Origin of the sequence: Gemella sp. 27098_8_149 (genome assembly GCF_041433745.1) — a bacterium.
In the GTDB taxonomy this organism is placed as follows: domain Bacteria; phylum Bacillota; class Bacilli; order Staphylococcales; family Gemellaceae; genus Gemella.
In genome coordinates this window covers 1-53,820 of record NZ_JAPWCB010000014.1, presented here as the reverse complement: position 1 = coordinate 53,820, position 53,820 = coordinate 1, and the positions used below count along the sequence as shown (strand labels likewise).

At 31.6% G+C, this 53,820-nt stretch carries 48 protein-coding genes and 1 other annotated feature; of the genes, 19 read left to right on the top strand and 29 right to left on the bottom strand.

Going from position 1 to position 53,820, the window contains the following annotated elements:
- The 4 genes from O3801_RS06730 to O3801_RS06715 all read right to left on the bottom strand — a co-directional run.
- A partial coding sequence (locus O3801_RS06730; protein ID WP_371454475.1) for a sialic acid-binding adhesin occupies positions 1-5,884 on the bottom strand: 5,884 nt, incomplete at its 3' end.
- Between the two features lie 602 nt (positions 5,885-6,486).
- A complete protein-coding gene (locus O3801_RS06725) occupies positions 6,487-7,617 on the bottom strand; it encodes a tRNA(Met) cytidine acetate ligase (protein ID WP_294681713.1) in 1,131 nt (376 codons plus the stop codon).
- 103 nt (positions 7,618-7,720) lie between these two features.
- A complete protein-coding gene (locus O3801_RS06720; RefSeq protein ID WP_371454474.1) occupies positions 7,721-8,323 on the bottom strand; it encodes a sarcalumenin in 603 nt (200 codons plus the stop codon).
- A 154-nt stretch (positions 8,324-8,477) separates the two neighbouring features.
- Complete coding sequence (locus O3801_RS06715) at positions 8,478-9,083, bottom strand: hypothetical protein (RefSeq protein WP_294681716.1); 606 nt, start codon at positions 9,081-9,083, stop codon at positions 8,478-8,480.
- 214 nt (positions 9,084-9,297) lie between these two features.
- On the opposite strand from O3801_RS06715, the gene O3801_RS06710 reads away from it, so the two are divergent.
- Genes O3801_RS06710 through O3801_RS06695 form a run of 4 tightly spaced genes read left to right on the top strand, consistent with a single transcriptional unit; the run spans position 9,298 to position 10,622 of the window.
- Positions 9,298-9,492, top strand: a complete 195-nt coding sequence (locus O3801_RS06710) for a DUF1659 domain-containing protein (protein ID WP_060913399.1) — start codon at positions 9,298-9,300, stop codon at positions 9,490-9,492.
- A gap of 20 nt (positions 9,493-9,512) precedes the next feature.
- Positions 9,513-9,725 (top strand): DUF2922 domain-containing protein, encoded by a 213-nt coding sequence (locus tag O3801_RS06705; RefSeq protein WP_294681719.1) that lies wholly within the window; start codon positions 9,513-9,515, stop codon positions 9,723-9,725.
- A 40-nt stretch (positions 9,726-9,765) separates the two neighbouring features.
- Positions 9,766-9,924, top strand: a complete 159-nt coding sequence (locus O3801_RS06700) for a YvrJ family protein (protein WP_081450713.1) — start codon at positions 9,766-9,768, stop codon at positions 9,922-9,924.
- A 23-nt stretch (positions 9,925-9,947) separates the two neighbouring features.
- Positions 9,948-10,622: a CHAP domain-containing protein gene (locus O3801_RS06695; RefSeq protein WP_294681721.1), complete on the top strand. Its 675-nt coding sequence runs from the start codon at positions 9,948-9,950 to the stop codon at positions 10,620-10,622.
- An 89-nt stretch (positions 10,623-10,711) separates the two neighbouring features.
- On the opposite strand, the gene O3801_RS06690 is transcribed toward O3801_RS06695, so the two are convergent.
- Positions 10,712-11,815: a LysM peptidoglycan-binding domain-containing protein gene (locus tag O3801_RS06690; protein ID WP_371452915.1), complete on the bottom strand. Its 1,104-nt coding sequence runs from the start codon at positions 11,813-11,815 to the stop codon at positions 10,712-10,714.
- Positions 11,816-11,895: 80 nt separating this feature from the next.
- Positions 11,896-12,081 carry a hypothetical protein gene (locus O3801_RS06685; RefSeq protein ID WP_294681910.1) on the bottom strand — a complete coding sequence of 62 codons (186 nt, stop codon included), beginning with the start codon at positions 12,079-12,081 and terminating at the stop codon, positions 11,896-11,898.
- A 92-nt stretch (positions 12,082-12,173) separates the two neighbouring features.
- Between O3801_RS06685 and O3801_RS06680 the strand changes: the two genes are divergently transcribed.
- Together O3801_RS06680 and O3801_RS06675 are read left to right on the top strand one after the other, a co-directional pair.
- Positions 12,174-12,902: a cytochrome c biogenesis CcdA family protein gene (locus O3801_RS06680; protein ID WP_294681908.1), complete on the top strand. Its 729-nt coding sequence runs from the start codon at positions 12,174-12,176 to the stop codon at positions 12,900-12,902.
- A gap of 29 nt (positions 12,903-12,931) precedes the next feature.
- Positions 12,932-13,513, top strand: coding sequence for a TlpA family protein disulfide reductase (locus tag O3801_RS06675; protein ID WP_294681907.1), 582 nt, complete (start codon positions 12,932-12,934; stop codon positions 13,511-13,513).
- 108 nt (positions 13,514-13,621) lie between these two features.
- Here the strand turns inward: O3801_RS06675 and O3801_RS06670 are convergent, their stop codons facing one another.
- Positions 13,622-14,455, bottom strand: a complete 834-nt coding sequence (locus O3801_RS06670) for an acetylxylan esterase (RefSeq protein WP_294681906.1) — start codon at positions 14,453-14,455, stop codon at positions 13,622-13,624.
- 309 nt (positions 14,456-14,764) lie between these two features.
- On the opposite strand from O3801_RS06670, the gene O3801_RS06665 reads away from it, so the two are divergent.
- Positions 14,765-16,051, top strand: coding sequence for an IS1182 family transposase (locus tag O3801_RS06665; protein WP_371454473.1), 1,287 nt, complete (start codon positions 14,765-14,767; stop codon positions 16,049-16,051).
- A 152-nt stretch (positions 16,052-16,203) separates the two neighbouring features.
- Here the strand turns inward: O3801_RS06665 and O3801_RS06660 are convergent, their stop codons facing one another.
- A complete protein-coding gene (locus O3801_RS06660; RefSeq protein WP_371454472.1) occupies positions 16,204-16,689 on the bottom strand; it encodes a DUF308 domain-containing protein in 486 nt (161 codons plus the stop codon).
- A 359-nt stretch (positions 16,690-17,048) separates the two neighbouring features.
- Here O3801_RS06660 and O3801_RS06655 point away from each other — a divergent pair, with 359 nt between their 5' ends.
- The 4 genes from O3801_RS06655 to O3801_RS06640 all read left to right on the top strand — a co-directional run bounded on the left by O3801_RS06655 (position 17,049) and on the right by O3801_RS06640 (position 19,880).
- Complete coding sequence (locus tag O3801_RS06655; protein ID WP_231124726.1) at positions 17,049-17,933, top strand: hypothetical protein; 885 nt, start codon at positions 17,049-17,051, stop codon at positions 17,931-17,933.
- 10 nt (positions 17,934-17,943) lie between these two features.
- A complete protein-coding gene (locus O3801_RS06650; RefSeq protein ID WP_003147520.1) occupies positions 17,944-18,123 on the top strand; it encodes a hypothetical protein in 180 nt (59 codons plus the stop codon).
- An 8-nt stretch (positions 18,124-18,131) separates the two neighbouring features.
- Positions 18,132-18,416 (top strand): TipC family immunity protein, encoded by a 285-nt coding sequence (locus O3801_RS06645; RefSeq protein ID WP_003147518.1) that lies wholly within the window; start codon positions 18,132-18,134, stop codon positions 18,414-18,416.
- Between the two features lie 177 nt (positions 18,417-18,593).
- Complete coding sequence (locus O3801_RS06640; protein ID WP_371454471.1) at positions 18,594-19,880, top strand: IS1182 family transposase; 1,287 nt, start codon at positions 18,594-18,596, stop codon at positions 19,878-19,880.
- A gap of 182 nt (positions 19,881-20,062) precedes the next feature.
- Here the strand turns inward: O3801_RS06640 and O3801_RS06635 are convergent, their stop codons facing one another.
- The 3 genes from O3801_RS06635 to manA all read right to left on the bottom strand — a co-directional run bounded on the left by O3801_RS06635 (position 20,063) and on the right by manA (position 24,130).
- A complete protein-coding gene (locus tag O3801_RS06635) occupies positions 20,063-21,616 on the bottom strand; it encodes a sodium:solute symporter family protein (RefSeq protein ID WP_371454470.1) in 1,554 nt (517 codons plus the stop codon).
- A 252-nt stretch (positions 21,617-21,868) separates the two neighbouring features.
- Positions 21,869-22,747 carry an N-acetylneuraminate lyase gene (locus tag O3801_RS06630; RefSeq protein WP_060913391.1) on the bottom strand — a complete coding sequence of 293 codons (879 nt, stop codon included), beginning with the start codon at positions 22,745-22,747 and terminating at the stop codon, positions 21,869-21,871.
- A gap of 435 nt (positions 22,748-23,182) precedes the next feature.
- Positions 23,183-24,130, bottom strand: a complete 948-nt coding sequence (gene manA / locus O3801_RS06625) for a mannose-6-phosphate isomerase, class I (protein WP_371454469.1) — start codon at positions 24,128-24,130, stop codon at positions 23,183-23,185.
- A gap of 197 nt (positions 24,131-24,327) precedes the next feature.
- On the opposite strand from manA, the gene O3801_RS06620 reads away from it, so the two are divergent.
- The 4 genes from O3801_RS06620 (at position 24,328) to O3801_RS06605 (ending at position 27,331) form a co-directional block, all read left to right on the top strand.
- Positions 24,328-25,191: an ROK family protein gene (locus O3801_RS06620; RefSeq protein ID WP_371454468.1), complete on the top strand. Its 864-nt coding sequence runs from the start codon at positions 24,328-24,330 to the stop codon at positions 25,189-25,191.
- Between the two features lie 161 nt (positions 25,192-25,352).
- Positions 25,353-25,535: a hypothetical protein gene (locus O3801_RS06615; protein ID WP_371454466.1), complete on the top strand. Its 183-nt coding sequence runs from the start codon at positions 25,353-25,355 to the stop codon at positions 25,533-25,535.
- Positions 25,536-25,907: 372 nt separating this feature from the next.
- Positions 25,908-26,612: a GntR family transcriptional regulator gene (locus O3801_RS06610; RefSeq protein ID WP_371454465.1), complete on the top strand. Its 705-nt coding sequence runs from the start codon at positions 25,908-25,910 to the stop codon at positions 26,610-26,612.
- A 20-nt stretch (positions 26,613-26,632) separates the two neighbouring features.
- Entirely contained in the window at positions 26,633-27,331 is a 699-nt protein-coding gene (locus tag O3801_RS06605) for an N-acetylmannosamine-6-phosphate 2-epimerase (RefSeq protein ID WP_371454463.1), read from the top strand.
- A gap of 45 nt (positions 27,332-27,376) precedes the next feature.
- Here O3801_RS06605 and O3801_RS06600 read toward each other — a convergent pair whose 3' ends face one another.
- Entirely contained in the window at positions 27,377-27,667 is a 291-nt protein-coding gene (locus O3801_RS06600; RefSeq protein ID WP_371454462.1) for a PspC domain-containing protein, read from the bottom strand.
- A 261-nt stretch (positions 27,668-27,928) separates the two neighbouring features.
- Entirely contained in the window at positions 27,929-28,366 is a 438-nt protein-coding gene (locus O3801_RS06595; RefSeq protein ID WP_371454461.1) for a MepB family protein, read from the bottom strand.
- Between the two features lie 704 nt (positions 28,367-29,070).
- Here O3801_RS06595 and O3801_RS06590 point away from each other — a divergent pair.
- From O3801_RS06590 to O3801_RS06580, 3 genes are read left to right on the top strand one after another with little or no spacing between them, the layout of a single operon-like run.
- On the top strand, positions 29,071-29,787 hold the full coding sequence (locus O3801_RS06590; protein ID WP_371454460.1) for an ABC transporter ATP-binding protein: 717 nt from the start codon (positions 29,071-29,073) through the stop codon (positions 29,785-29,787).
- 1 nt (position 29,788) lies between these two features.
- The gene (locus O3801_RS06585) at positions 29,789-30,871 is read left to right on the top strand and encodes an ABC transporter permease (RefSeq protein ID WP_371454459.1); all 1,083 of its coding nucleotides are present in this window, start codon (positions 29,789-29,791) and stop codon (positions 30,869-30,871) included.
- Between the two features lie 19 nt (positions 30,872-30,890).
- Positions 30,891-31,529: a TetR/AcrR family transcriptional regulator gene (locus O3801_RS06580; RefSeq protein ID WP_371454458.1), complete on the top strand. Its 639-nt coding sequence runs from the start codon at positions 30,891-30,893 to the stop codon at positions 31,527-31,529.
- A 43-nt stretch (positions 31,530-31,572) separates the two neighbouring features.
- Here the strand turns inward: O3801_RS06580 and O3801_RS06575 are convergent, their stop codons facing one another.
- The 11 genes from O3801_RS06575 to O3801_RS06525 form a co-directional block, all read right to left on the bottom strand.
- Entirely contained in the window at positions 31,573-33,183 is a 1,611-nt protein-coding gene (locus O3801_RS06575; protein ID WP_294683430.1) for an ABC transporter ATP-binding protein, read from the bottom strand.
- Positions 33,183-34,904, bottom strand: coding sequence for an ABC transporter ATP-binding protein/permease (locus O3801_RS06570; protein WP_371454457.1), 1,722 nt, complete (start codon positions 34,902-34,904; stop codon positions 33,183-33,185). Before O3801_RS06570 ends, O3801_RS06575 begins: the two co-directional genes overlap by 1 nt.
- A gap of 788 nt (positions 34,905-35,692) precedes the next feature.
- Positions 35,693-37,264: an ATP-binding cassette domain-containing protein gene (locus tag O3801_RS06565; protein WP_294683432.1), complete on the bottom strand. Its 1,572-nt coding sequence runs from the start codon at positions 37,262-37,264 to the stop codon at positions 35,693-35,695.
- Between the two features lie 486 nt (positions 37,265-37,750).
- A complete protein-coding gene (locus O3801_RS06560; RefSeq protein WP_371454456.1) occupies positions 37,751-38,608 on the bottom strand; it encodes a nucleotidyl transferase AbiEii/AbiGii toxin family protein in 858 nt (285 codons plus the stop codon).
- A complete protein-coding gene (locus O3801_RS06555) occupies positions 38,605-39,204 on the bottom strand; it encodes a type IV toxin-antitoxin system AbiEi family antitoxin domain-containing protein (RefSeq protein ID WP_294683434.1) in 600 nt (199 codons plus the stop codon). Before O3801_RS06555 ends, O3801_RS06560 begins: the two co-directional genes overlap by 4 nt.
- Positions 39,205-39,312: 108 nt before the next feature.
- Positions 39,313-41,325 carry an FtsX-like permease family protein gene (locus O3801_RS06550; RefSeq protein ID WP_371454455.1) on the bottom strand — a complete coding sequence of 671 codons (2,013 nt, stop codon included), beginning with the start codon at positions 41,323-41,325 and terminating at the stop codon, positions 39,313-39,315.
- Between the two features lies 1 nt (position 41,326).
- On the bottom strand, positions 41,327-42,079 hold the full coding sequence (locus O3801_RS06545; RefSeq protein WP_003147441.1) for an ABC transporter ATP-binding protein: 753 nt from the start codon (positions 42,077-42,079) through the stop codon (positions 41,327-41,329).
- Positions 42,080-42,300: 221 nt separating this feature from the next.
- Positions 42,301-43,908, bottom strand: coding sequence for an ATP-binding cassette domain-containing protein (locus O3801_RS06540; RefSeq protein WP_294683436.1), 1,608 nt, complete (start codon positions 43,906-43,908; stop codon positions 42,301-42,303).
- 379 nt (positions 43,909-44,287) lie between these two features.
- Positions 44,288-45,193 carry a sensor histidine kinase gene (locus O3801_RS06535; RefSeq protein ID WP_371454454.1) on the bottom strand — a complete coding sequence of 302 codons (906 nt, stop codon included), beginning with the start codon at positions 45,191-45,193 and terminating at the stop codon, positions 44,288-44,290.
- A gap of 80 nt (positions 45,194-45,273) precedes the next feature.
- Positions 45,274-45,942 carry a response regulator transcription factor gene (locus O3801_RS06530; protein ID WP_371454452.1) on the bottom strand — a complete coding sequence of 223 codons (669 nt, stop codon included), beginning with the start codon at positions 45,940-45,942 and terminating at the stop codon, positions 45,274-45,276.
- Positions 45,943-46,285: 343 nt separating this feature from the next.
- The gene (locus O3801_RS06525; RefSeq protein WP_371454451.1) at positions 46,286-47,563 is read right to left on the bottom strand and encodes an O-acetylhomoserine aminocarboxypropyltransferase/cysteine synthase family protein; all 1,278 of its coding nucleotides are present in this window, start codon (positions 47,561-47,563) and stop codon (positions 46,286-46,288) included.
- 76 nt (positions 47,564-47,639) lie between these two features.
- Positions 47,640-47,877 (bottom strand) — a binding site (T-box leader).
- Positions 47,878-48,593: 716 nt separating this feature from the next.
- On the opposite strand from O3801_RS06525, the gene O3801_RS06520 reads away from it, so the two are divergent.
- Positions 48,594-48,875, top strand: coding sequence for a GNAT family N-acetyltransferase (locus O3801_RS06520; protein WP_371454450.1), 282 nt, complete (start codon positions 48,594-48,596; stop codon positions 48,873-48,875).
- 140 nt (positions 48,876-49,015) lie between these two features.
- Here O3801_RS06520 and O3801_RS06515 read toward each other — a convergent pair whose 3' ends face one another.
- The 5 genes from O3801_RS06515 to mnmE form a co-directional block, all read right to left on the bottom strand.
- Positions 49,016-49,648: a DUF421 domain-containing protein gene (locus tag O3801_RS06515; protein WP_371454449.1), complete on the bottom strand. Its 633-nt coding sequence runs from the start codon at positions 49,646-49,648 to the stop codon at positions 49,016-49,018.
- Positions 49,648-50,109 (bottom strand): DUF3290 family protein, encoded by a 462-nt coding sequence (locus O3801_RS06510; protein WP_224207462.1) that lies wholly within the window; start codon positions 50,107-50,109, stop codon positions 49,648-49,650. The genes O3801_RS06515 and O3801_RS06510 overlap by 1 nt, the downstream gene beginning before the upstream one ends.
- A gap of 538 nt (positions 50,110-50,647) precedes the next feature.
- Complete coding sequence (locus tag O3801_RS06505) at positions 50,648-51,139, bottom strand: hypothetical protein (RefSeq protein WP_371454448.1); 492 nt, start codon at positions 51,137-51,139, stop codon at positions 50,648-50,650.
- A gap of 208 nt (positions 51,140-51,347) precedes the next feature.
- Entirely contained in the window at positions 51,348-52,112 is a 765-nt protein-coding gene (locus tag O3801_RS06500) for an exodeoxyribonuclease III (RefSeq protein WP_371454447.1), read from the bottom strand.
- A gap of 39 nt (positions 52,113-52,151) precedes the next feature.
- Complete coding sequence (gene mnmE / locus O3801_RS06495; RefSeq protein ID WP_371454446.1) at positions 52,152-53,534, bottom strand: tRNA uridine-5-carboxymethylaminomethyl(34) synthesis GTPase MnmE; 1,383 nt, start codon at positions 53,532-53,534, stop codon at positions 52,152-52,154.
- Positions 53,535-53,820 lie beyond the last annotated feature (286 nt).

Sequence of the window (53,820 nt, the reverse complement as noted above, 5' to 3'; positions counted from 1 at the left end):
CTGGAGTTGGATTTACATTGTTTACTCCTGTTGTTCCGTTAGCCTTAGCTTGTTCCACTCCTGCGTTTGTTGTCGTATTGTCAATCGCAGTCTTCGCTGCGTCTGCTTTCGCCTTAGCATCTTCCTTAGCTTTTGCTTTCTCTTCATCTGTTAAGTTGTTGTTCGCATCAATCGCATCGTTCTTAGCTTTTAATGCGTCTTCTACTGCTTTCTTAGCCGCTGGTTTCGCTACTGGCGTTGGATTTACATTGTTTACTTCTGTTGTTCCGTTAGCCTTAGCTTGGTCTACAGCCGCGTTTGTTGTTGCGTTGTCGATCGCTTGTTTCGCTGCGTCGGCTTTTGCTTTCGCATCAGCTTTCGCTGCGGTTTTCTCTTCATCTGTTAAGTCATTGTTTGCGTCGATTGCTTTGATCTTATCAGCTAACGCGTCTTCTATCGCTTTTTTAGCCGCTGGTTTTGCCACTGGTGTTGGATTTACATTGTTTACTTCTGTTGTTCCATTAGCCTTAGCTTGTTCCACTCCTGCATTTGTTGTCGCGTTATCGATTGCTGTTTTCGCTGCATCAGCTTTTGCTTTTGCATCTTCCTTAGCCTTTGCTTTCTCTTCCGCTGTTAAGTCGTTGTTCGCGTCAATCGCATCATTTTTAGCTTTTAGGGCATCATCTATTGCTTTTTTAGCTGCTGGTTTTGCCACTGGCGTTGGGTTTACTGAACCTACTGATGTTGCTCCATCAGTTTTTGCTTGTGTTACTGCATCATTTGTAGTAGCGTTGTCGATTGCTTGTTTCGCTGCATCGGCTTTCGCTTTTGCATCTGCTTTAGCCGCAGTTTTTTCTTCCGCTGTTAAGTCGTTATTCGCATCGATCGCGTCGTTTTTAGCTTTAAGTGCATCGTCTATTGCTTTTTTAGCCGCTGGTTTCGCCACTGGCGTTGGATTTACTGAATCTACTGATGTTGCTCCATCAGTTTTAGCTTGAGTTACTGCATCATTTGTTGTCGCGTTATCGATCGCTTGTTTTGCTGCATCTGCTTTTGCTTTAGCATCTTCCTTAGCTTTTGCTTTTTCTTCCGCTGTTAAGTCGTTGTTTGCATCGATTGCGTCATTCTTAGCTTTTAGTGCATCGTCTATCGCTTTTTTAGCCGCTGGTTTCGCTACTGGCATTGGATTTACGTTGTTTACTTCTGTTGTTCCGTTAGCCTTAGCTTGTGTTACTGCATCATTTGTTGTTGCGTTGTCGATTGCTTGTTTTGCTGCATCTGCTTTTGCTTTAGCATCTTCCTTAGCTTTTGCTTTTTCTTCCGCTGTTAAGTCGTTGTTTGCATCGATTGCGTCATTCTTAGCTTTTAGGGCATCATCTATTGCTTTTTTAGCTGCTGGTTTTGCCACTGGCGTTGGGTTTACTGAACTTACACTTGTTGCTCCATCAGTTTTAGCTTGGTCTACCGCTGCGTTTGTCGTCGCATTGTCAATTGCAGTCTTCGCTGCGTCTGCTTTTGCCTTCGCGTCTTCCTTAGCTTTTACTTTCTCTTCCGCTGTTAAGTCGTTGTTTGCGTCGATCGCATCGTTCTTAGCTTTAAGTGCATCGTCTATTGCTTTCTTAGCTGCTGGTTTTGCTTGTGCTGTTGGAGTTACTGAATTTACTGATGTCGCTCCATCGTTTTTAGCTTGTTCTACCGCTGCATTTGTTGTCGCGTTATCGATTGCTTGTTTCGCTGCATCAGCTTTTGCTTTCGCATCTTCCTTAGCTTTTGCTTTTTCTTCCGCTGTTAAGTCGTTATTCGCGTCAATCGCTGCTTCCTTAGCTTTTAATGCATCATCTATTGCTTTCTTAGCCGCTGGTTTTGCCACTGGCGTTGGGTTTACTGAACCTACTGATGTTGCTCCATCAGTTTTAGCTTGGTCTACCGCTGCGTTTGTTGTCGCGTTGTCAATCGCGGTCTTCGCTGCGTCGGCTTTTGCTTTCGCATCTTCCTTAGCTTTTGCTTTCTCTTCCGCTGTTAAGTCGTTATTCGCGTCAATCGCATCGTTCTTAGCCTTAAGTGCGTCATCTATTGCTTTTTTAGCCGCTGGTTTCGCCACTGGCGTTGGATTTACTGAATCTACTGATGTTGCTCCATCTGTCTTAGCTTGTTCTACCGCTGCGTTTGTTGTCGCGTTGTCAATCGCAGTCTTCGCTGCGTCGGCTTTTGCTTTCGCATCTTCCTTAGCTTTTGCTTTCTCTTCCGCTGTTAAGTCGTTGTTCGCATCAATCGCATCGTTCTTAGCTTTAAGGGCATCATCTATCGCTTTTTTAGCCGCTGGCTTTGCTTGCGCCGTTGGATTTACTGAATCTACACTTGTTGCTCCATCAGCCTTAGCTTGTTCTACCGCTGCGTTCGTTGTCGCGTTATCGATCGCTGTTTTCGCTGCGTCGGCTTTTGCTTTAGCATCTTCCTTAGCTTTTGCTTTCTCTTCCGCTGTTAAGTCGTTGTTTGCGTCAATCGCATCGTTCTTAGCTTTTAGGGCATCATCTATTGCTTTCTTAGCCGCTGGCTTTGCTTGTGCTGTTGGGTTTACTGAACCTACACTCGTTGCTCCATCAGTTTTAGCTTGTTCTACCGCTGCGTTTGTTGTCGCATTGTCGATCGCAGTCTTCGCTGCGTCGGCTTTCGCTTTTGCATCTTCCTTAGCTTTCGCTTTCTCTTCCGCTGTTAAGTCGTTGTTCGCGTCAATCGCATCATTTTTAGCTTTAAGTGCATCATCTATTGCTTTTTTAGCCGCTGGCTTCGCTTGCGCTGTTGGAGTTACTGAACCTACTGATGTCGCTCCATCAGCCTTAGCTTGTTCTACCGCTGCGTTTGTTGTCGCGTTATCGATCGCTTGTTTTGCTGCGTCAGCTTTTGCTTTTGCATCTTCCTTAGCTTTTGCTTTCTCTTCCGCTGTTAAGTCGTTATTCGCATCGATAGCTGCTTCTTTTGCTTTTAATGCTTCATCAACTGCATTTTTCGCATCAGTTTTCTTTTGACTTGCTTGTGGATTGACACTTTCAACATCAGCAACACCTGATGTTTTAGCACTATCTACAGTTGCATCTGTTGTCGCATTGTCGATAGCTGCTTTGGCTGCCGTTGCTCTTGCTTGTGCATCTGCTTTGGCTGCATTCTTCTCTTCTGTTGTTAAATCATTTCTTCCATCAAGTTGTGCTATTTTCGAATTTAGCGCATCTTCAATAGCTTTCTTAGCTGCTGGTTTCGCTACAGCCGTCGGAGTTACTGAACCTACACTCGTTGTCCCCGCCGTTTCCGCTGAGTCCACAGCTGCATTCGTTATCGCGTTATAGATTGCTGTTTTTGCTGCATTCGCTTTTGCCTGTGCATCTGCTTTGGCTGCATTCTTCTCTTCTGTTGTCAGAGTATTATTCGCATCAATTGCAGCTTCCTTCTCTCTTAAAGCTGTATCGATAGCTGCTTTTGCCGTATCTTTCTTAGTTACTACCGGGTTATCATTGCTAATCGCTGTTGTTCCTGATGTTTTCGCATTATCTAATGCAGCTTTTGTCGTTACCGAGTTATCATTAATCGCTGTTAAAGCTTTTGCTTTATCGGCATTAACTTTTTCGATTGCTGCTGCTTTTTCTTCTGCAGTTGCGTTTGTATTCGAATTAATTTCTGCAATTTTATTGTCTGCAGCTGTATTAATCGCATCAATTGCAGGTTGTTTATTTAAACTTACATATTCTGATAAGGATTTTGTATCAGTTGAACCATCTTTATATGTCACAACAAGATTTCCATTAGCATCTTTTGTAATCGTAGAAATTCTTGTCGCTTGATTATCTACAGCTTGCCCTCTCTTACTTGTAAGATTTGCATCATCATTAGTTTGAGAGTATTCAATTTTTACTTTTTCTTTAATCTTTTCAAACTCTTCTGCAGTTACATTCGCAGGATCTATAACACTTACCGTACCTTCAGGTGCTTTAATATCATATTTTTTAGTTTGGTTTTTCACTACGAATTCAACATATCCCGCTATTTTTTGACGTTCTGCAGGATTAGTAGTTGCATTAATTCTTCCGTTAAAAGGTGCACTTTCCCCATTGTTGTCATCTTTTGCAACGATAACACTTGTCCACTTTTTACCATCTCCTAAGTTAGTAGTTCCAGTCATTTTAATTGTTGCTGTTTTCTTATCTTCAGACACAGAACCTTCTCCACTAGTTACTGCACTATCAACAATATTCCCTACTGCTAACCCAAAACTAGTTGCATTATTGTAGTTAATATCACCAGGACCACGAAGTTTTAGATCTTTAATTTTAGATTCATCCGTTGCAGTAAATGTTAGGTCTGTTTCTTCACCAGAATATATATAAATATTTCTGTTCGCTTCGTTTGAATACGGTAGATTAACAACCGGCGGAATATTTTTTTGTACAATTTCACTTACCGGTTTTGTCTTCGTAGAACCGTCTGTAAATGTAACAACAATATTATTTCCAACGATATTAACCGATTGAATAACATCCTCAGGATGTTCTACTAAAGTTCCACGTTTATCTGCAAACCTTGCATCTTCATTTGTTGTTGAATATTCTAATTGAATACTATCTTTAATTTTCTTTAAATCTTCCGCTGTTGGGTTAGTTAAACTACTTACAGAAATTTTCTCATCAGTACCCTGAGATCTTAATGCATACTTTTTCGCTTGTGATTTTAATACTAAGTAGAAATATCCTGGGTCTGCAATACTATCACCTTTTTTAAGATTCTCTCTACCTTGATCATCAACTACCTGAATATAACGAGTACCAACATTTAATGTTTGGTTTTCTTGTTTTGTGTAATCCCTATGTTTTTTTAGTATGTCATTCGGTCGACCCGTAATGACGATTTTCGCAGGATTCGCTTGACTCGCATCAGATGTTACTCCCGTTGTCTCTGCACGGTTTATTACTGTAGCTGTGAATCCAAATTCAACATCTAAGTCATTATCCGTACCTGCAACATTTGGGAATCTTTGTCTTGATCCTTTCTTAATCGTTGCATAACGAATCTTTCCTGTTTCAGAATATACCGGAATTTCTAATGAAAAGTGCTCTTCGTTATAGATATAGATTTTTTTCTCATCTGGAATAGAGAATGAGAAATCTACCTTCGGATCTTGATTGACAGCCGCACGGAATGCAGTATTCTTTGCTATCTCTTTTCCAGTACGAGGATCCTTTGCTCCTGTATTTTCAATTGAGTTAGTCTCAACTTTTTTCTCCACATTTTCAGCTTTTTTGCCTTCTGTTTCATTTGGAGTTGTAGAATCAACTACTGGAGTTTCTTTTTTCTCAACTGGTTTATTTCTTAGTTTTGAGTTAACAGAAACCACTAATTTTTGATATGCTTTAGTTAGCTCTTCTTGTGTTGTCGCACTTTCTAAAGTTGCTTTTGCTGCATTTAAGTCTGCTACTAAATTAGCTACACTTTCTTCTGTTTTGTTCGCATATGATCCACTTGAAATCTTTCCTTCGATTTCACTAATAAAGCCTGATAGTTGTGTTTTATCTAATGTTTTAACAGTCTCTTTCGCTGTCTCTTGTTCAGTTTCTTTTACCCCTAATTTTGCAGCTACACCTGCTGCTACTTCCTCTTTTGTAGTTTCCTTGGCAACTGGATTAGCAACTACTTTTCCAGAGACTGCGCCACCTAATGTCGCACCTTCATTTTTTGAATTATCTGTTGTTGTGTTTTTTGAAACTTCTTCACTAGCTTGTGCCACTGCTCCAGCACCAAAAAAGATACTTGCACCTATTACTACTGATGCAGTACCTACTTTGAATTTTTTAATCGAGTAAGTTTCTACTTTTGTTCCTTCTTTTGTTTTCTTTAAATATTGATTATTTTTTCCTATCACCGATGCATCCCTCCTTAAAAATTTTATCGCTTCGACTTAACTGACTTTTTTCTTTATTTCAATGAATAATAAAACATAGAAAATATGCATTACTATCCTATTTTATAATCATTATTTCACAACTAATATCTTATCAAGTTCCAAAACTTTTTTCAAATCATAGGTACTCATAAATAGTAGAATATATATTAAATTATAAAATATATTTTCTGTTATAAGAAAAACCAAATTACCCTTAACATTATTGCTTTATATTCTTTATCAAAAGCAACTTAAAAGAATTATAAAATTACATCTATAATAACTTCTTCACTTATTGTATTTATAACTTTTCTCTAGGTAATTCAACCTTTTTTTACTTCTTTTTTCTTAATTTATACGAATCATATAATTCAAAAAATATTTCTCAATTATAGTTTTGTTAAAATGATCATAATTAATCCAATATAAAATATTATAATATAGTTACATAAATTTTAGTTAAAGTATATATGTCAACTACTATTAACTCTGTAAAATTTACATAAAATAGACTTCAATTATCTATAGCAAAAAAAGAGCTGACTCGACAAAATCATTTTTGTCAAATCAGCCCTTTAGCATTAATCTATTATTTGTATATTTTCTCTAAAAATATCTTTATTACTAAATAGTATTTCATATATTCTAGCTACCTTAATATCATGTTCAAAGTTCATACTATTTTTACTATTCAGAAGTGGATGGAGAACGATTCTACCATTTCTATTAATCTCTCTAATAATAGCTGTCTTAGCCTGTTTTACAGCCAGTACTCTAAAATTATTCGTAGAGAAATTCGCCTTGTAATCTTCTTTAGTAGTGTTTGTCAGTATGTGTAGTAAAATCCTTTGAATTTTCTTATTACTATATCTTTTAGTAGCTATTAAATTTACTAAATTTCTGTAATTTTCTGTTTTAAGCGCTACTTCATAGATTCTATTTTCTAATCCTTCACTAACATCATAAATCCTCTTAATTCCTTCTTTACCTAAAGATAAAATCTTATATTTTAAGTACGGAAATAACTCTGATTCTGATGCTATATTTTCTTTCCTTAGATTAGTAAGCATGTCTTTCGAAAGATACTTTTCAATCTTTCTATCATTTATATTATTTCTTATAGCTGTGGCACTAAGATGCTCTTCTTCCAACATCTCGGAGTTATTCAATCCTTGCCCCTCTCTTTTTATAGGTATCATTTGGATATTTAATCCCGCTTCCCTAATGGCTTTATAATAACTATACGCCAAACTAAAATTCGGATTATTATTTTCCAATCCATATAATACACTATTAATCTTAGCGTGACTAAGTCCTGTTTTTAACAATTTTCTATATTCTTCTTCGTTTGCATTTTGCTGTTTTGTGTAAATTTCTTCGAATATACTCACATCGTCATTTTCAGTTCCGAAGATTAAATGTGTAATTCCAGCACCGGATAATATCTCTATACTCTTTTTAGCAAAATCATCACCATATGCGACACTCCCAAGATAAGGTAGTGCAATGACCATGTCACAACCACTTCTAACGGCCTCTCTAGCACGAGTATAACCATCAACTATCGCAACTTCACCCCTTTGAGTGAAAAATTCACTCATTACACAGATTACTTCTCCTTTATTTTCATCTGCTATTTTTCTTGCACATTCTATTAAATATCTATGTCCGCTATGTAACGGATTAAATTCCGCAACTATTCCAATTCGCATTTTTCCACCTCACTTTTTTACTGTTTTTGTATAAATATAAAAGATAGCGAGTTTTTCACTTAATACTTATAAATACTAAGCAATTCCCTCGCCTTCTTTTTTTCTATTCTTTATTTTCTTCTGTAGTAGATGGATTTGATACTACTTTTTCCATATCATTATCTTCGAAAATATCTACTGTCCAACCTACTAGACTTCCATCTTCTGCTGTGACTTTACTGATAGAGAACTGTCTCGGCTTTTTATCTTCATCAACCAATCTTCTAACTTCTTTTCTTCCGAAATCTAAAGCCTCTTTCTGAGATTTAAAGATCTTACCTGTAGTACCGACACCTTCTGAATCAGACAGTTTTTTCCCTTTATAATCTTGTGGTTTCGGTGTTTTTAAAACCTCTTCTCCGGTATCTTTAATTAGATTTTTATTCTCATTTTGTGTAACTGTATTCCCTACTGAACCAGTTTCTTTTTTCTCAACTTTTTGTTCTTCTTGTTGTTTTTCTGATTGATTATTACTATTATCAACCTTGTTTTCTTTACTATCTTTTGGCTTATCCTCTTGTTCTTGTTTCTTATCATTTTGAGATGAGTCATTCTTCTGGGCTGGTTCTTCCTTACCAAAGTAACTAATCGCTAAAAAAATAATAGCCGCTATACCAAGCGAACAAATACCATAAAACAAAGTTTTAGTGAATCTAGTTTGTTTCATAACCTCATATCCTTCTTCATACTTACTCTTTATTATACCACTTCTTATAATATTTTGCGAAGATTTATAAATATTTATCTCGATATTTCTTCTCAAAAATACTATATAGAAAAACTCATAGCACTCTTTTTCTAGAGTTCTATGAGTTCGACTATTAACCTTCTGTAATTTTTACAACAACTTCACCTTTGTCGTTTCTACCTAATGTGTAGCTATAGTTTTTCTTATTCTCTTTTGCTAATCTGTTAATTTCTTCGTTAGCATAGTTATGTGCAGCTTCTGAATTATTAAATGTTCCAGGGGCTGTTGCTCCACCATTTGCTTCTGTTACTTCTTTTTTATCTTCTTTATTAGCATCATTTTTTGTGTTGTTAGTATTATTACTATTGCTACTACTATTATTACTGTTGTTAGTATTATTTTGTGTATTACTTACAGTTTTATTGGTATTACTTGATTTATTACTTTCTGATTTATTAGATGAGTTTGAAGAAGATGAGCTATCTCCATTATTAGATTCTTTATTCTCTCTATATTTTTCCTCATCACTCTTTTCTTTTGATTTAGATTTCGAGCTGTCTTTGTCTTTATCTTTACTCTTATCTTTATCACTAGATGATGTTGAAGTAGTTTCATTGTCTTTTTTCTTACTTGAACTATCTCCACCAGTAAAATAACTTATACCTATAAATAGAGCACTACATAAAAATATAGCTAATACAATTCCCCATAACACTTTCAATAATCTATTGTCTTTCATTGTATTCCCCTCCTTTGTTTCTAATATATTATAATACTATTTTATGCATATTTCCACTACTTTTTTATATTATAATTTATTTAAATAAAATTTAACTTAAATAATTATCTAGATATTTGTCATTTTTTTGAGAAATTCCGTCTCTTATTTTCGATATATTTAGTGTCAGAGGCCTAAGACAAAAAATAAATACAAAACAAGGGAGATTTTTATTATGAAAATTTTAAAAAAAGTTTTACATCTAAACTATAACGAACCTAAAGGGGAAAAACGCGTAGTTAAAAGTTATAACTTCGAAGTTGCTCCTACTGCTGAAGACACTGCTTTGAAAGAAGTCGGCGAAGAGTTAAAAAAACTAATTGCTAAAAACATTGAAGATATTGTCACAAGCACAAAAGAATCACTATAATTTTAGGAGGGAATTTAATTATGGAGAAAAAATTAAACATTTACTTTAATACTGATAACAAAAAAACTTATCACATCGCTTTATCATTTCCAAAAGATGATTTAAGCAAAGCTACTGTAGAGGCTGTTGCGAAAAAAATTGTTGATACAAAAGTTCTTAACAATGATAAACATACCCTTACAGGATTTAAAAAAGCTACTTATACTACTCGTGAAGTAAGCGAACTTCAATAATAGAAGGGAGGGAGGTGCGGTTCAATCCGCACCTTTTTTTATGGATATACTAAATTTTATCAATACTGTAGGCTTCCCTATTTTTGTAGCGGTATTTTTTCTGTTAAAGTTAGACAATACTCTACAAAATATAGGTAAAAGTTTAAACGAACTTACACGTATTATAGAAACAAAGTTAAATATTAATATCAAAGAATAGTTTAATATAAGGGAGTAAATATTATGACAAGTCAACAAACAATGGTTAACTGGGCAAAGGATAACGTCTATAAATGGATTGATATGGATGGAATGTACGGAGCACAATGCGTAGATCTAACTATGGCTTATGTGAAAAATTTCGCTAATTTCCAAATTTATGGTAACGCCATCGACTATCTAACTAATCCCATACCTCCAGGTTGGAGAAGATATTTTAAAGGAGATGCAGTAATAGCTCCTGGGGATATAGCAATTTGGCATTGGGGAGACTGGGATAACTACGGTCATGTCGGTATCGTTATAGAAGTAAATGAGGGGATTATCACCTCTGTTGAACAGAATGTTGATGGTACTCCTGACCGCGGTGGTATCGCTCGTATTATGAGTCGGGACGATACTTATCTCGCAGGATTTATCAGACCTAGCTACGATTCAACTGAAGAATGGACTAGAATTCCTGAAACTGGCTATTTCACAGTAGAAGTTCCATCTATAAATGTTAGAAATAAACCAAGCAAACTCGGAAAAGTTACCAGCACTTATTACAAAGGAGAACGAATCTACTATGATAGCTATGTAATTAAAGAAGGATTCGTTTGGATCAGCTATATTTCCTATTCAAATGAGCGTCACTACGTCGCTACAGGAACACATAACGGAAGTGAAAGAACTAGCACATGGGGAAGTTTTAGTTAGTAGATCTTTCAAAGCTAAATTTTATAAATAACATAAAAAAAGAAGCGACTGGATATTCCAATCGCTTCTTACTCTTATTTATTCTTTAATTATTTAACGCGGATGTAAACTGGTCCACTACCTAAGTTTGCAGTATTAATTACAGTTTGGTTTCCATTCCATCCACCGTGGATAGCTTGTCCGTTACCTGCGTAAACTCCGATGTGAGCTGCTCCCATACCACCATTTGCATAGTAAACTAAGTCTCCAGGTTGAGCTTGAGATGCTGGAACTACTGTTCCTAAGCTCATGTATCCTGCTGGCCAATCGTGGAAGTTGATTCCTACTGCTTTAAGAGCATTTGTTACTAACATTGTACAATCTTGGAAAGTTCCTAATTGAGCTAATGCAGCTTGGTAGATTGCAGCTCCTTTGTTTGAAGATGCTGCTTGAGTTGTTGCTGCAGCCGCTGGAGCTTGAGTTTTAGCTGTTACTGTTGGTGCTGCTGTTGCAACTGCTGGAGTTGCAGCTGGTTTTTCTGCTGCTTTAGCTACAGCTGGTGTAGCTACTGGTGTTTCTTTCTTAACTTCAGCTTTTGGAGCTTCTTCTTTTTTAGTTTCTACAGCTTTTGTTTCAGCTTTCGCTGGAGCCACTGGTGTAGCTGCCGCTTTTGACGCTGCAGCTGGAGCTGTTGGAGCTACTGTTGCAGCAGCTTTTGGTGCAACTGTTTGAACTGGGTCAACTTTAGCTACAGTTTTTTCTGGAGTGTTTTCCACTACAGTTGCTTTTGGAACTGTTACTTCAGCAGTTTTTACTGCATTTCCATCAACTTTTAATACTGTCCCAACGTAGATTAAGTTAGGATCTGAAATGTTGTTTAATTTAACAAGTTCGTCTACTGTAACACCGAATCTGTTAGCAACTTTTCCTAAAGTATCTCCTAATACTACTGTGTAGTATCCTTGTTCTTTAGCTTGAGCTACTTGAGCTACTGTTGTGTTATAAGTTAATTTATCTCCAGGGAAGATTAATGAACTTGTTAAGTTATTATCTTGCATAAGTTGATCAACAGTTGTTCCGTTGTTGATTGCGATATCCCAAAGAGTATCACCTTTCTTTACTGTATATGTATCAGCGTCTGCGATTTGCGCTAATCCTACTCCTACTGTTGATACGATTGCCGTTGCGGCTACTAATTTTTGTAATTTACTCATCTATTCTAATCTCCTTAAAATTAGGTTTGAGTCAAACGACTCATTTATCTATAATAAATACTGTTTTAATTTCTAAATTTTTAATTTCTATAAACTATTTTTTCTAAACTATAAATATCATAAACCTCATTCAACTTCTGTTGAACTTCGTTATATAATCTTGACATACTACCATTATATGTTCTCATGAAGCCTTTTTCAAGGTTTGTAACAATTTTGTAATAATAACGATAACTCTCTGTTACATTATGCAAAATTCGTAACATTAACGACGTTCTATAAGCAGTTCAATTGCATTTTAAGCGTTTTTATTATATAGTAAACCTGTAATTTTAAATTTTATTTTCAAGGGGGTTTTATGACAGATTTTAATACAGCTAGCTCCGCCTTAAAGATGATTCTTGTCTTCTTAGAAGGGCTTCTATCATTCCTTTCTCCTTGTGTAATACCTATATTACCTATCTATATCGGTATTCTTGCAGGAAAAAAAGAAATGAACGAACGCGGAGAACTAGTCTTCAATAAACGTAACACTATTACAAATACACTATCATTCGTACTAGGTATTTGTTCAACATTTTTCATCCTAGCTTTTGCAACAAGTTTTATTAGTATTTTCTTAAATGAAAATATTAAAACATTGCAAATCGTCAGTGGTGTATTAATCATCTTTATGGGATTATTACAACTAGGAGTATTTAAAATAGGATTCTTAAAACAAGAATTTTCAATAAAAAATAAAGTTAAAAGAAAAGGAAATAAAACTACTCCGATTCTTGCTTTTTTAATGGGATTCACTTTTAGCTTTTCTTGGACACCATGTATCGGACCAATCTTAGCCAGTGTTTTCCTGTATGCATCTAGTCATACTGGAATAATGAGTGTTCTTTTAATTCTTGCATACTGCTTAGGATTTATCTTACCGTTTATCCTTGTTGCATTCTTCGCTTCAAAATTATTAGAACTATTCAAAAAACATACAAACACACTAAAATACACACAAGTTATCTCAGGGATTATCCTTATCTTAATCGGTATCTTAATCCTGAGTGGATCATTTATCACTTTAACTAGATATTTTTCTTAAACTTGTGATTTGAATTGGAGGAAAATAATATGAAAAAACTAACAATACTTAGCGCAACTCTTCTTAGTAGTGCTCTAATTTTAAATGCGTGTTCTTCTGGCTCTTCAGAGAAAAAAGAAGAAACAAATAAACAAACTGCAACATCTTCAACTAGCGAAAATAAAGCTGTTCAAGCTTACGATTTCACAGCTATGGACAAAGATGGAAAAACAGTAAAACTTAGCGACTTCAAAGGTAAGAAAGTTTATATCAATATGTGGGCTAGCTGGTGCGGACCATGTATGAGAGAAATTCCAGAATTAGAAAAAGTATATCAAAAATACAAAAACAATAAAGACTATGTATTTTTATCAATGACTTCTCCTAATGATGCAGAGTTCAAAAACCAAAGTCCTCAAGACAAAGGTAAAGATGTAATCCTTAATAAAGCAAAAGAACTTGGGGCTACTTACCCTGTTCTTTTCGATGTCAATGACCGCTTCATCATAAACTACGCAATTCGTTCATTCCCGACTCACATCTTAATCAATAGTGATGGTACGTTTGAAACTAGAATTGCTGGTGCGGTGACAGAAGAATCACTTACAAAAGAATTAGAAAAACTTAAATAATAAATAATCCGAGTCTAATATGTTAATATACATTTGTAAACGAAGACTTCATGTCTCCTATAAATTTATGTAACTATCTAGATTCGGATCTTTTTCTAATTACTAAGATTACTTATCAGCACTGCTCTTCATCGTATTTTTCAACCACTTTTCAAGTAACTTGACATGAAGATTTTCTTCTTCACACTCAAAGATAGTAACTTCGTTTTGTTTAAATATTCTTTCTAACTTATTATTAAGAATACTATTCTTTTCATCTAGATTTGAATATCCAAAATACACTTTTGCATCAACTCTCTCTGCATATTTTAAGACATCTATTTCTTTTAATCTCATCAATAAATACTCTTCTCTTTCAGGATAGTTACGCGCATATTCTCTTATTCCATCATACACACCTACATCAAGATCATTATCAAAAATATATTTAAAATCAAAGTTCTGCACATTTGAAATAAATAGCCTATTAACTGACTCTCCTACAGCTGAAACCACAATTCCTATTGCTGCTCCTTGGCCTTTAGCAACAACATTCACCTCTAAATTCGGAAATTCTCTTTTTAGAATACTCACGAAATCTATCCCATCTTGATAGGCATAATTATAATATAACTCCTCATCGCTATTATTATTTAGAAAAGGAAAATAAATTGAAGCAGGTTGCTTATTTTCACTTCTCCCCCTATCTCCCCTGACATGAAGTGTTGCACCACTATACCCTAAGGCATAATAGTTCATGAGCCCTAAAAAGCCTCTAGGTACTTCTTCATAATCTGGAAATTCTAGTATAAATCCTTTATTATTAACTTTTTTAACGACAATCTCCGCATGAATTTTTGAATAATCTACAGCATCGAATTCAACTGTCAATAATTGAAATTCCAGCTCATCTCTAACAATATTAATCTTATAATTTAGTTCTCTTTCTTCTACTAAGTTCATTTTTCTATCGCTCCAGCACACATTTTTCCCTTTAATTATATCTTATTATCTTTGATAAAGATAACGTATAGCTTTATTACATCAAAATATACTCATTTCTATCACAAACATTTTACTCTCCTTTTTTTTAACATATTACTCACTACACTTACAATTAATTAAGTACACAAAAAAATAATCCTCAACACTAGGTTGAGGATTATTTTCAGGCTGTTGACAAATGCAGAAACTGCATGAGTCAGCAGCCTATTTTAATGAGAAAAAGTGCTGAAAATGTTATAATATAAGTATATAGAGGGGGTTTTTAGTATGTTTAATAAAAAAGAAAATATCAAAGATGAAATAATATTAATGACGTTATCAGAACTAGTTCCTACAAATCACTTTTTAAGAAAAGTAGCCGAAGCAATTGATTTTAAATTTATTTATGATTTGACAGAAGAATACTATAGCCACACATCAGGTAGAAATTGTTTAGACCCTGTAGTATTATTCAAATTAGTGTTTTTAAAAGATTTCTATGGAATAAAATCAATGAGAGAAACAATAAAAAGAATAGAAACAGATGCTGCATTTAGATGGTTTTTAGGGATACCATTTTCTAAACCAGTTCCACACTACTCTACATTTTCACAAAACTATATTCGACGATTCCAAGGAACTGATGTATTCGAACAAATATTTATAAATATAGTGAACCAAGCAATTGATAAAAAATTAGTTGGAGGCACTGAGTTTTTTACTGATTCAACACATATAAAAGCTAACGCAAATAAAAAGAAATTCAAAGTTGAAGTAACTACAAAAATAAAAAAAAGAAAATTAGATTTAGAAAAAGAAATAAACGAAGAGAGAGAAAAAATAGGAAAAAAGCCTTTTGAATATAAAGAAAAAGAAGAACTAAAAAGACAACGAGTTAACACAACTGATCCGGATAGCGGTTATTATCACAGAGACCATAAAGAAGAAGGTTTTATGTATTTAGACCATAGAACTGTCGATGGGAAAAACAATATAATTATAGATTGCCATATAACTCCAGGTAATACTCATGATAGCGGTCCGTATATAGATAGACTAAATCAGATAGAAAAAACCTTTGGATTAATACCAGGTAAAGTTGCGTTAGATAGCGGATATTATTCTCTAGACATACTAAAACAGTTAGATAAAAAAAATATATTTTCAGTAATAGGATATAGAAGATTCTCAAGATCAAAAGATAACAAATATTTTAAATACTTACAAGAAAAAGATATATATGTGGATAAACGAACAGGAGAAATATTTAGATACAGAAACATTGATAGAAATGGATATAAACAATATAAGAGTGATGATAAAAACGAAAAGAAAATAATAAGACGCCATATAAATGCGGATTATTATGATGAAGCTAGGTTAAGACGTATATCAAAAGAAGGAAAACTATTGTATAAGAGAAGAAAAGAAACAATAGAACGTAGCTTTGCGGATTCTAAACAAAATCACGGATACAGGTATGCACGATATAGAGGAAAAGCCAAAGTACAGTCGTACGCTTGGCTGTCTTGTTGCGTCCAAAATATGAAAACAATCGCATTAAGAGAGGTATAAACCCTCTTAATACTACTAAATACTACTGGATTTTTGCCTTAAGGCTTATTTTTTTTGAAAAAAAATACCATAACATCAATACTAGCTTGATATTTCGGTATTTTTGTCAACAATCTAAGTGTCTGAAAATATATTTTCAGACACTTTTTATGCTAATTTTTATTTAACGAAAAAATATATGATAAACCGTTTGTTATGACTCCAAATGCTAATATTTTAGCTATAGTTGCAAATCCTACAATAGGATTTAATAACATAATAAAAGAATAAATGATACCTAAAACTGCTAGAGCTATCTGTATCATATACCATTTTTGGTCCCTGTTTCTAAGTAGGCTTTGAAGGTGAAATATTGACATACTTAAAAAACTAAAAATAAATATCCATAAAATAACTATTAATGAAACAAATGGTACTAAGAACATACTTAGTCCAATTGCAAGGGATACTAATATATTTCCCCAAGGAATAGGTTTTAACTTTTTATATAAGCTATAAATTAAGAGTGCACTGGCAGCTAATAATTGTGTTATCCCAAATGCAATTGAATATGTAGCAATTGTATCTAAAGGATGATTCCATAAGAATAATCCGAAGATTAAGTAAAAAACACCAACGATAATATTTAGTATTTTCATTTTGACTCCTCCTAAATTTAGTATATGCTCATTGTAGCATAAAAGTTAAATTATTGCAATATCAACTCTTTATATAAAATCATAGGTCTTGTCTAGCAGATAGACGATAGCATGATCGGAGCCATGCGGTCATCGCCGGTCATCTGCGGTCAGACAAGACCTGTTTTTAGTAGTCAAAATGGTTGTAAGATGCTACAATAGGGCTATTAACATATCAAAGAGAATGGTCACGGTTAAGAAAATTGACGTTGTATTTTTTAATTTTCGAGTCAAAAAATAACTATGCCCCCCCAATTTCTAATAGGGGGGATAACACTTGGAAAATCATAGAAGCTTTAGAGAATGTAGTTGAACAAAGAATGGCAATAGCAGAAAAAAGATGGAGTCCTTTTTCAAAAACGTTCTCAATACCAAGTAGAGAAGAGATGGAGTGGACGGATATAATAGAAGGTAAATGGCAAGAAAGAGATTATACCCAAGATGAGCTTGACTATAAGGAGACCTTAAAAGTTCAATATGGTTTTGACGATAAAGCAGCAAGAATAATTGTAAAGCTTAAAAGAAATATTTATAATAATCCTAAAATAAGAAAAGATAGAAAAGACTATGTGTTTACGAGATTACTTGGTGGGTTGAGTTATGGTCATGAGGATAACGGTTTATTGAAACGGTTTATGTGGAATAATACAGCTGGTCAAATGTATAAAGATCTAGATATAAAGGAACAAATGACAATAAATTTCAAACTAACCGAAAGCGAATACGTATATTTAAAATATAAAGTTAGAATACAGCATGAAAATTATGGCTACTATAATACTATACAAAAAGAACTACTTCCACAATATAAAAAAACTATGGAAACGGTATTAGGACGTGAAATAACAGAGGATGAGTTTGAAAAATTGTGGAATAAACAGATAGATGCGTTTAAAGGTAAAACAGACTTTTCTCATCAATATATTACAATGGCTACGCATCTGTATGGAAAATCACGTCTTGCAGATTTGCGTGGAGGACATGAAAATACAAATGACATGTCAGGGTGGTTAGGTGATACAACAGATGTAGCCGATACTAAGCCAAGTATAGGGAATGATGATTATAAGGCTGATTTAGATGCGGTCAATATAATAAATATAATGAAAAAAAGAAACCTTGATTTTATAAATGTAAGTAATGAATATTACAACAATCTTGAAAATGGTATCCTCAATCGAGCAGAAGAATTTAAAAAAATATAGATCTTGAAAAATGAAAAATAAAATTTACAATCAACTTAGTGAAAAATATGTAGATGTAGAGGGGAAAAGGATAGCAAGAGTACCAAGTAATATAAATTACATAAAAGAAAATCATCATCCAACCTATAACTTTATAAAAAGTTTAGAAGATAATAAAAATGACATACAAGATTACTATAATGAAAAGTAGGTGCTTTCATGAAACAGCTAAGTAAAAAATGGAAAATATTTATAATAACAATAGTAGTTTTAATAGGAAGCTTCTATGGATATTATAAAATAAACAATAGAAATGCATTTGAAGAAATGTATAATTCATACTATAATTTTATACCGGCAACAGCATTATATAATATGCCCCAAATAGAGCCGATGCCAAGAGATGAAATAGGATTAGATATAGCAGAACTATATTATAAAGATACTAAGAATGATATGAAAATTGAATTTTCTCTTATATCTTTTAATAATGAAAAAAAGTAATACTAACAGGCTCTCCTTTGTTATAATATTAACGAAAATTATAGCATATAAAAAGTGTCTGAAAATATATTTTCAGACACTTTTTCAGGCTGTTGACAAATAGGTCAACAGCCTGTTTTTTAACTGAAATAAAATCCTTAAAATGGTATAATATAAGTATACAAAGGAGGTTTTAGTATGTTTAATAAAGTAGAAAATATCAAAGATGAAATAATACTAATGACATTATCAGAAATAGTACCTAAAGATCATTTTTTAAGAAAAGTAGCCGAAGCAATTGATTTTAAATTTATTTATGATTTGACAGAAGAATACTATAGCCACACATCAGGTAGAAATTGTTTAGACCCTGTAGTATTATTCAAATTAGTGTTTTTAAAAGATTTCTATGGAATAAAATCAATGAGAGAAACAATAAAAAGAATAGAAACAGATGCTGCATTTAGATGGTTTTTAGGGATACCATTTTCTAAACCAGTTCCACACTACTCTACATTTTCACAAAACTATATTCGACGTTTCCAAGGAACTGATGTGTTCGAACAAATATTTATTAATATAGTAAATCAAGCAATAGAAAAGAAACTAGTAGGTGGTAATGAGTTTTTTACTGATTCAACACATATTAAAGCCAACGCAAATAAAAAGAAATTCAAAGTTGAAGTAACTACAAAAATAAAAAAAAGAAAATTAGATTTAGAAAAAGAAATAAATGAAGAGAGAAACAAAAAAGGAAAAAAGCCTTTTGAGTACAAAGAGGAACAAGTTGTAAAAAAGCAGAAAATTAACACTACCGATCCGGATAGCGGTTATTATCACAGAGATCATAAAGAAGAAGGTTTTATGTATTTAGACCATAGAACAGTAGATGGGAAAAATAATATAATCATGGATTGTCACATAACTCCAGGAAACGTTCATGATAGTGGTCCATATATAGATAGATTAAATCAGATAGAAAAAAATTTCGGATTAACACCAGGAAAAGTTGCGTTAGATAGCGGATATTATTCTCTAGACATACTAAAACAGTTAGATAAAAAAAATATATTTTCAGTAATAGGATATAGAAGATTCTCAAAATCAAAAGATAAAAAATATTTCAAATATTTACCAGAAAAAGATATATATGTGGATAAACGAACAGGAGAAATATTTAGATACAGAAATATAGATAGAACTGGATATAAACAATATAAAAGTGATGATAAAAACGAGAAGAAAATAGTAAGACGCCATATAAATGCGGATTATTATGATGAAGCTAGATTAAGACGTATATCAAAAGAAGGAAAACTATTGTATAAGAGAAGAAAAGAAACAATAGAACGTAGCTTTGCGGATTCTAAACAAAATCATGGATACAGATATGCACAATATAGAGGTAAAGCCAAAGTACAGTCGTACGCTTGGTTGTCTTGTTGCGTTCAAAATATGAAAACAATAGCACTAAGAGAGGTATAATCATCTCTTAATACTACTGATGCTTTAGTCATAAGGCTTATTTTTTTTGAAAAACGACCAAAACATCAATATGTTCATTGATATTTTGGTCGTTTTGTCAACAATCTGAAAATAATCCTCAACACTAGGTTGAGGATTATTTTCTGTAAGTTCGTTATATTTTTTGAGATTTGACTTTATTATTATTTTGCTTCTTTTACATATTCTTGATCTTTAGTGTGAATAGTAAGTCCAGTGATATTTTTAGTAGATTTGAAGAAGAAACTACAGATATAACCGAATACTAATGCACTTAAGAATGAGAATCCTGAGAAGATGAATGGACTTTGTTTAGCATAAGTTGTGAAGTCTTGGATGTACCAACATACAAGTCCTGCAACTACTAATCCTAATAATGCTCCAGCTCCGTTTGCACGTTTAGTGAAGATACCAAGTGCGAATGTACCTGCTAAAGGCACCCCTAGAAGTCCGATATATTTAAGGAATAAATCCCAAGTTTCTTTTTGGTTAGAGTTTACGAAGTATAATGCTGCGATTGTTCCTAATACACCAGCTACGATAATGATAATACGAGCTAATAGAACGTCTTGTTTAGCATCTTTACTTAATCCGAAGAAACGTTGTTTAATATCAACTGTGATACAAGCTGAAATTGAGTTTAAGCTTGATGCGATAGTTGATTGAGCAGCTGCTAAGATAGCTGCGATAACTAATCCCGCAACCCCCGCAGGTAATGCTGTTAAGATGAAGTAAGGTACTAAAGCTGTTGTATTAGCTGCTTTACCTACTACTTCAGCGTTCATGAAGTCTGGTAATTTTGTTACAGCGTGGCTACCTTTGTAGAAGCTGTATAAAACTGTTCCCATTCCGTAGAAGATTGGAATAGAGATGAATGCTAATAATCCGTTAGTCCAGATTGATTTGTTAGTTTCTTCTACAGATTCAGTAGTACTATAACGTTGAACTACGTCTTGAGAAGCTGTGTATTGTTGTAAACTGTTAAATACTGATCCAATAAAAATAATTGGAATAGTAGATGCAGTTAATGACCAGCTAAATTTTTCAGCAGTTACGATTTTACCATTTGCTAAAGCATCTTGAGTAATGTTACCAAATCCACCTACGTGGTAAGCTCCTAAGATAATTACTAGGATAGCTCCTCCAAGTAAGATAATCCCTTGGATAACGTCTGTCCAGATAACTCCTTCTACCCCTCCTAAGAATGAGTAAACTACGCAAAGTAATCCGATAACCGCACACACTAAGAATGGATTAAGTGTCGATACTGATGTAATAGCAACTGTTGGTAAGTAAATAACGATAGCTACACGTCCAATATGGAATAGTGAGAATAACACACTTCCTACTACACGTACACTAGGATTAAAACGTTCTTCTAAATATTCATATGCTGTTGTTACATTTAATTTTCTAAAGAATGGAACATAGTAGTGAATCAATATCGGAATAATCGCGATAATTGAGAAGTTCCCTGCTGCGTATGTCCAGTCTCCGTTAAATGCTTTTTCCGGTGTTGCCATAAATGTAATGGCAGATAATGTTGTTGCGTAAATTGAGAATCCTACTGCCCAAGATGGAATGTTTCCTCCGGCTTTAAAGAATTCATCCGTGCTTTCACCTGCTTTTTTCGTGAAATACACCCCTATCGCTAGCATAGCTATTAGATAAATTGCTAATACTATACTGTTAAGCGTACCAAATCCTATCTTATCCATGGTACTTCCTCCTTTATACTTTTTAAATTTACTAGTTTTCTCGAAGGGAGTGACTCAAAAATCATGATTTCAAAGAAATCGATTTTGTCGAGTCACCCCCGCACAGTTTATTAGATATCTAAAAAGCTTTTATAAAGCGATTTTAGATATCAATAAACCACTGCGTCTATGAGTTTTCATATGAACCTTGTTAAAATTTTTGACTTTTGGTTCATCCTCTTTCCCCCTATATTTACCCCTTATTTTTTAAAATTATAGGTTATAATCTTTAACTAATTTTTCAACTTCTGGTAATTTAGCTGGATCGAATACTTTCATAGGTTGTTTACAGTATCCTGCATCAATACCTTTAACTTTTAAGATTTCTTTAAGAGTTTGATATAATCCTAACTCTAATACTTTTTCAATTACATCGTTTGCTTCATGTTGAAGTTCGTAAGCTTCAGCAACTTTACCTTCTTTAGCAAGTCTGAAGATTTCTTGGCTTCTTTGTCCGTTAACGTTGTATGTAGAACCGATAGCTCCGTCTACTCCTGTAATAGCAGCTTGAACTAACATTTCATCGAATCCAGACCAAATTAGTTTGTTAGGGAATCGTTTTCTGAATCTTTCTAATTGATAGAAGTCTGCAGCAGTGTATTTAACACCGATAACTTTTTCATCTTCTAGTAACTCAGCGAATTGATCTAAACTAATTTTAACCCCTGTTAAGAATGGAATGTAGTAAAGAATCATGCTGTTATCTGTAGCATCGATGATTGTTTTGTAGTAATGTTTAATTTCGTTAAATGATAATGGGTAGTAGAATGGAGTAACTGCTGATAATGAGTCATATCCTAATTCTGTAGCGTATTTAGCTAATTCTACCGCTTCATTAAGATCTAAAGATCCAACTTGAGCAATAAGTTTAACTCTGTCCCCAACTACTTCTTTTACAAATTTAAAAATTTGTTTCTTTTGAGCAGTGTTTAATAAGAAGTTCTCCCCACTACTTCCGTTAACATATAAACCATCAATTTTACTTACATTGATGTTATGTTCGATAACCTGTCTTAGCCCCTCTTCTTTAACCTCACCATTTTCGTCAAATGGAATAAGTAAAGCTGAATAAAGTCCTTTTAAATCTTTCATTTATAATAACCTCCGTTATTTGTTTTTTATTTTATGCATTTATTTAACACATTAAATTTTAATACACTTACATTTTAAAACGTTTTCTTTACTTTGTCAATAGAAAAAGCTCAAAAAACATTATTTTTTTGAAAACCTTTTAATTACTGCTGTTATTATCATGTTTACACCACATAGTGATACTTAATCCAGTTGACGCTTATATAGCATATGTAAATCTATTGTCTAGTCTTACCATCTCTATTTAATACATTAAACCTATCTTTTTAAAAAATAAAATACGACTCACAAGTCATCATTTTATAAAAATCAGACTTATGAAGTCGCTTCTAATAACCTTTATTTGTTACTTAAAAATCTTTAAATCGAACATTATAATGTAACAACCAAATACAAAAAATTCAATATCAAATTGGCTGTCCTTATTTTTAATACCTATCTGTCATAACTACCTATTAAGAACATTTCTCCTTTTAATGTATACTTGCTACAGTCTGTTGTTAAGATAAAGCTATCTCCTTTTCTCACATCATAACTGTTGCCATCTATTTCTACACTTCCGCTACCATTAAGAACGGTGAATAGATTTCCTGTTCTAGTTTTTTCAAGAGTTACTTGCCCCTCCACTTCGACCTTAAACACAGAGAAGTACTTTTCATCTGCTAAGTATGTTAGTGTAGCACCTTCTAATTTTTTCACTTTAGGGCTTGTAGTAACTTTTTCAAACGGAACTTTACTTACATCTTTTGTTTTTTCTATATGAAGTTCACGTTTATTACCATCTTTATCAACACGATCATAATCATACACTCGATATGTTGTATCAGAATTTTGTTGCACTTCATATATTAATATTCCCTCTCCTATCGCATGAAGAGTTCCCGCTGGAATATAAAAGAAATCTCCCGCTTTTACTTCTTCTTCTATAAACAACTCTTGCCATTGTTCGGAATCTATCTTATCACTGAACTCCTCTTTTGTTTCTGCAGTATGTCCATATACTAACTTCGCACCTTCTTTAGCATCAAGTACATACCAACATTCAGTTTTACCTAGTTCTCCATTCTCATTTACTCGTGCATAATCATCTTCGGGATGTACTTGAACTGATAGATTATCACTAGCATCTAAAATCTTAATTAATAACGGAAACTTATCATACTTTTTCTCAGTAAATAAACTAGGCTGTTTCTCGTACGCTTCTTTTAATGTTAAGCCTGCTAAGTCGCCATTTGTTATTTTTGAGCTACCATTATTGTGAGCCGCAATCACCCACGCTTCTCCGATATTTCCTTGTGGAATAGAAAAATCAAACTTCTCTAAATTGCGCCCTCCCCATATTCTTTCACAAAATACAGGCTCTAAAAATATAATTTTATCCATTTTATTCTCCTTAAATAATTCTAACTTCAAGTTTATTATACACTAGTCACTCTTTTTTATACAGCATATACCTTTTAATTTTTTTCAATAACTTATTTTCAAAAAAACGTTTTTATGGTAATATATCGTTGTAAAGAATTTTTAACATTAATAAAATTTAAAGAATAATATGTCTTTATTAAGAAAGTAGGTATAATATGTATTTAGGAATTGATATTGGTGGAACAAGTATAAAATTTGCTGTGATTGATGATAACTATAAAATCATCCATTACGAAACTTGTAAAACACCTGACAACGTAACTGTAAAAGTTACTGATGAAATGTTCAGAATCGCTAGCAAAATCCGCGAAAGCTATAACTTCTCTGCAGCTGGTATTTCTGCAGCTGGTGTTATCGACAATGTTAACATGGAAGTTATCCGTTCAGCTCCAACTATTAAAAACTATCTTGGAACTAACTTCAAACGTGATTTCGGAGATAGACTAGGTATTCCAGTATACGCAGATAACGATGTTAACTGTGCACTACTTGGTGAACAATGGCTTGGTGGAGCAAAAGGTTTAGATGAAGTATTCTGTATGGCTTTAGGAACTGGAATCGGTGGTGCTTACTACCTAACTAGTCTTCCTTTCGGATCTAACTTCGGTGTAGGTGAAATCGGACAATCTCTTTACGATTTCGACACTAAAACTACTTACGAACAACGTGCTTCTACTATCGCACTAGATAGAAAAATCAAAACTGAAATGTACGAAGGACTTAGCGTTATCGAATTCTTCGACCTTTGTAAACGTGAAGATACAACTGCACTAAAAGTATTAGACGAATGGTTATTCGAACTTGCTCGTGGTATTGTTAACTTACTATGTATTCTAGATCCTAAGTACATCGTAATCGGTGGTGCTGTTTCTGCTCAAGGAGATTACTTACTAAACAAACTTGAAGCAAAAGTACGTGAACTTCACCCAATCGAAAACAACCAAACTAAATTCCTAGCAGCCGAACTAGGAAATGACGCAGCCCTATACGGAGCTATTAGCACATTTATAGAAAAATAAGATATTAAACTTTACCCCCTCTTTACTTAAATAGTAAGGAGGGGTTTCCATTTTTCAACAGAACTTCAAAGCTCTGTTCTACGTTAATTTATACTTTTGATTGTATTCCTCTTCTGTATAATATATAATAAAATCAAGAAACAGTATAAGGAGATTATGCTATGAAATTAGACCTAAACGAAAACGAATTAACTATTATGGGGATTAAATTCGATAATATTAAAGATTTTAAGAGTGTCTGGTATGCACTAAGTACAAATATAATTGAAGGTTGGATCCCATCAACTAATGATGTTCTCGAATTAAAAAACAAAATTACCACTATTACAAAAAAATATGAGTAGAAATAAGTACGAAGAATACACCTATATAGATTATGATAATATCTACACTTACCCATCCACTAATATCCTTATAAATTTACTATAAATTCATTCTATAAAAACTTTTCAGACATCTAATAAACTTTACCGGAGTGATTCGAAAAAATCTTATTTCTTTGAAACCACGATTTCCGAGTCACTCCCTTTTTATTTTTCAACAGAACTTCAAAGCTTTGTTCAGCGTTAATTTATACTTTTTGCAACCGTTTAAATTTTTTTCTAATATTTTTTAAGTTTTTTCTTTACAAAGTCTAGCATAAGTGATAATATAAATTTAAGTTAACACATTAAATTTTGATAAATAAATAATAATTAAGTCAAGGAGGGATCAACTTGAAAAAATACGAAAAGATTATAAATGATATCATCTTAAAAATACAAACTGGTATTTTTAAAGAAGGTGAACAACTCTACACAGAAAAAGAGATTAAAGAAATATATAATGTTAGTAGTACTACTGCTGTTCGTGTACTAAACGAACTAGAATCAGCAGGGTACATTTTTAGAATTCAAGGTAAAGGAAGTTTCGTTAATAAAACTTTAGTTAATAAAAAAGTCTTCGTTACAGAAAACAACAACTTCCACAAACACTTCAAAGAATCAGTATCTGAGCATTCTGAAGTTATTGAAGCCGAAATTATTCAAGATAAAGAGCTTTGCTCAAAATTAAAATTAAAAAATCAAAAACTTCTGAAAGTAGCTCGTATTAAATATATCGGTAATGTTGCTTGGGCTCACCAAACTAACTATATTCCGATTAAATATTTACCTGATGTTAATATCGATGATATCGACAGTTTCAAAGAGCTTGCTACTATGATTAGAAAAAAATATCGTATAGATATTCACCAAGAAAAATCTAAAAAAACTATGAAAGTTATAGTTGATACTCCTGAAGAAATTGCCAACTTTATCGCTAAAGACGGTGAACCATGTTTTGAATTTGATAGGTACACCTACTTCGCAGACGGTAAAATTTTCGAATATGTAAAAATCTTTATAAATTACAAATACTACAGCTTAACAATTAAAGATTAAGCGTTAGATTGGAGCTAACTATGAACAAAAAAGAAAAAATCTTAAACCAAATTAAAGGCGGAATTATCGTTTCTTGCCAAGCATTACCTGGAGAACCACTATATGTTGAAGAAGGTGGAATTATGAAACTTATGGCACTAGCTGCTAAAGAAGCTGGCGCTGTTGGTATTCGTGCACAGGGAGTTACTGATATAGTTCAAATTAAAGAAACAGTTGACCTACCTGTTATCGGAATTATTAAACAAAGTTATGAAGGTATGTCACAATTCATCACAGCAACTATGAAAGAAGTAGATGCTCTTGTAGAAACAGGTTGTGAAATAATCGCCTTAGACTGTACTTTACGCCCTCGTTTCGATGGTACAACAATCAATGATTTTATCGCAGAAATCAAAGCTAAGTACCCTGACATTATTTTAATGGCTGACATCGCTACATTCGAAGAAGGTGTAAATGCGGCTAACATCGGTCTTGATTTTGTCGGAACTACATTAAGTGGTTATACAGAAAATACAAAAGATAGACCGAACGAAGTAGACTTAGATCTTATCAAAAAACTTTCTGAAACTATTTCTGTGCCAATAATCGCAGAAGGTCGTATCCACTACCCTGAACATGCAAAAGCAGCTTATGACGCAGGGGCATTTAGCGTAGTAGTTGGCGGAGCTATCACTCGTCCAAAAGAAATCGCAGCTAGATTTATTAATGCAGTGAAATAAACAAAAAGTTCTAATTGACACTTGATCAATTAGAACTTTTTTATATTATTTTTCCCAAGCACGTCCATCGATGTAGCTTGAATTTCTGTAGTTTTCTTTCATCGGTTTTGCCGGCATTATTATCGATAACAGTATATATATTAATATCGGACTACCGAATGAGAAAATACTCGCTAATAAGAATAGTACTCGTAAGAAACTAGCACTTATTCCAAATCTTTTACTTAAACCACTACATACCCCAGAGATTAAAGCTCCTTCGTAAGATTTATAAATTTTTTTTTCTTCTAAAAAATTAAGAAATTTATTCCATAATTTATTTAATCCATCTATCATAATAAATTCCTCCTGACTTTATTGTTGATATTTTATTATTCTGACTTTATAAATATTATATCACACTTATGTGATATATATTAACTATTGTACTCAAGTGACTTTAAACTAAGTTTATATTATAAGATTTTGTAATAAATATCTCAAAAGCGACAGTAACAGTGAAATTCTTATCGAGCATAAAAAACAAATCATATGCATATATATGAATCCACTAAAGATTTCATCAATGTTTTTCGTCAAGAACATCAAAAATTATTCTTATGATTCAATTATTCTAAAAAATTTCAATTGCCATTTTTGTGCTTCTAGAGCTGTTTTATTTAAATTCGTACACCAAGGTGGATAAAATCTCATAGCCATTTTTCCTTTGATGTCTTTTGTCGAGAGAATTTTTTTACGGATAGCCTCATCATTTGGAATAATAAAAAGTCCTCTCTTATCGTTATCGATCACAACAATAACGAGTTCATTCCCTAGATCTTCATTAGTATATGGAATGTTTTTATTTCTTGAGTCTTTTTTCCAAAAAACTGTAAAATATCCTTCTTTTTTTGGTGTTTTTTTTGCCAAGCGACATCTTTTATATTCTTGCTCTTCCTTTATTTTGATAAGGATACCTTCGTATTTCTCATTCCACTTTTCTTTTGCGAATTCAAAATTACCATAAAACTCATTTAAAACCTCAAGTATTTTCATTATGACGTATCTCCCCCTTAATAAAATTTCCACTTGAATCACTACATAAGGTATTATAACCCCGTCGTATGATTTATAATCTTTTTATCTTCTAAAAACTTGTTCCAGATTTTGTTATTCTAGTTTTATAAATATTATATCATATTATTTTGAATAGACCGTATTTACCAGTTCATAAACAGAGTTTAGATTATAAAGAACTTAGAATAAACATCTTAAAATTTACATTTTCCGTAAAATACTTATCTTAAAAAATAAAAGAACACTCCGAAGAATGTTCTTTTATTTTTTGACAAGAGTCTTAAAGGATGGACGGCGTACCCATCATCTCAGGTACTCTATAAAAGAGTGTGTAGAGAGCCTTTTCTACTTCAATAAGACTTTTTCTATCTTTATGTTATAACAAATATTTTGGTTTATCAAAATACTTGCCATTTATCCCCCTTTTTATAACTTTTTAAATTTCCTTCTTGACAAGTGAGCGTCTACTCACTATAATATTAATTATAAAGTGAGCATTCACTCACCGAGGGTTAAAATTATTATTTCTAATGGGATATTTCTTAGCACCTACCTTGAACTATTCTTTAATAATCGCTGTTCTAAAATAATTAAGCGCACTAATATCCCTCAAATAATCTCAGCTATATTTTTTTAATTATGAAGTGAGTGTTTACTCACTCTAAAAATGAAAGGTGATTCTTATGAAAAAATTAATACAAATTACTTCATTATCAAAAAGTTTTGGCAATCAAATAGTCCTTGATGACATTGATTTCACCCTAGAAAAAGGTGAAATTGTCGGTCTTATTGGTCCTTCGGGATCTGGAAAGTCAACATTAATAAAAACAATGCTTGGTATGGAAAAAGCGGATAAAGGTGAAGCACTTGTTCTAGATAACAAAATGCCAAAAAGAGAAATTCTTTCTAATATTGGATATATGGCACAAAGCGATGCCCTTTATGAGATGCTTACCGGCTATGAAAACTTAGAATTTTTCGGGAAAATGAAAGGTATTCCTTCAAAACAACTAAAAGAAGAGATAGCTTATGTGGCAAAAATAGTCGACCTAACCGATCACTTAAAAAAATTAGTATCGAATTATTCAGGTGGGATGAAACGCAGACTTTCACTCGCTATTGCGCTAATCGGTAGCCCTGAGTTACTTATACTCGATGAACCTACAGTCGGTATAGACCCTAGCCTTCGCCGTAAAATTTGGAAAGAATTGTTTAAACAAAGGGATAACGGTGTTGGCATACTAGTAACAACTCACGTAATGGACGAGGCAGAGCTTACAGACAAAGTTGGACTTCTTCTTCGTGGAGATATTATAGATTTTGACACACCAAAAAATCTAAAAGAAAAAAATAATGTTGTTACTATCGAAGAAGTATTCTTAAAAGTGGAGGAAAAATAAAATGAGAATTTTAACTATTTCAAAAAGAGTTTTTAAAGAGTTTTTTAGAGATAAAAGAACTTTGGCAATGATGTTCGTTGCCCCAATTTTTATAATGTGGTTAATCAGCATAGTCTTTTCAGCAAATACAAATTCTGAAATTACTGTAGCATCTGTAAATACTCCTCAAAGTGTCGTATCTGTAATGAAAGATATCGATAACGTTCATCTAGAGGAATATCAATCAAAAGAAGCTGCTGAAGAAAAATTAAAAAATAACGAGATTGATACCGTGATTTCTTACGATAACAATACTTATACAGTAACTCACGCTAACATAGATTCTACTAAAACTATGCAAGCTCAACAAGTTTTAAAAAGCTCTATAAGAGCATCAGAAGCAAAAAACTTGGTAGAAATTATTAAAAAAGTAAACCCTAAATTAGGTGAAAACAAACAAGAGCCTGAAGTTAAAGAATATTATAACTACGGTAATGCAGATTCAACATTTTTTAATAAAGTTGCACCTACTTTAATCGGCTATATCCTATTCTTCTTCGTATTTCTAATCTCTGGAATGGCTCTACTAAAAGAACGTACTAGCGGAACTCTAGATAGACTTTTAGCAACTCCGGTAAAAAGAAGCGAAGTTGTCCTAGGATATGTACTATCTTATAGCTCATTAGCTGTAATTCAAACTATTATCGTCACTCTATCATCTATATATTTATTAAATATTGAAGTTGCTGGAAATCCGTTTTATGTTATAATAGTTAATGTATTACTAGCAATGGTTGCCTTAACATTAGGTTTACTAATCTCTACAATCGCAAAATCAGAATTTCAAATTATGCAGTTCGTTCCAGTAATAGTTATTCCACAAATGTTCTTTTCAGGAATAGTATCCGTTGAGAGCATGGGGAAAATCGCCGTCTATATTAGCAAAATCCTACCTGTTACCTACGCTAGTGACGGTTTAAGCAAAATAATTTTAGAAGGTAAAAATCTTCTTGCGATAAAAACTGATATTATTGTTCTACTTGCACTTTGCATCCTTCTAATAATACTTAATATTCTAGGCTTAAAACGATATAGAAAAGTTTAAAAAATAATAGGAGACTCTTATGACTGAAAATATCTTACAATCTTACTTTAGCATATCTCATGACGAAACCTTTCCACCTGGTAAGAAAAAAACAATAGAAGCTGCGATTAAATTATTCGCAAAACAAGGATACCATGGGACATCTACACTTCAAATCGCTAAAGAAGCAGGCGTTAGTCAGGCAACAGTATTCAAATACTTTAAGACTAAAGAAGATTTATTATATTCAATAATAGTCCCTGTTATTCCTAAATTATTTTTAAATTTTCTAAAAAGAATTCAAAATACTAATTCACTTAAAGAATTAATCAGTTATGTTGTCGAAGATCGTATGGTTTTCCTAAAAGAGAATAAGGATACTGTAAAAATAGTATTCTCTGAAATATTAACAAACGAGAATTTAAAAGCACAACTTATCGATTCGTTAAAAGTGGTCTTTGCAGAAATAAACTTTGAAGATATATTACAAGAACACAAAGGAACTAATCCTGAAATTAACGAGAACTTATCTCCAGCCGAAGTCATCCGTTCATTCGCAGGGCCTATCATGACCTACTCAGCTCAAAGATTTATTCTTTTTGAAGACGTTCCTTGTCCTACTGAGGAGCATGATTTACAATTTATTAAACAACAAATCTATAAAAACTTAACAAGGTAATAAATAAAGAGGAGCTTGGTACTTTCCAAGTTCCTCTCACTTTTTATTCACCTAATCTAATTACCTTATCACAGATTGATAATGTTGATTTATTATGTGAAATTATTATTGTTATCTTATCTTTTTTACTTTCTTCTAAAGCTTTTAGCACTTCAATCTCACTGAAGATATCGATGTTTGCCGTTGCTTCATCAAGAATTAGAAGTTTACTATCATTATAGAATGAACGCGCTACTGATAAACGTTGTTTTTGACCTGAACTTATGTTCGAACTTCTTTCACCAACAATCTCATTTTCACGACGTTTCAAGCTATCCACAAAACCTCTTAAGTTAGTTTTTCTTAAAGATGCATCCAACTCTTCTTTATCTAAATCTTTTTCGAAGAATGTGATATTATCTTTAATTTTTGCATTGAATAAGTAACTATCTTGTAAAATTATCGAGCTATTTTCTCTAAAGTAACGGTTATCTATATTTCTAAGATCAACACCGTCGATAGTAATATTACCTTCCATATTTTCATCTGAGATGAATTTCATAATAAGCTTCGCTATTGTAGATTTACCACAACCACTAGGTCCACTTAATCCGATAATTTCACCTTTTTTCACGTCGAAGCTTAGATTATCCACTACAGTATTATCAGCGTATCGATATGTTAAATTATCAACTTTAAGTTCATTAAAATCAACAACTACTCCACTATTTTCCGCTTCTTCCGGCGTATTCATAAGCTCTAAGAATCTCTTCCCACTAGCCATCGTTTGACTTAATGTTGAAGCAAGATTACCCATATATAAAATAGGAATAAACGATACGATAAACATCGCAACTAATGAAACAGTTACGAACCGACTATCAAGTGAAGATGCCACGTAGATAAATGCCAACACCCCGATATTATAAGTTACAACATTTAGAACATTCAGATCTACTAAGAATTTATTTTTAAGATATGAACTTCTTGTCAGTTCTTCAGTTTCCATATCGATATTACGTTTTGCTTCATCGATTTTTCCATATTGTAATGTTTCAAAAATTCCATAAGCTTCTTCTGATGAATTGTTGTTTACTTGAGTCAGTTTACGACGATAATCTTCACCAACATCTTGCCCAACATTCCTAAAACTTAACGGATATACAAGTCCGATTACGATATAGATTATTAAAGCTACTAACGCCAGTTTCACACTAAAGAATAGTAAGAAGAAACTAACTACTAAACTTTGTACGATATAAATCATAAATGGTGTTATCGTATGCGCGTAGAAAACTTCTAATAATTCAATATCAGTCGTAATCATCGTCATATAATCACCTGAAGTATTTTTTGTAAAACTGTCGACAGATATACGTTTGAATTTCTCTAAAACTTTAACACGTAAGGCATGTAATACTTTGAACGCTACGTAATGATTTAAAAGTTGTTCAGTATAACTAAATAGTCCTTTTAATACAGCTAAAGCAAAGATTACTACGAATAAAATTACAGCTATTGTCGTTATTTTTGTTAAAAAGAATAACGAGATGAAGTAGGTAAATACGACAAGTGTTAAGTGACCTAGACTTCCGAATAAAGTCGCTCTAAGCAATGGACGTTTAAAGTCCTGAGCAATAGCTAAAAGTTGTTTTAATTCTCTTAATGATGTCATTACTCTACCTCCTTAGCTAAAAATTTTGATTTCAGTTGTTGTTGATCTGTGAATAATTTTCTATATAGAGAATTTTCTTCAATCAGCTCAGCATGTGTTCCTTCTTCAATAATTTTCTTATCTTTTAGAACATAGATATTATCTGAATTTGTCACAGTCTCTAAATCATGAGAAATAACGATAATAATTTTTCCTTCTCTAATTGAATCAAAAGCGTTAAGTACGATTTCCTTACTGTAATCGTCAATATTTGATACAGCTTCATCAAGTATATACAAGTAAGAATCTTTTAAAATTGCTTTTGCTGCAAGTAATCTTTGTCTTTGACCACCAGAAAGGTTCGCAGCTCCTATCGCAAGTTCATAGTCTAGACCACCGTGTTCTTCCACGAAATCTTTAAGATTAACTCTTTCTAAAGCATTGTACATTTCTTCTTCGCTTATATTTTTACGAACACTTAAATGCTCTCTTATAGTACCTTTAACTAAGTAACTATCATTAGTAATAAGTGTAGTAATTTTAGACATTTCTCTAGTAGGAATAGTATCAATATTGAAATTATCGTATTTTATACTTCCACTATAGTTAGAATTTAGACCTAAAATTAATTTGATAATAGTAGACTTACCACTTCCACTTTCTCCTACTAATGCTGTTTTCGTACCAGGTTTGAATAGCATATTAATATTTTCTAAAGTCGTCTCTTCACCATAAGAAAAACTTACATTATTAAGAACAATATTTTTCCCGGCTTCTACCTCGATAGTTTCATCTTTTTCTTGCTCCGGATGATCAAGAAGTTTATAGATATTATCTAACTCAACATTCCCTTTCATCGAAATATGGAACAAACCTCCTAATGCACGTAGTGGTTTAAAACATTCTAAAGAAGCTACGATTACGAAAACAATAAGTTTCTGATCTTTCACCGCAAAGATAGCGATAATTGATAAGACAAAAATAGAAACATAAGTAATAGCATCCATTACATTAATAGAATTAAGTTGGTGACGAAGTAATGCCATCGTCGATTTTCTATATTTTGCACTACGAGTATCAACATCACTCGCTACATTATCTTCTTTACCGTAAATTTTTGCCGTTGTGAAACCTGATAATCTATCGTAGAATACTTCAGATAAACTTAAGAAATCGCTGAAGTTCTTTTTATTAGCCTTTTTCGACTTCTTAATAATAATCATAATAGACACAGGAATAAGCGGATATAATAACAACATCGCTATAAATAGTAAGATATGAATCTTCCCATAAATCACAAACGAGCTAAGTACGATAAACAATGTCGCGAACATCTGTGGTACAAACTTATTAAAATAAAACTCGATATTCACAATCGATGAAGAATTCATCACAAGAAGACTACCAGTATTTACTGCTTCTGTGTAATTTAGTGAAAGTTTTTCTACTTTGTTGTAGATTTCTTTCCTTAATGTATTTCTAACCTGTTTAGAAATTTTGTGACTGAAGTAATTATCCCCAGTTGTAGCTGCGTAATAAACTACTAAACCTACTACCGTCTTTAGGATAAAACCTAACATAGCGCCGCTTCTACTATCTTCACCTAGTGAATAAAATAGAAAATCTACAAAGTTGTAGATGAAAAATAGCGAGCACCAAAAGGCAACAAGTTTAAGAATCGCTACGAGATATACTTCTTTTTTGATATTAAAGAGAGCCATCGCTCTGCCATCTATCTTCATAATATCTCCTTATTTAATTTCAAATTTAGATTTATTTTACACAAAAAGAGTAAAAATAGCTGTGGGATTTTAGTTGTTTTTTATAGAAATCCAGCATTCACTCTTTTTATGAAAAAGGTTCTAGTCACCTATATTGATATTAATTATCAATTATACCTTTTTTATTATACTATATAGATAAATTAAAAGATAGCTTTATTTTTTATTGTTACGAAAATGTTCAAAAAATATTAAGAATGTTCGGGAAATAGAATTTTAGGATCATTCCTTGTTTTTTATTTTTTTACATCACTGTTCTCTCAAAGAGGACAAACACTACAAAGTTCCTTTTTAGGTTGTTCGCCTCGAATGTACATTTTCTTGCAACTTTCTGCGTTGAGTGTTCATCAGAAAAAGACAACAACTCAGTTTTTCATTCTACTAAATTGCTGTCTTTATATTTACATACTAAATTCTTCTTTTAATGCTTCTTGCAATAATTTTTTCACATTTATTTATTTCTTTCTTTTTCTATAATTCTACAATATACTATCTTCAAAGGAAGGGCGAACGGTTGGAACATCGTCCACCCTTTTAGGAAATATCAAAGATTACTTACGCTAAGGGTTGCAACCCTTAGCGTTTTTCTTTTGCTCCTGAAAATATTTTAAAATATCAATCCTATATCGCTCTTTTTTTATTACTTTTGTTCTTACATTTCCCATTTTGTAAGAACAAAAGTCCATACCTACACAATAAAAAAGAAGGTTCAAGATTTTTTAATCTTACCTTCTCTCTTATTTAATCATCTAGCTACCTAGTGTTATCACTTTATCTGCTAAGTTTTCGATTTTCTCACTATTTCTGTGAGTTATCATAATAACTGTAGAATCTTTGTCTTTTAATATTATTTCCTCAATATCATCTGCCAACTTACTATCTAAGTTCGCCGTACCTTCGTCAATTATGAATACATCTTTTTTGTGATATAAACTTCTCGCCAACCCTAATCTTTGCAGTTGTCCACCTGATAAAGCTAAGTTTTTATTGTCTAGTATTGTATTTTCTTTTTCTTCTAAATTATCAATTACATCGATTAACTTACAATTTTCCAGAACTTCTCTAAATAGTTTGTCGTTATATTCTTTGTTTAAAATAATATTATCCTTGATCGATAAGTTTAATAATTGCACTTTTTGATTCATCGTAGAAATCGCTGATTTAATATCGAATTGTTTTAATTCTCTATTATCCCATTCTACGCTACCTTCATAATTTTTCAAATCACCATTTAAAATATTGATTAATGTTGATTTTCCACTACCACTTTTACCTTTTATTAAATATTTCTTGTTTTTCTCAAAAATTAAATTAGGAAATTCTACCGTTTTATCTGGATAGTTATATTTAACATTAGAAACTACAATCGCCTTATCTAATTTTTCTACTCTAGGTAAACTTTGCTCTTCTTTTATTTCTGGATACTTACTCAACAATTCATTTGCTGAAGCAAAATTCGGATATAATTCGATTACTTTTGTTAAACCTCCAAAGAACTCTCCTGTATAACCTGATATCGCAAATATCATCGCAAATTCAATATACCCTTTATATGCGAAATATCCCGCAATAAAAATCAATGCAATTTGGTTACCTGCATTTATTGTCACATTCAATCCTTGTAAAGTCATAATAGATTTTTTTCTATTAACTTTAGCATTTTTTATATTTTTTGAACCTACATTTACAATTCTATCTAATAAATTCAACGCAGAAAAGTTGTTTAGCATTTCTGAACTAGCCAGCGCATTCTCTAAATCCTTATTGAAATCTTCTGTAGCTTTTGAAATGTCTTTTGTCGTTGTTTTTATCGCTTTGTTGAAATACTTAGGTAGAACCATCATTAATAAAGACAATGCAAGTGAAATAATAAATAACGTAATATTCACCTTAAGTAACGCAACTGTTGAGATAACAACTAAAGATATACTGTAAATCGCAAATAAACAATTAGCAGCATATTGTTCAAACTGCTGGATATCAGTAGTATTTAAAGCTATACATTCTGCTCCATTATTATGTTTCTCATTATAGACTAACTTTTTCTTAAAATCCGCAATTGCTGTTTTTCTAAGACTTGTAGAAAAATTTTGAATCAATTTTTCAACGTATATCGCTCTGAAATAACCCAATGTATTTAAAGCAACATATATCAACATAACCGCAATAGTCGCCGAAACCATGAACCTTAAGTTTTTATCTACCGTCGCCTGGATAATTAAGCTAAATCCGTAAGACGTCGCAACCTGTGCTGCTGCGCATAACACCGTAATAATAAATACTAATATACTATATTTTTGTTTAAATATTAACTTAAACACACTCTTCACCCCTAACACTACATTCTAAAATCTGTTTACATTCTGACTTTAAAAGTATATTTATTATGTAAATTTTATCAGAGATAACAAAGATAATCAATACAATTTGTGAAAATTATCACATTTTATTTTCTAATTTTCAGATTTTTATTGAAATAACTTTTATTTTAACTCTAAAATAGCTTCTAAAACATACTTTTGGGAGTGATCCAGAAGACCTTAATTTTAACAAAGTGTATATAAGAACTCATAGACGCAGTGGTTTATTGATATCTAAAATCGCTTAAGAAAAGCTTTTTAGATATCTAATAAACTGTGCGGGGGTGACTCGACAAAATCGATTTCTCCGAAATTACGATTTTTAAGTCACTCCCAAAAGTCCAAATGCAAATAAAACAAAAAAACTCCAGATTTTTCCTCTGGAGTTTATTTTCGTTTATTCTTTTATAATTCTATAGTAAATTTTTGATGTTACTACGACTACATTTATACATTTTTTATTTTATCCAAATCTAATATATTGCCAATTTTCTCATATACCTCTACTGTATCTAAAAATTTTATATCCTTTGTATACGGATTATTCTTTGCATATCTATCCCATATATTTTTTATTGTAGTATTAATTTTAAATAGTTCTACTATTTCCTTATATTGTCTAATTGCTTTTAAAGAACCTCTTTGTCGCGCTGTTTTTACTATAGCTTCCTCTAAGATTTCTTGATTAATCTTATTAATATACATATTATATATCATAAATAAATCATAAAAATCACGAGCTCTTGTTGTTGTAATGTTTCTACTTGAAATTGTTTCAAATTTCTCCGCAAGTATTGTCTCTATGGTGTATGTAATAATAGGAATTGTCCCTTCATCTAATATTCTAGAGTAAGAATATTTAATTTCTCTAGGTGTAATAACATCGCCAGTAGTTATATCTATATTTAATCTTGCATTAATTTTCCCGAATTTACACTCAATACTTGCACTAAAATCCTCATAGACATCAGCATTTCTTATCGGCGTTAATTTTATCAATTTATAACTGATTTCTAAATCAATTTCTATAGCTAAAATTTCATTAATTATTCTAGTAATAGTTTCTTCATTTACAGGAATACCTTTAATTGTAGTGTCCATATCCATTGTACTCCTCATATCAACACCTATTAGAGAAGAGATTAATAACCCACCTTTCAATATAAAATTCTCCCTGTATTTTGACTTAGATAACTTTTCGAGTATCCCTTCAAAAAGACACATTTGTAGCAAAGAATTAGGATTAACACCTTTTTCTTTCGATATATTTCTAATAGCCCCTTTTATTTGTTCTGCTGTCTTCATAATAATACCTCCGTATAAGGTTTCAGCTGTTCTTCCATATTCATATACATGGCATATTTAGATAATTTTAATAAATCTTTATCTTCACCTCCAAAATATAATTTCATAGCTTCACTAAATACGCCAGAATCAACTCTATCTTTATCTCTTATAAGATCTAGTATAGTTTTTTCTTTATCATACACGCTAACTTCTCTACCGAATGGGCTGATTATTTTTTCCTTACCTAAATCATAATATTCTTTTTTACTATATTTAAAGGAAATATCATCCCTGTTTTTCTTAATTCTACTTACATTATCACCCTTCATTACCATCATAACATAGTTGAGTGGCATTCTTGTGGATAAACCTTGCAAGTAGGCTGCAGTTTCATGAGAGAACACTCCCTTTGGTACTCTGTAAGAAAAATAAAGATACTCGTCTATTTCTTCATTAGTTAAGACATATAATCCGTTCGCTACTTTTACTATTTCTTCATCATGCGTAAGTTTTTTTAACGTATCCTTATGAACTCCTAATGATAATGCATCTTTTGTTGTAATAATTCCATTATTTTCCTTCATTTTATTTAGTAGTAATTCTTTTTTACTCATCATTTCCACCGCCTTTTCGTTCTTACATTTCCTATTTTATAAGAACAAAAGTCCAAATGCAAATAAAACGAAAAAACTCCAGAATTTTCCTCTGGAGTTTATTTTCGTCTATTCTTTTATAATTCTATAGTAAATTTTTGATGTTATTGCATAAACTATTAGATAGAAGATTGCGAAGACTACGATTGTCACAGCAAGTGCCTGTAAGAATATGCTACTATCTGTTATTAAGAATAATCTTAAGATTTTTTCGATAAATGGATATGCTACTATAGTGTGTAATGTCGCTATAATTAGCGGTGAGAAGAAGATTAACAATACTTGTGATCTTATTGATTGTTTAATCTGTTTATCTGTAATACCTACTTTTCTCATGATTTCAAAGTTTCCTTTATCTTCATATCCTTCTGAGATTTGTTTGTAGTACATGATTACCACTTGGCTTATTACGAAGATAAAGCTTATGAACACCCCGATGAATAGGAATGATGCGAACACTCCTCTAAATGTAAGTTTATTTTCTTCTTTACCTTCTATTTCTATACCACTTTGTTTTTCTAATTTTTTAAAACTTTCGATTACCTTAGCTTCTTTAGTAGTGTCTTTGATATTGAAGGCAACGTAGTTTTGAAGTGTAGGAGTACCTGTTTGTATACTAATCCCTCTTTTTTCTAACTCTTTACTACTTAACTCTGTTAGTTTTGTAGCTAATTTAGTTGCTTCTTTCTCATCTTTAACAACAGCATAATATGTATCCATAATATTCGCTGTTGCAGAGCCTATTGTTCCTGGAAACTCTGATAATTTTTCTTTAATTTTATAGTCACTACCATTTAGAGAAATACTATTATGATTGTAATCTCCTTTTTTATCGATATGTAATAAAATCTCATTACTTTCTAATGTTTTATTTTTATTAGCGAATTTATTATAATCTTTCAGTTGTAAAACAACTATCATTTTTACATTACTTAAGTCTACACCTACATTTGATTCAAAATTAAACTTATCTTCAACTAATCTTCCTACCATAGGTAATGAATTATATGATACTAAATCTTCTACTTCAGTTCCCGCTTCTTTAGCTGCTAATTTTGCATTATTTTCAATTTCTTTTAGTTTTTCACTAGTAGAATTATAGCCTGCGATCATTAATTGTCTTGGGAATCTTTCATTATAAGATTTTTCCATACCTGCATATAACGCCGATGTTGATCCCATAGTTACAAGAACCATTGTAGATAATATACAGATATTCGCTAATCCTACTGCATTTCTCTTCATTCTGTATAATAAACCAGAAACACTGATGAAGTTTTTAGGTTTATAGTAGAAGTTTTTATTATTTTTCATGATTTTTAGTACTGTAATACTAACCGCCATAAACACTAGATATGTACCAATAATTACCGCAACTACAGCATAAAAGAATACTAATAATGCTTTTATAGGATTTTGTACAGTTTGGGCTGTGTAATATCCATAACCGATTAATGCTAAACCGATTAATGCTAGAATCCATCTAGATTTTGGTTCTTTTTCACCTTTGTTCTCATCTTTTAATAAGGCTACAATTCTAAGTCTAGCAATTTTAATAACTGTATAAACTAGTAGTAAGAAGTATATAAACCCGAATAATAATACTGAGAAAACTATCGCTATTGGTGTTATGCTGAACCCAAAGCTAACCCCCGCTGAGAATAATTTCAATAATACTAACAACATAAGTTTATCAAAAATTATTCCTAATCCAATTCCTAACACTATTGTAGTTACAGCGATAAAAATTGTTTCTAACACTAAGATTTTAGCTATTTGTTTTTTTGTCATACCTAAAACAGAATACAATCCGAATTCTTTTACCCTACGTTTTACTAAAAAACTGTAAGTGTAAAATAAGAATATTATAGAAAAAATCGCTATTACAATTATCCCCAAACTTAACACCTGTTTTGTAGCATCAATACCGTTTGGAAGTTTGTTTAAATTATCCCCAAAGGCTAAAGATGATAGTATGTAAAATGACATTATTGTAAAAATTGCTGATAACACATAAGGTATTATAAATTTTTTATTTTTCACAAGGTTGTTTAAAGCAAATTTGCTATAAAAGAAGCTCATCTTACTCACCTGCCTGCATTAAAGTTAACGTATCATTAATTTTTTGGAACATTTCACTAGTAGTCGCATTTCCTTTTCTAAGTTCGTGGAAAACTACTCCGTCCTTAATAAATAATACACGTTTTGCACGAGCTGCTGTTTTCACAGAGTGCGTAACCATAATAATTGTTTGTCCCGCATTATTTAGTTTTTCAAATACTTCTAACAGTTGATCTGTTGATTTTGAATCTAGCGCTCCTGTAGGTTCATCCGCTAAGATAAGTGCTGGATTTGTAATAATCGCACGAGCTACCGCTACTCTTTGACGTTGACCACCAGATACTTCATATGGAAACTTATTGATTAACTTATCAATTCCTAAAGGTTTAGTTACTTTCTCTAATCTTTTTTCCATATCTTTGTATTTTTTATTAGCAAGTACTAACGGTAACAGGATATTGTCTTTTATAGAAAAATTATCAAGTAGATTGAAATCTTGGAAGACGAATCCTAGATTGTCACGACGGAAATTCGCTAGGTCTTTATCTTTCAACTTACTTAAATCTAAATTGTTTAAATTCACATTTCCTGACGTTGCTTTATCGAATGTTGCGATAATATTTAATAAAGTAGTTTTACCACTTCCGCTTTCACCCATGATCGCTACATATTCACCATTATCTACTGCGAAATTTACATTTTTTAACGCTTCTGTACTTTGAGTACTTAATCTTGTCGTATAAACTTTTCTTACATTGTTGACTTCTAATAACATTTTTATCACTCCTGAATTCTTTTTATTTTATCTTATCTTCCTAGTTCGAACTTTTCTACAACTTCCTCGTTGTTTATATTTATATTCTACCTTACTTTTCTTACAGATTCTATCGATTTTCCTTACAAAAAAGGTCCCAACCTTACACTTTTGTAAGATTGGGATATTTATTACTTTTTATTTGATTTCAAAGAAGTAGTTCTACCTTATTTCCTAGGAAATTATAATCTCAATACATCTGTGAATCTTTGTTCAGAGTTATTATCTAGTCTGTGCGTTATTAGAATTACCGTTAATTCTGGATTAGTTAATAGAAGTTCTTCTATTTTTTCTGCATTATCCTTATCTAAGTTAGACGTTATCTCATCTAACAGTACTACTTTTTTCTCTCTAATAATTCCACGAGCTAGTGCTATTCTTTGTTTTTGACCACCTGATAAATTCTTACCGCCTTCTACAAGTTCAGTATCTAAACCGTCCTCAAGACTTGCTAAAAACTCGCCTAGTCCTACACTTTCTAAGGTAGCTTTGATTTTTTCATCAGCATATTCATCACCTAGCGTTATATTGAATCTTAAACTTTCTGTAAAAATATAAGGCTCTTGTGGAATATATAGCATCTTATCATACAAGCTATGCTTATTAAGACCATCTAGTTCTTCTCCATTAAATTTAATTGCACCTTCGTAATTTTCTATTCTTCCAGTCAATAATTTTAACAATGTAGATTTTCCACTTCCACTTTCACCGACAATCGCATATTTTCCATGTTTATTAAATGAATACGAAATATTTTTTAATACACTTTTCTCTTCATATTTATAAGAAACATCTTCTAATTCTATAGTCTCAATTTCATCATTTAATAATTTTTTGCCAGTATCTTGATCATTAATTACCTTAGCTTCTTCCTTAAATTTCTCGAATTTCTCAAAAATTGGCACTACGATATTCAACTCTACCGTAATATTCATAATATTTCCTACTGAATTAAAAATCGTAGATGTTAGTGATTCTACCGTTAAAATAGATCCAAAACCAACAATATTTTTTAGCGCTAGTATCCCTGTTAGTAATACCACACCAACTTGTCCTACTAAGTTACCTAAACCACCTAGGACACCAGCTAAACCGACACTTTTTCTTAGCGATACAGATTCTTTTAATACTTCATTAGAAGAACTTGCTACAATTTTTTTCAAAATCCCTAATTTATTGAAAGATAATAAACTATCGAATCCTTGTAAGTAATTTGTATTTTTACTTATTAATTTTTCTAATGAACCTGAGTATCTCTGAGCTTTATTCTGGATAGATTTTTGCGCAAGAGCTGGTAAAACTAATGTAAGAACACTCATTACTATAGAAAAGACGATAATCGACCAGTGGAATGCAAATAATCCAACTATAGCTAAAAGCGTTTCTATTATCGCTGTAATACTTTGATAAAAATTACCAAATCCTTTTTCCTCAACAATCATCAAATCATTACTAAGCCATGATATGTAATCTCCGCTATTTTTCTTATTGAAATTAGCATAATTATTTTTAGAAATTGCATCAACGACATCGCATCGAATGTCAGTTATCATCTTTTGCACTACATAGTTTTCATACGGAATTTTTATATAAAGAGAAACCAAATATAATAAAAACACTATACCTGCATAGGCTATATTATAGAAAAAGCCATCGGTATTCGACTTAATTAATTCGTTAAATCCATCCCCTATAAAATACGCAGCAACAACTTTACACGCTCCTCCAAAAATAATTAGTAAAAGCAACAAACTATTTTCTAAATATCTTTTCTTTAAATACTGCTTCATCTTTTCCCTCCTTATACCTTACTATTATTCTATCAAATAAAATAAACTTAAACAAGATAATTTTCAGATAATTTCTTTTATTAGTTAGAAAATATCTTTTCTTTCATTATAATATATATATATATCAAGTGACTTTTTAGGTTTTATAAATTTTACATCTAATAAACTTTGAGGGGCATCTCGACAAAATCGTATTTCTTCTAACTCACGATTTTTAAGTCACTCGCATATATCAAGTAGATTTTGTCAGGTTTATAGCTACCTTAATTCGGGAGTTTATCAATTTATATCCAGTCTCACTTGTTAAATTAAAAAATCCTCTTGAGAGTTAAATCTATAATCTAACTCCCAAGAGGATTTCTTATTGACTTATTTATATTTAATCCCTTAATGTATCTTCTTTCGGGAATGTAATTTCTACTCTAGTTCCTTTTCCAACTGTTGAAGAAATTTCAATATGATGTCCAAGTTTATCTAGAGTTTTTTTACATAAATACAAACCTAGACCACTCGATTTTTTTTCGTATCTTCCATTAAAACCTGTAAAACCTTTTTCGAAAATTCGAGGTAGATCTTCTTCTTTGATTCCTATACCCTTATCTTCTATAACCAGTTTATTATCACAGGTTTCTATAGTAATTTCTCCACCACTACTAGAGTACTTCACACTATTACCTAGTATTTGTTCGAAAGCGAAGCTTAACCATTTTTTATCACTAATCACCATTGTTTCATGTGAAACATAGTTTAATTTTATTTTTTTATTAATAAATAGTGATGCATATTTTTTTACACTTTCTTTCACAACTTCATCAAGATTAATCTTAGTTATGACATAATCTGAGGATATACTATCTAATCTTATGTACGTCAGAACCATCTCGACATATCGTTCTATTTTAAACAGTTCTTGCTGTAAGATTTTTTGATCTACTTCTTCATTATCCAATAGAAAATTCATCGCAGCAATCGGCGTTTTTATCTGATGAACCCACATACTATAATAATCAACCATGTCGGTATTTTTTTGTCGATTTTCCTGAGTTAATTTTTCTAATTCTTCATACAATTTCTCTATAATTTTATGATAATAATCTATTCTGATATCCAAACTTTTCGGCAGAGCATCTAGATCATTTAGAATATTTTGCTCCAAGAAATTTAGTTTCTTATAACTTTCTTTATAATTAGCATAATCAGAAAAGCTAGCTATAAGCGCTGCTAAAAAGCAAAAACTTCCTGTATAAATTAAAGCTTCTAGCGGTAAATTGTACAAGTAGAACATAATAAAAAATATAAGAATAAAAACTATAAATAAGATATAAACCTTTATGTTTTTCTTTAAATAACTTTTTAATATTTCCATTAGACGATATATCCTTTACCTTTTTTAGTCGTAATAAATTCATCTATTCCTATGCTTTTTAATTTAGCTCTTAGCCTATTTATGTTAACGGATAGGGTATTCTCATCGATGAAATTATCACTTTGCCACAGAGCGGTAATTATCTCTTCTCTCGTTACTATTTTTTCTCTGTTTTCTAATAAAACCGTAAGAATTTTACTTTCATTTTTAGTAAGTTCGATAAGGTTATCTTGGAATTTCACCTCATCACGACTCATATCAAAAATTACATCTTTATACACTACAAGATTTGAAGATCCGCTAAAATTATACACACGTCGCAGTAGTGCTTCAATTTTTGCCTTTAGGACAACTAACTTAAATGGCTTTTCAATAAAATCATCCGCACCTATATTCATAGCCATTACAATATTCATATCATCATTTGCAGATGAAATAAAAATTATAGGTACTTTCGATAATTTTCTAATCTCCTCACAGAAATAATAACCATCGAAGTAGGGAAGATTAATATCCATTAACACTAAATCAGGTGACTGTTCCACAAATTCTTTAACTACATTTTGAAAATCTACAACTTCATGCGTAGCATACTGCCATTTTTGTAAATATCCAGCTATTGAATTTGAAATTATCTCATCATCTTCTACTATCATTATTTTATACATACTTTCACCCCTTAGCTACTATTATTACTAAAATTATATCATAAACATACTTCTTAGGATATATTCTTTTAAAAATTATGTTTTCCCCTCATTTTTTCAAAAAATAAAAAGCAGAGATTGTCTAGGAAGGAGTTTATATGAAATTTTTGCGCTGCCTCGCTTCTATTTCATGCTCCTAAACAATCTCTACTCAAAAAGAGAAAATTGTGGATTAAGATATTTTTTATATGTTAGTATTAAAATAAATGGCTGTCAAGGGTTTTTAATAGTCTGTCTTAATCCACAAATTTTAATAAAATATTAATTATTTTAATTAAATGTTTCTTGTGAAACTTTCTCTCTATTAAATATTTTCTAAAGCTAATCGTAAATCTTCAATTAAATCATCAGCACTTTCTAATCCAATTGATAGTCTAATTTGCTGCGGAGTAATTCCTGTATATTGTAATTCCTCTGGACTTAATTGACCATGTGTTGTAGATGCTGGGTGAATAGCTAAACTTTTCGCGTCAGCTACATTCGCTAAGTTTGAGAAGATTTCTAAACTATCAATTACTTTACGCGCTGCTTCTTCTCCTCCAACTACATCAAATGAGAAGATTGATCCACTACCTTTAGGTAGGTATTTTTTAGCTAATTCATAATATTTGTTTCCTTCTAATCCTGGGTAGTTGATTGATGCTACTTTAGGATGTTTTACTAAGAAGTCTATTACTTTTTGAGTATTTTCTACATGACGTTCTACTCGTAAAGATAACGTTTCTAAACCTTGTAATAATAAGAATGCGTTAAATGGTGATAATGCTGCTCCTGTATCACGTAATAACTGTGTTCTTACATTTGTAATGAACGCCGCAGGTCCTACATCTCTTGTATAACTTAAGTTGTGATAACTTGGATCTTCATCTACTAATTGTGGGAATTTTCCACTACCTTCCCAGTCGAATTTACCGCTATCAACGATAACACCACCGATTGATGTACCGTGACCTCCGATGAATTTAGTCGCAGAGTGCACAATAATATCTACTCCATGGCTAAATGCATTAATTAAGTATGGACTAGCAAATGTGTTATCAACTACTAATGGAATTTTGTGCTTGTGAGCAATCTCAGCCCATTTTTCTAAGTCAGCAATATTTGCTAATGGGTTACCTAGAGTTTCCACAAATAGAGCTTTAGTTTTATCAGTAATTGCTTGTTCAATTTCTTCAAAGTTATCTGGATCAACAAACGTTGACTCTACACCATAACGTGGTAGAGTAAGTTTTAACAGGTTATATGTTCCTCCATATACATTTTTAGAAGATACAATGTGATCTCCTGCATGCGCTAATGTTAAGAATACATATGTAATTGCAGCCATTCCTGAAGCTACAGCTAATGCACCAACTCCACCTTCTAAAGCGTTAATTCTTTCTTCAAAGACTGCAGTAGTAGGGTTTGTAATACGTGTATAAATATTCCCAGCTTTTCTTAATGCAAATGAATCAGCTGCATCTTGAGTATCATCAAAAACAAATGATGTTGTTTGGTAAATAGGCACAGCTCTCGCTTTTGTATCTCCAACTGTTTGTCCTGCGTGTAATTGTAATGTTTCAAAACTAAATTTTCTTGTCATAATATTTTTTCCTCTTTTCTACGTTTTGATAAGTTCTGTGTTTTAGGTAATAAAAAAACACCCCTATTGCGTATGCAATAGAGGCGATTATCTTAATTCGCGTTACCACTCTAGTTTATACTAACCTTGCGATTAGTACCTTATTCAGTACATGTTTATACTGTGTGCTATATCGTGCAACTCACGTGTTTACCTATTAGATAAACAAAACTCTAAGACCATTTTCAACTAAACTTCACCATGTTACTTCACACCAACCAGCAACTCTCTGTTGTAGCTACGTATTAATCTACTTATCTTTTCAACGTTTGTGTATTAAATTAAACTAATTGTACACCCGTTTTATATATTTGTCAATAACTTTTTTCAAAAAAATAAACCGTTTTATTTTTCTTCTATAAGATGTTAAACAAAAAATCTTATAAAAATATTTTAATCTATTTATTATTTAGAAAATAAAAATTCAGTAAAACTATTTATTTTAATTTAAGGAATAATAATTTTATAATTATTTTCAAATGTAAATTACAAAGTAGAAGAAAGACGAGAAAAATAAAGAAAAAAAAATGGACAATATTCAAAAATAAAAAAGACATAAAAAATATAAAACGACAAAATAAGGGAAATATAGCATGACGTAAAAAAACAACAAAATATAAAAGAGTAATAAGAATATCATGAAAATGGTAGTGAAAATACAAAATATCAATAAAAAAAGAAGATCAGCATAAAATCCACTTATAAACTGTTGAGATTATGTAGTAATTTTCTATTTTGTTATATTTACCTTTAATTCTTCTTTTTTAAATACTTTTTTCTATATCAAGTCCCCCTCTAACTTTCAAATCTAAAACAAGAGTTTGATTGAGCATTACTTTTCCTTTAATAACTCTAGTACTTTTTATAGAGTGATATGTAGGATACTCTCTTACTATTTTTAAAATTCAATTCTAAATCCTTTTCACCTTTTTTATGATATAATAAAACTAATAACACTCATATTATTATATGATTTTTCTAGGAGGTTTATATGGAATTTACTAAAACAAATAATGGTTTCGTTAAATATGATGAAAATGGTAGGGTTATTGCTGAAATTACTTATTCTAATACTAGCAATCCTACTGTAGTTGTTGCAGATCATACTTTTGTTGATTCATCTCTTCGAGGTCAAGGGGTAGCTGGGAAGTTATTAGACGCTCTTGTTAAAGATATGCAAGAACAAAATAAAAAAATTATCGCAACTTGCTCTTATGTCGTTAAAAAATTCCAAGAAGATTCTTCTTTCGATTTTATTAATGCTGAAAAATAGTTTTTTAAAAGCAGAAAATTGATTTTTTCAATTTCCTGCTTTTACTTTTTGTTATATTAATCGATATTATTATTTTCTTATTTAATTAATTTGTTATTGTCTTGTTAAAATTTTTAATTTCATTTAAAAAACAAATTATATTAGTATTCAATTATATGTAATTGTCCTTTGTCATACTCTGCTAAGAATATTTTAGATGTGTCTTCATATCCTAATTCCAATAAAGTTTCTTTTAACCATTCTTCTGTTTTATCCATCGATTCTAATGTACCATGTTGGATCGTTCCATCAGTAATTACCGGATATTTAGGATTTTCCTCACCTTGTTGTATTATAATTAGTTGTCCATTTTGTTCTAAAACCGCTCTTTTTACTTTTTGAATACTATAAACACCTTGTGTTCTTAATTTAAAAGCTATGTCTTGTGCTGTTAAACCAGCTTTTCTTGTTGCTTCTACATCTATTTTTCCTTTTTTTATTATTGTTGTAGGTTCTCCGTCTATCATTTTTTTTAAGTATGAGTTATTTGTTTTTAACCACTTCAGACCTAATACCAAAATTATCCATATTAATAATATATTGAAGTATTGTAAAATAGAAATTGATGGACTATATATTACCCCTCCTAATATTCCCCCGAGTACATAGTTTTGAACTTGATCACTCGCTGAAGTTGGTGCTAAATTTCCTTTTCCTGATATATTAATTACTATTACAAGCGATAATAAACCTAAAGCTAGTTTTATTGCTATATCTATATATGAAAGTTGCATTATCTTTTCACCTCCACTTTTTCAACAATTGGTTCTACCAATTCTATTTTCTCTAGTAAATAATCACCTTTTTTTCCGTTACTTATTACTCTATAGTAGTTATCATCTATTTTTAAAAATGAATTTTCTATAGAGGCTTCACTATTTATATAGATATGTGTTTTGTCAATATTTAATTTTTCTGAAACTCCCTCAATAAATTCAATAGAGCTTTTATACTGATTAGCTGATATACTATTACTTTGATAATCACTTACTTGTATCCCGATTAATAAAAAGATACCTAATATCATTATGATAGCTAATTCTCTATACTTGCTATCTTGTCTATTTTTATAATACTTAATTAGTGATACTATTATTATTAATAGTAAGCATCCTCCTACTACATATGTTATAGTATTACTCTGATCTATTTTATTTAATAAATATTCATAAGAATAAAATTTCAAACCTATCACTCCTTTTGTTTTACGTGAAACATTTATATTATTCTATTTTTAACTCCTACGCTATTCTATCTTTATCATCTAAAATATTTTTATAGATAATTTTGTTTTTTATTTTCATACAATTTTAAAGTCACTTAAATATTTTCTTATCGTATTGTTGTTTAAATGAGTATTCATTTATGAAAATTCTATGTTTTTAATTTTAGCAAAGAGCTAAATAGATTGTAAAATTTCATGTACAATCCACTGATTTCGAAGATATTTTATCATAGCTAAATGATGAATAACTAAATAATTGATATTTTCAGCAAAAAAGTAGGGTATTTCTCATAATCTTCATAAAAAGTAGTGAGTGGCATTGTCTCTACTGTTTCTCCCAGTTTTTCTAAGACATAAGAAATACCTTCATTTATATCATTACTAGTCGTCACTTTACTAGTTTTTCCATGTTCCCACTCATTTTTATAGCTTATTCTTTAAAAAACACGACCCTCTGCTATTCTCTTCATTACTTGCTATTATTTTTCTAATTTTGTTTTTCTTAGCATTAGCTCGCCTTTTTTATTCTAATAGGCCCATCACTTAATTTATGCTCTTTGTCCCGCATTAATATTCTTATAACCTGCATCGTTCTTCTAAGTGCCTCTAAAGCTGAGAATTCCCATCTCATCGTAGCTTCCATCATAAGTTCAAATGCATCTTTAAAACCTGTCGCTCTTTCTGCACCCCTAGGATCACCTATAAATAGTACATTATTTAGTGAAACTTCGTCTATTATCATTCTTTCAGGCTTGTATCCTATTAATTTGCGAAGAATACCTGCCAAGTATGGATCTATTATATCTTCTTTTTCCAAGTAATCTATATACTCATTTTCCGAATCAAAGATTGGTAACGTAATATTCCCGTGAACTAGATAATCTTTCTCTTCTGTTACTCTTACAACATCAATCACTCCAAACTCATCGAATTTAATGTAATCGATAGAATATTTTGTGTCCCATTCATTTACATCTTCTATATAAAATTTTGGTCCCATAAATTACCTCTTTTCTTAAAATTAATACAGGAATAACTTAAACCCATAATCTCATAGAAATTTATTTTTATTAAGTCACCCCCGCTAATTTTATTTTTTAATAAGTATTTTTAATCATTATGCATGATTTTAAATAAGATATTACTTTTGTCAGTCATGCTAAAGATAAAAATATACGTCATGGTTTAGCCACAACGCATATTATATTTTACAACAAATTGTCTTTTAATACAAGCTCTACAGGACAATGATCACTACCAAAAATTTCATTGTGAATAGCAGCACCTTCTAAGTACTCTTCTAAGTCACGACTTACTAAAAAGTAATCAATTCTCCATCCCGCATTATTTTTACGTGCATTAAAACGGTAACTCCACCAAGAGTAGGCACCTGTTAAATCTGGATTATAATATCTAAATGTGTCGATAAATCCAGCATCTAATAACTTCGTGAATTTTTCTCTTTCTTCCGGTGTGAACCCAGCATTTTTCGTGTTTGATTTCGGGTTTTTTAAATCTATTTCTGTATGAGCAACATTTAAATCTCCACAAACAACGACACCTTTTGTTTTGTTTAATTCTAATAAATAGTTTTTAAAATCTTCTTCCCAACTCATACGGTAATCTAATCTCTTAAGCTCGCTACCTGAGTTCGGTGTATATACCGTAATAAAGAAGAATTTATCGTATTCTAGGGTAATTACACGACCTTCTGTATCATGTTCATCGATTCCTATTCCATATGTTACATTTAATGGCTCGTGTTTAGTATATATAGCTGTTCCTGAGTATCCCTTACGTTCAGCATAGTTAAAATAGCTATAATAGCCATCAAATTGTAAATCTAACTGTCCTGCTTGCATTTTTGTCTCTTGTAAACAGAAGAAATCAGCATCTAATTGTTTAAAATCTTCTTCGAAATTTTTACCAACGATCGCTCTTAGACCATTGACATTAAAACTTATACATTTCATTTCGTTCTCCTTTTTGTTTCATGTTTCATGTGAAACATTTTATTTTCCTAGACAGAATCTACTGAATAATTCGTTTATTAGTTCATCACCAGAGTTTTCCCCGATAACTTCTCCAAGTAGGTTGAAAGTGTTCGTATAGTCTATTAAGACCATATCTACTTCTAATCCTAATTCAGCAGCTCCGATAGCATCATTTAAACTTGTTAAAGCTCGTTGAATAAGGTTGATTTGACGTGTATTTGATAAGTATGTCGCATCTTTTGGACGAGCAGCTCCACCAAAGAATAGGTCTCTGATATTTTTTTCAAGTTCATCTATTCCTTTGTATGTTGTCATAGATGTTTTTATGATAGGGTGGTTGTACGCTAATTTTTCAACTTCATCAATATCAATTTTCGTCTCTAAATCTAGTTTGTTTAATATTACGATAGTTGTTTTTCCTTCAGTTAGTTTTAATAATTCTTTATCATCTTCAGTTAATTCTTCACTACTATTTAATAAGAATAATACTAAATCAGCTTTTTCTAAAGCTTCTTTACTACGTTTAACCCCGATTTGTTCCACGATATCGTCTGTTTCACGAATACCTGCTGTATCGATTAATTTAATCGGTACTCCTTTAATGTTCACGTACTCTTCTAGTACGTCACGAGTTGTTCCTGCAATATCAGTTACTATAGCTTTATTTTCTTGTAGTAGGTTATTTAACAGTGAGCTTTTACCAACGTTAGGTCGACCAATAATAGCTGTATTTATTCCTTCTTTAATAATTTTTCCTTGTTTTGATGTTTCTAGTAGACTTTCTAAACTATTTCTAATACTTGTTGATTTTTCAAGAATAGTTTTTGTCGTTTCTATTTCTAGATCATCATATTCAGGATAATCGATATTTACCTCAACAACTGTTAGTATATCTAAAATTTCAGCACGTAGACGTTTAATAAGCGTCGATAAGCGTCCTTGCATTTGATTGTTAGCAATTTGACTAGCTTCATCTGTTTTACTCTTAATAAAGTCGATTACAGCCTCTGCTTGTGTTAAATCGATACGTCCATTTAAAAAGGCACGTTTCGTAAATTCTCCCGGCTCAGCCATTCTAGCACCATGTTCTAAGCAAAGTGCAAGTACTTTTTGAATCGTTACAATACCACCATGACAGTTAATTTCTATAACATCTTCAGTAGTATAAGTACGCGGACCTACCATTTTTACAAGCATAATTTCTTCGATTTTTTCATTTGTAGCTGGATCAACTACATTACCATAATTTATAGTGTGACTAGCTAGACTCTCTACCGTTTTACCTTTTGGTAGTCTTACTATTTTTTCAGCAATACTAAATGCTTCGTCACCACTAAGTCTAACAATACCAATAGCTCCTTCTCCTAGGGCAGTCGATATAGCGCAAATTGTTTCACTCATTATTCAAACTCCTTCTAATCTTTATATTAATTAAAAATTCATATCTTATTTATTATACACTATTCCTTTAAATTTTTCTCTATATACGACCAAGCTACATTTTATATACTTTTTACATACCAGGTTAGGGGAGGTACAACAAATTCGAAATTTTAAAAATTTTATATAAAACTAATAGACACAGTGGTTTATATCTATCTAATTTCACTTTATAAAAGCTTTTTACATATTTTATAAACTTTTCAGGGAATTCGAAGTCAGGATTTTTTAGTAAAACATAAAAAAA

Excerpts from the sequence above, each read along its gene's own strand:
- O3801_RS06635 (WP_371454470.1), bottom strand. The coding sequence starts at position 21,616 with ATGGATAAGATAGGATTTGGTACGCTTAACAGTATAGTATTAGCAATT.
- O3801_RS06575 (WP_294683430.1), bottom strand. The coding sequence starts at position 33,183 with ATGACATCATTAAGAGAATTAAAACAACTTTTAGCTATTGCTCAGGAC.
- O3801_RS06685 (WP_294681910.1), bottom strand. The coding sequence starts at position 12,081 with ATGTTACGAATTTTGCATAATGTAACAGAGAGTTATCGTTATTATTAC.
- O3801_RS06695 (WP_294681721.1), top strand. The coding sequence starts at position 9,948 with ATGACAAGTCAACAAACAATGGTTAACTGGGCAAAGGATAACGTCTAT.
- mnmE (WP_371454446.1), bottom strand. The coding sequence starts at position 53,534 with ATGAGTGAAACAATTTGCGCTATATCGACTGCCCTAGGAGAAGGAGCT.
- O3801_RS06715 (WP_294681716.1), bottom strand. The coding sequence starts at position 9,083 with ATGAAAGACAATAGATTATTGAAAGTGTTATGGGGAATTGTATTAGCT.
- O3801_RS06560 (WP_371454456.1), bottom strand. The coding sequence starts at position 38,608 with ATGAAGACAGCAGAACAAATAAAAGGGGCTATTAGAAATATATCGAAA.
- O3801_RS06550 (WP_371454455.1), bottom strand. The coding sequence starts at position 41,325 with ATGAGCTTCTTTTATAGCAAATTTGCTTTAAACAACCTTGTGAAAAAT.
- O3801_RS06595 (WP_371454461.1), bottom strand. The coding sequence starts at position 28,366 with ATGAAAATACTTGAGGTTTTAAATGAGTTTTATGGTAATTTTGAATTC.
- O3801_RS06720 (WP_371454474.1), bottom strand. The coding sequence starts at position 8,323 with ATGAAACAAACTAGATTCACTAAAACTTTGTTTTATGGTATTTGTTCG.
- O3801_RS06515 (WP_371454449.1), bottom strand. The coding sequence starts at position 49,648 with ATGCAACTTTCATATATAGATATAGCAATAAAACTAGCTTTAGGTTTA.
- O3801_RS06605 (WP_371454463.1), top strand. The coding sequence starts at position 26,633 with ATGAACAAAAAAGAAAAAATCTTAAACCAAATTAAAGGCGGAATTATC.
- O3801_RS06505 (WP_371454448.1), bottom strand. The coding sequence starts at position 51,139 with ATGGGACCAAAATTTTATATAGAAGATGTAAATGAATGGGACACAAAA.
- O3801_RS06630 (WP_060913391.1), bottom strand. The coding sequence starts at position 22,747 with ATGAAAGATTTAAAAGGACTTTATTCAGCTTTACTTATTCCATTTGAC.
- O3801_RS06645 (WP_003147518.1), top strand. The coding sequence starts at position 18,132 with ATGAAACAGCTAAGTAAAAAATGGAAAATATTTATAATAACAATAGTA.
- O3801_RS06665 (WP_371454473.1), top strand. The coding sequence starts at position 14,765 with ATGTTTAATAAAAAAGAAAATATCAAAGATGAAATAATATTAATGACG.
- manA (WP_371454469.1), bottom strand. The coding sequence starts at position 24,130 with ATGGATAAAATTATATTTTTAGAGCCTGTATTTTGTGAAAGAATATGG.
- O3801_RS06555 (WP_294683434.1), bottom strand. The coding sequence starts at position 39,204 with ATGAGTAAAAAAGAATTACTACTAAATAAAATGAAGGAAAATAATGGA.
- O3801_RS06580 (WP_371454458.1), top strand. The coding sequence starts at position 30,891 with ATGACTGAAAATATCTTACAATCTTACTTTAGCATATCTCATGACGAA.
- O3801_RS06640 (WP_371454471.1), top strand. The coding sequence starts at position 18,594 with ATGTTTAATAAAGTAGAAAATATCAAAGATGAAATAATACTAATGACA.
- O3801_RS06535 (WP_371454454.1), bottom strand. The coding sequence starts at position 45,193 with ATGTTCTACTTGTACAATTTACCGCTAGAAGCTTTAATTTATACAGGA.
- O3801_RS06500 (WP_371454447.1), bottom strand. The coding sequence starts at position 52,112 with ATGAAATGTATAAGTTTTAATGTCAATGGTCTAAGAGCGATCGTTGGT.
- O3801_RS06675 (WP_294681907.1), top strand. The coding sequence starts at position 12,932 with ATGAAAAAACTAACAATACTTAGCGCAACTCTTCTTAGTAGTGCTCTA.
- O3801_RS06545 (WP_003147441.1), bottom strand. The coding sequence starts at position 42,079 with ATGTTATTAGAAGTCAACAATGTAAGAAAAGTTTATACGACAAGATTA.
- O3801_RS06655 (WP_231124726.1), top strand. The coding sequence starts at position 17,049 with ATGGCAATAGCAGAAAAAAGATGGAGTCCTTTTTCAAAAACGTTCTCA.
- O3801_RS06570 (WP_371454457.1), bottom strand. The coding sequence starts at position 34,904 with ATGAAGATAGATGGCAGAGCGATGGCTCTCTTTAATATCAAAAAAGAA.
- O3801_RS06620 (WP_371454468.1), top strand. The coding sequence starts at position 24,328 with ATGTATTTAGGAATTGATATTGGTGGAACAAGTATAAAATTTGCTGTG.
- O3801_RS06585 (WP_371454459.1), top strand. The coding sequence starts at position 29,789 with ATGAGAATTTTAACTATTTCAAAAAGAGTTTTTAAAGAGTTTTTTAGA.
- O3801_RS06680 (WP_294681908.1), top strand. The coding sequence starts at position 12,174 with ATGACAGATTTTAATACAGCTAGCTCCGCCTTAAAGATGATTCTTGTC.
- O3801_RS06590 (WP_371454460.1), top strand. The coding sequence starts at position 29,071 with ATGAAAAAATTAATACAAATTACTTCATTATCAAAAAGTTTTGGCAAT.
- O3801_RS06525 (WP_371454451.1), bottom strand. The coding sequence starts at position 47,563 with ATGACAAGAAAATTTAGTTTTGAAACATTACAATTACACGCAGGACAA.
- O3801_RS06710 (WP_060913399.1), top strand. The coding sequence starts at position 9,298 with ATGAAAATTTTAAAAAAAGTTTTACATCTAAACTATAACGAACCTAAA.
- O3801_RS06540 (WP_294683436.1), bottom strand. The coding sequence starts at position 43,908 with ATGAAGCAGTATTTAAAGAAAAGATATTTAGAAAATAGTTTGTTGCTT.
- O3801_RS06520 (WP_371454450.1), top strand. The coding sequence starts at position 48,594 with ATGGAATTTACTAAAACAAATAATGGTTTCGTTAAATATGATGAAAAT.
- O3801_RS06705 (WP_294681719.1), top strand. The coding sequence starts at position 9,513 with ATGGAGAAAAAATTAAACATTTACTTTAATACTGATAACAAAAAAACT.
- O3801_RS06700 (WP_081450713.1), top strand. The coding sequence starts at position 9,766 with ATGGATATACTAAATTTTATCAATACTGTAGGCTTCCCTATTTTTGTA.
- O3801_RS06690 (WP_371452915.1), bottom strand. The coding sequence starts at position 11,815 with ATGAGTAAATTACAAAAATTAGTAGCCGCAACGGCAATCGTATCAACA.
- O3801_RS06725 (WP_294681713.1), bottom strand. The coding sequence starts at position 7,617 with ATGCGAATTGGAATAGTTGCGGAATTTAATCCGTTACATAGCGGACAT.
- O3801_RS06530 (WP_371454452.1), bottom strand. The coding sequence starts at position 45,942 with ATGTATAAAATAATGATAGTAGAAGATGATGAGATAATTTCAAATTCA.
- O3801_RS06650 (WP_003147520.1), top strand. The coding sequence starts at position 17,944 with ATGAAAAATAAAATTTACAATCAACTTAGTGAAAAATATGTAGATGTA.
- O3801_RS06615 (WP_371454466.1), top strand. The coding sequence starts at position 25,353 with ATGAAATTAGACCTAAACGAAAACGAATTAACTATTATGGGGATTAAA.
- O3801_RS06670 (WP_294681906.1), bottom strand. The coding sequence starts at position 14,455 with ATGAACTTAGTAGAAGAAAGAGAACTAAATTATAAGATTAATATTGTT.
- O3801_RS06600 (WP_371454462.1), bottom strand. The coding sequence starts at position 27,667 with ATGATAGATGGATTAAATAAATTATGGAATAAATTTCTTAATTTTTTA.
- O3801_RS06660 (WP_371454472.1), bottom strand. The coding sequence starts at position 16,689 with ATGAAAATACTAAATATTATCGTTGGTGTTTTTTACTTAATCTTCGGA.